Annotated in this window: 36 protein-coding genes (2 of these 36 cut by a window edge); 17 read left to right on the top strand and 19 right to left on the bottom strand. The window is 50.1% G+C overall.

Translation table 11 applies throughout. From position 1 onward, the window contains the following. Positions 1-800, top strand: the 3' end of a protein-coding gene (locus IY568_RS16045; RefSeq protein ID WP_194868082.1) for a M1 family aminopeptidase. Its footprint begins 1720 nt before the window's first position; only the last 800 of its 2520 coding nucleotides appear in the window; the start codon falls outside the window, past its left edge; its stop codon occupies positions 798-800. Between the two features lie 80 nt (positions 801-880). Here IY568_RS16045 and IY568_RS16040 read toward each other — a convergent pair whose 3' ends face one another. The 6 genes from IY568_RS16040 to IY568_RS16015 form a co-directional block, all read right to left on the bottom strand. Further along, a complete protein-coding gene (locus tag IY568_RS16040; protein WP_194868081.1) occupies positions 881-4435 on the bottom strand; it encodes a chitinase N-terminal domain-containing protein in 3555 nt (1184 codons plus the stop codon). A 162-nt stretch (positions 4436-4597) separates the two neighbouring features. Beyond that, on the bottom strand, positions 4598-4918 hold the full coding sequence (locus tag IY568_RS16035; RefSeq protein WP_138538083.1) for a hypothetical protein: 321 nt from the start codon (positions 4916-4918) through the stop codon (positions 4598-4600). A 167-nt stretch (positions 4919-5085) separates the two neighbouring features. Then, entirely contained in the window at positions 5086-5397 is a 312-nt protein-coding gene (locus tag IY568_RS16030; RefSeq protein WP_138538082.1) for an AzlD domain-containing protein, read from the bottom strand. A gap of 10 nt (positions 5398-5407) precedes the next feature. Further along, positions 5408-6109: an AzlC family ABC transporter permease gene (locus tag IY568_RS16025; protein WP_194868080.1), complete on the bottom strand. Its 702-nt coding sequence runs from the start codon at positions 6107-6109 to the stop codon at positions 5408-5410. Between the two features lie 280 nt (positions 6110-6389). Beyond that, positions 6390-10286, bottom strand: a complete 3897-nt coding sequence (locus tag IY568_RS16020; RefSeq protein WP_194868079.1) for a two-component regulator propeller domain-containing protein — start codon at positions 10284-10286, stop codon at positions 6390-6392. An 84-nt stretch (positions 10287-10370) separates the two neighbouring features. Next, positions 10371-11141 carry a chromosome partitioning protein ParA gene (locus IY568_RS16015; protein ID WP_194868078.1) on the bottom strand — a complete coding sequence of 257 codons (771 nt, stop codon included), beginning with the start codon at positions 11139-11141 and terminating at the stop codon, positions 10371-10373. Positions 11142-11326: 185 nt separating this feature from the next. On the opposite strand from IY568_RS16015, the gene IY568_RS16010 reads away from it, so the two are divergent. From IY568_RS16010 to IY568_RS15995, 4 genes are all read left to right on the top strand, one after another. Then, positions 11327-12139 (top strand): response regulator, encoded by an 813-nt coding sequence (locus IY568_RS16010; RefSeq protein ID WP_228553385.1) that lies wholly within the window; start codon positions 11327-11329, stop codon positions 12137-12139. 227 nt (positions 12140-12366) lie between these two features. Continuing rightward, positions 12367-13407 carry a ribosome small subunit-dependent GTPase A gene (gene rsgA, locus IY568_RS16005; protein WP_194868077.1) on the top strand — a complete coding sequence of 347 codons (1041 nt, stop codon included), beginning with the start codon at positions 12367-12369 and terminating at the stop codon, positions 13405-13407. Between the two features lie 90 nt (positions 13408-13497). Next, positions 13498-14688 (top strand): hypothetical protein, encoded by a 1191-nt coding sequence (locus IY568_RS16000; RefSeq protein WP_194868076.1) that lies wholly within the window; start codon positions 13498-13500, stop codon positions 14686-14688. Positions 14689-15086: 398 nt separating this feature from the next. Further along, the gene (locus IY568_RS15995; protein ID WP_194868075.1) at positions 15087-17279 is read left to right on the top strand and encodes a winged helix-turn-helix domain-containing protein; all 2193 of its coding nucleotides are present in this window, start codon (positions 15087-15089) and stop codon (positions 17277-17279) included. Positions 17280-18260: 981 nt separating this feature from the next. Here the strand turns inward: IY568_RS15995 and IY568_RS15990 are convergent. From IY568_RS15990 to IY568_RS15960, 7 genes are all read right to left on the bottom strand, one after another. After that, positions 18261-19919, bottom strand: coding sequence for an HD domain-containing phosphohydrolase (locus tag IY568_RS15990; protein ID WP_125561034.1), 1659 nt, complete (start codon positions 19917-19919; stop codon positions 18261-18263). A gap of 10 nt (positions 19920-19929) precedes the next feature. Continuing rightward, positions 19930-22158 carry a CHASE2 domain-containing protein gene (locus tag IY568_RS15985; protein ID WP_194868074.1) on the bottom strand — a complete coding sequence of 743 codons (2229 nt, stop codon included), beginning with the start codon at positions 22156-22158 and terminating at the stop codon, positions 19930-19932. Then, complete coding sequence (locus IY568_RS15980) at positions 22155-22973, bottom strand: MBL fold metallo-hydrolase (protein ID WP_125561031.1); 819 nt, start codon at positions 22971-22973, stop codon at positions 22155-22157. Before IY568_RS15980 ends, IY568_RS15985 begins: the two co-directional genes overlap by 4 nt. Positions 22974-23006: 33 nt before the next feature. Further along, positions 23007-29084, bottom strand: a complete 6078-nt coding sequence (locus IY568_RS15975) for an Ig-like domain-containing protein (protein ID WP_194868073.1) — start codon at positions 29082-29084, stop codon at positions 23007-23009. A gap of 12 nt (positions 29085-29096) precedes the next feature. Continuing rightward, positions 29097-30362, bottom strand: a complete 1266-nt coding sequence (locus IY568_RS15970; protein ID WP_194868072.1) for a FecR domain-containing protein — start codon at positions 30360-30362, stop codon at positions 29097-29099. Then, a complete protein-coding gene (locus IY568_RS15965) occupies positions 30352-31665 on the bottom strand; it encodes a tetratricopeptide repeat protein (protein WP_194868071.1) in 1314 nt (437 codons plus the stop codon). The genes IY568_RS15970 and IY568_RS15965 overlap by 11 nt, the downstream gene beginning before the upstream one ends. A 266-nt stretch (positions 31666-31931) precedes the next feature. Then, positions 31932-32693 carry a substrate-binding periplasmic protein gene (locus IY568_RS15960; RefSeq protein ID WP_125561023.1) on the bottom strand — a complete coding sequence of 254 codons (762 nt, stop codon included), beginning with the start codon at positions 32691-32693 and terminating at the stop codon, positions 31932-31934. Between the two features lie 198 nt (positions 32694-32891). Between IY568_RS15960 and lspA the strand changes: the two genes are divergently transcribed. Continuing rightward, positions 32892-33395 (top strand): signal peptidase II, encoded by a 504-nt coding sequence (gene lspA / locus IY568_RS15955; protein ID WP_125561021.1) that lies wholly within the window; start codon positions 32892-32894, stop codon positions 33393-33395. A 31-nt stretch (positions 33396-33426) separates the two neighbouring features. On the opposite strand, the gene IY568_RS15950 is transcribed toward lspA, so the two are convergent. Together IY568_RS15950 and IY568_RS15945 are read right to left on the bottom strand one after the other, a co-directional pair. Continuing rightward, positions 33427-33822, bottom strand: a complete 396-nt coding sequence (locus tag IY568_RS15950; protein WP_125561019.1) for a YbaN family protein — start codon at positions 33820-33822, stop codon at positions 33427-33429. A gap of 204 nt (positions 33823-34026) precedes the next feature. Continuing rightward, positions 34027-35298 carry a porin gene (locus IY568_RS15945; RefSeq protein WP_194868070.1) on the bottom strand — a complete coding sequence of 424 codons (1272 nt, stop codon included), beginning with the start codon at positions 35296-35298 and terminating at the stop codon, positions 34027-34029. Between the two features lie 239 nt (positions 35299-35537). On the opposite strand from IY568_RS15945, the gene IY568_RS15940 reads away from it, so the two are divergent. The 6 genes from IY568_RS15940 (at position 35538) to IY568_RS15915 (ending at position 44937) form a co-directional block, all read left to right on the top strand. After that, positions 35538-37496: a methyl-accepting chemotaxis protein gene (locus IY568_RS15940; RefSeq protein ID WP_194868069.1), complete on the top strand. Its 1959-nt coding sequence runs from the start codon at positions 35538-35540 to the stop codon at positions 37494-37496. Positions 37497-37602: 106 nt separating this feature from the next. Next, complete coding sequence (locus IY568_RS15935; RefSeq protein ID WP_194868068.1) at positions 37603-38457, top strand: D-hexose-6-phosphate mutarotase; 855 nt, start codon at positions 37603-37605, stop codon at positions 38455-38457. A gap of 530 nt (positions 38458-38987) precedes the next feature. After that, entirely contained in the window at positions 38988-40352 is a 1365-nt protein-coding gene (locus tag IY568_RS15930; RefSeq protein WP_194868067.1) for a sigma-54-dependent transcriptional regulator, read from the top strand. Next, complete coding sequence (locus IY568_RS15925; RefSeq protein ID WP_194868066.1) at positions 40342-41637, top strand: sensor histidine kinase; 1296 nt, start codon at positions 40342-40344, stop codon at positions 41635-41637. Before IY568_RS15930 ends, IY568_RS15925 begins: the two co-directional genes overlap by 11 nt. 97 nt (positions 41638-41734) lie before the next feature. Next, positions 41735-41974: a hypothetical protein gene (locus tag IY568_RS15920; RefSeq protein ID WP_125561007.1), complete on the top strand. Its 240-nt coding sequence runs from the start codon at positions 41735-41737 to the stop codon at positions 41972-41974. A 119-nt stretch (positions 41975-42093) separates the two neighbouring features. Continuing rightward, a complete protein-coding gene (locus tag IY568_RS15915; RefSeq protein WP_194868098.1) occupies positions 42094-44937 on the top strand; it encodes a TolB family protein in 2844 nt (947 codons plus the stop codon). A gap of 62 nt (positions 44938-44999) precedes the next feature. Here the strand turns inward: IY568_RS15915 and IY568_RS15910 are convergent, their stop codons facing one another. The 4 genes from IY568_RS15910 to IY568_RS15895 all read right to left on the bottom strand — a co-directional run bounded on the left by IY568_RS15910 (position 45000) and on the right by IY568_RS15895 (position 49894). After that, the gene (locus IY568_RS15910) at positions 45000-46832 is read right to left on the bottom strand and encodes a PKD domain-containing protein (protein ID WP_125561003.1); all 1833 of its coding nucleotides are present in this window, start codon (positions 46830-46832) and stop codon (positions 45000-45002) included. Positions 46833-47326: 494 nt separating this feature from the next. After that, a complete protein-coding gene (locus IY568_RS15905; protein WP_194868065.1) occupies positions 47327-48490 on the bottom strand; it encodes a tetratricopeptide repeat protein in 1164 nt (387 codons plus the stop codon). Positions 48491-48913: 423 nt separating this feature from the next. Further along, the gene (locus IY568_RS15900; protein ID WP_194868064.1) at positions 48914-49054 is read right to left on the bottom strand and encodes a hypothetical protein; all 141 of its coding nucleotides are present in this window, start codon (positions 49052-49054) and stop codon (positions 48914-48916) included. Between the two features lie 507 nt (positions 49055-49561). Next, a complete protein-coding gene (locus IY568_RS15895; protein ID WP_228553384.1) occupies positions 49562-49894 on the bottom strand; it encodes a helix-turn-helix transcriptional regulator in 333 nt (110 codons plus the stop codon). Between the two features lie 582 nt (positions 49895-50476). Between IY568_RS15895 and IY568_RS15890 the strand changes: the two genes are divergently transcribed. The 5 genes from IY568_RS15890 to IY568_RS15870 form a co-directional block, all read left to right on the top strand. After that, positions 50477-52606, top strand: coding sequence for a calcium-binding protein (locus IY568_RS15890; RefSeq protein WP_194868063.1), 2130 nt, complete (start codon positions 50477-50479; stop codon positions 52604-52606). 300 nt (positions 52607-52906) lie between these two features. Continuing rightward, positions 52907-54151: an efflux RND transporter periplasmic adaptor subunit gene (locus IY568_RS15885; RefSeq protein ID WP_194868062.1), complete on the top strand. Its 1245-nt coding sequence runs from the start codon at positions 52907-52909 to the stop codon at positions 54149-54151. A 55-nt stretch (positions 54152-54206) separates the two neighbouring features. After that, a complete protein-coding gene (locus IY568_RS15880) occupies positions 54207-54923 on the top strand; it encodes an ABC transporter ATP-binding protein (RefSeq protein ID WP_228553383.1) in 717 nt (238 codons plus the stop codon). Positions 54924-54937: 14 nt separating this feature from the next. Next, positions 54938-57331 (top strand): ABC transporter permease, encoded by a 2394-nt coding sequence (locus tag IY568_RS15875; RefSeq protein WP_194868060.1) that lies wholly within the window; start codon positions 54938-54940, stop codon positions 57329-57331. An 88-nt stretch (positions 57332-57419) separates the two neighbouring features. After that, positions 57420-57671 carry the 5' end (the start) of an efflux RND transporter periplasmic adaptor subunit gene (locus tag IY568_RS15870; RefSeq protein ID WP_125560991.1) on the top strand. The gene runs 915 nt beyond the window's last position, so the window shows 252 of its 1167 coding nt (coding positions 1-252); it begins with the start codon at positions 57420-57422; its stop codon lies off the right edge, out of view.

Here is a 57671-nt window from a genome sequence, read left to right as displayed (position 1 = left end):
TCCAGTACATCCACGGGCTGACTCAGTTGCTGCGCGCACAACCTGCTGATAGCCTGGAGGCCAGCAAAGCGCTGGAGGTAATCAGTGATGCTTTTGTGGCGCAGATCCCAGCCAGTTTACAGTCGCAGTTTGCGGACTTTTTACAGCAGCATTTGCCTGCGCACACCACATGGCAGGCACGGCTTGAGCAGGACAGCGGGGGTGACTGGCTGTTGCTCTATGGGGTGTATCTTAAATCGCCCGAAGCGATTCATTTTGCCCGGCAATACATGCAGCGCACACCACTTGCTGAACTTAAGCACCGTGTGAGTGTATTGCGTGTTGTGGCTGCAAACAGCACAGATAAGGAGTACCGGCGCTTGTTGAGGTTGTTTGACACTGAATCCCGGGCGGTGCAGGAAGATTTGCTTAATGCACTCGGATATGTGACAAGTGCAAATCAGGTTACCCTGTTTTATGATTTTCTACTCAGTGATAAAACGCGCAGTTTTGTGATTGACTATCGTTTTCAGTTTCCACTCTTTCAGCCTGCACTTAGAGCGGTAGCTGCTGACTATATACAGCGACACAAAGCACGCATTCAGGCGCGTATTGTGGATGATCAGTTACAGTGGTTTCCTTACAATTTTATCACCGGGTGCTCAGAGCAAGACAGTGCGCTGGTGACACGTTCCTTTACCAGCTGGCTTGATATTCCGGGCCTTGAAGGTAAACGAGATATAGTACAAGCCCACATCAACCGCTGTCACAAGGATACCCGCCGTGCACGTGAGGAACTTGCCCAGCTACAGGCAAACTAGCCAGGGCTGGTTAGCCTTGAAAAAACGGGCCCTTTTGATGGGCCCGTTTTTTTGACTATGGGTCGTTTTGCATCGGCCTATCAGTAATCCTGATATAGCTCGATAATTGGCTGATCTCTATCTGCCTGGCAGGTTGGCAGAGAGAAGACCAAAGCGCGGTCTTGGAGATGAGCGGTTCTGAGTAGGTTGTACGTCACGCTCCCAGCCGGTGTCAGGAGGTCCAGTGTCCAGAACTGACCATTTTCTGTGCGTTTACAGGTATCGCCTTTAATGCGTATCCGAACCAGGGAAGAGATGGTATTGAGCTCTGCGATTTTGCCCGTCAGGAGTCTTGCATCCGGGTCGTGCAGTACTTGATTGCTCCAGCCACTACAAATGGTATCGCTAAAACATGCTTTAACCCTGTATGCGCTCAGCCCGGTCACCTTGCTTGCGTCATAGTGAGTCTGTGCGCCTGACAGAGGAATATTTTGCCAGTTCAGTACCTCGCCATTGGTGCAGCCTTGCGTGCAGTCAGCGACTTCCAGCAAGTAGTGGCTGATCTGTGCAACGTCTGTCCATTGCAGATTGCCATTTTCCACACTCAATGTGAGCCTCAGAGGCTCCGCGTTTGCCACCAGTTCTGAACTTTCCAGGATGCTACAGATAGCCCCATTGGTTTTCTTATCGCAGGCCTGAACAGAGAAAATGTACTCGCCAGCGTCGGTGAACTGATACTGGAAACGCGATTGTTGGGTGCGTGAGTCGAATTCCCCCAGCATGGTTAGCTGTTGCTGACCTGGTGGTTTGACATACAGCGTGTAACTGACATGTTCCTGGAAAAACTCATGGATCTGCCATTGCAGTGTGACCGTTTGGTGTGTAAAGACGCGTTCCGGCAGTGGTTCAAAGGTGACCGTGGGCAGGTGGCTGTCTGTGAGCTGAAAAGCGACTTCAGACAATTGGCCACATTGCCCTGATAAGGTACAAGGCTGCACTTCGACTTTGATGGTACCGCGTCGAAAGTTAGGTCCCCGTTCAAGTGACGTGCCGGTATAATTATCCTGCCACAGGAAACGCTGTTCGGGCTCCCCGGCATACTGACTGGGTTTGGTGATGTAAACATCATAGACCATATCTTGCTGATAAACGGATGGCTTTTTCCACGATAGGGTGACAGATTCTCCATAAACGATATCGCTGGCGGACACCGTTAGATCCTCTACTTTGAGCAAGGCGGCATTGTCACTGACCACGACTGAGGTGGCAGTGCTGCGCTGTTTACTGCACACGGTGCTGTAGTTGGTCAGGCAGGTTTGCAGATAAAAGGTATAGGTGCCTTTTTGCGTCAGACCGGTGCCCGGGGTGTACAGACTGATGGTTTGGCTGCCGGGAGAAGTCATCCACAGTTTGGCAGTGATGGGCTCTTTAAAAAACTCTGGCATTTGCCAGTTGAAAGACACCGACTCGTTCAGATAATACTCGGGCTTTTCACTGGTAAATTGTATTGCGTCAGGCAGGGTGGTGCCATCAAGTGTGTACTGTGTTGTCGTGACTTCACCACAGTTGCCATCGGGCAGGCAAGGATGTACTTCCACACCAATCTGACCACGGCGGTAATTCGGACCTCGTACTACCTGAGTATCAGTGAGGGCACGCTGCCACAAAAACCGCTGATCTGGTTGGCCAGGCTCCGAGCTGGGCTTGGTAATATATACATCATAGGTAAGGGCTTCTGTATAGCCATTGGGCTTGTCCCAGGAGATAGTGACAGAATCACCGTAATTGATGTTGGCTTTATCAACCCTGAGGTTCGCAACTTTGATCGGTTTGACCGTTGCTGTGACAGGGTGACTGAGATAGTCATTACATATTGTGGGTGCCTTCTGATCACAGTACTGAAGATAAAAAGTATACTGGCCCGGGGCATGCAAAGGTGCATTGGCTTGGTATTCTTGCAGCGCAGTGTGTTCTGGCGCTTTGACCCATAATTGAGTGGTCACGGCTTCTTGAAAAAACTCAGGGAACTGCCAGTTAAAGTCAAACCCCTTTCCGGCAAACACGGTATTTTGTTTAACGGTAAACTGTGTCGCTGCAGGCAGCGTGTTACCGCTGAGGGTATAAGACACGGAACGGCTCAAACCGCATTGTTCTGCCAGGCATGGCACGACTTCTACCTTAATGGTGCCACGACGATAATTGGGGCCCCTTGTCAATGTAAGAGACGGGTGGTTATCACGCCACAGGAAGCGGATATCTGCTTCACCTGGGTTCGGACTGGGCTTAGTCACATAGACATCAAATACCAGCCCACTGTTTTCATCGTAGCCTGCCGGGCGTTGCCATGATAGTGCGACATGCTCACCGTAAGTGATATCAGATTTATTGACGGCCAACTGCGCTACCGCGGCTTGGGTGATCACAGGCGTTGCCCGCACGGTCAACGCAGTGAGTGATTTATTGTTACATTCACCATAGGTGTTACACATTTCAAGGTAAAAAGTGCTGCTTCCCACTTCATTGAGCGTATGAGTAAAGCTTTGTACGGTTGTCGCCAGTGGACCTGCTATTTTACGCGTCGTTCCTTGCGAATGTTGGTAGAGCGTATAACTGACCGTGTCTTTGTAATAGGGGTGGAGCGACCAGTTGAAAGTGACTTGTTCTCCCTGACGAATGACAGACTTATTTCGGGTAAATGTGGGTTGTGGTAGCGTGCCGCCTACCGTGAAACTGACTTCACGTAATGGGCCACATTGATTGAGCACGTTGCACGGCACTATACCCACTTTGGTTGCACCCCGACGGTAAATCTCATTACGTGTCAGTTCAGTCGCTCTGAAATTATCATGCCAAAGAAAATGCTCATCTGGCAGCCCGGGTTGTGCGCCTGGCTTAGTGATATAGACATCGTAGTAAGTCGTATCACTGATGTTGCCGGGTTTACGCCAACTGATCTTAACGGAATCACCATAATTCAGTTGCGTCTTGCTGGCAGACAGCCCGGCAACCGCATCTGGTACCGGGGGCGGTGATAGCACTGAGAGGCTGTGTACAGAGGAGTAGCTGCACTGGTTCCAAGAATCACAGGCTTGGATCTGGAAATAATGAGTCCCTGCCAGATTGATCCCTGAGCGGAGGAAATTTGGGGTCGAAACGTCTCGAAATACAAACCAGTTTCCGCCTGGCTTTTTAGTGCGTAAGCGATAATAAAGTGAACCTGAATAGCTGCTCGGCGGTTGCCATTGCAGCATCACACTGCCGCCAGTGTATATTTGTGAGGTGGATAAAGAGAACCCCCGCACTGCACTCGGCCCAGGCGGAGGCGGTTCACTGACCGTGACGGATGCCGACCCTGATGCGCTGCATCCACTGGCATCACACGCCTCGACGTAAAAAGTATGGGTGCCGTTTTTATTGATATAACGGTTAAAGGAGGTGCTGGTGTAACCCCCTCTGAATTTCAGCCAGGTATCACCAGGCTTGAGTACCCATAGATTGAAATACTGTGTGCCGCTGGGACGACTCCAGGACAGTGTTACTGTGTTCCCCCGGTACATACTATATGTACTGAGGCTAAAGCTTGGGCTGCTGATAGCAAACGATTGAAAACTGGTAGCGAGTGTAAGCCACAAGAGTAAGCGTGTTAAAACTTTCATATGCGTGTCTTATTTTTATAGTTCGATCGACCGAGATGAGCCAACTACTTGTAATAAAAGCTCTTGATGGGGATCAATTGGCATGAAAGGCATAGCACAATAAAAGGCAATGGGATAAACCATCTGTTTCTTATTTTTTATAGGGTGCTATGCCTTGGTGAATCAAAAATCTTGATAGAGGTAATTTATTTTCTGGTTTTTTGTCGGGTCACAGGAAGGGTAGCCGATCTTTATCGTTTTGGATGTGTTTGCGGCAGCCAGTAACATAGATACGTTCACCCCTGCTGTGGCGTCTGCGAGTTCAAAATACCAGTAGGTATTGCCGGCATTGGCACTTTGCTTACACTCATCGCCTTTGAGACGGAAGAATACTTTACCGCCACTTGGATAGATACGTTCAACTTGACCGACGCCTTTTGCGGCGAAAGCTGCTGGCGCGAGCGGTAGCAATAAAGATAATGTGAGAATGGAAACGAGCTTCATGATTTGTTTGGTCCTTTTATAAAAACAATATTATTCTGCATGCATTAATTAAATTCAACACTTGATGTAAATATGTTGCTACCTTGTTTTTAGGTGATGCTCTATCGAAGCTTGTAATAATCGCCAAACTCGCTATTCACTATAGTTAGGTCAGCCATTGTATGTATTCACAACAGGGCTTTTAGTGCGAAGAAGATGCCCATACTCGCCAATACAACGAACAGGGTGTTTTTCACCAGCAGGCTTAGCATGATGGTCAGTATTCCCCCCAGCAAAAAAGGATTAGCAAGATCATGCGTATTGAATGTCACTTCGCCAAATACAATGGGTGCCGCCATCGCGGTCAAAATACAGGGGGCGGTATAACTTAAAAACCGTTGGACTCTTAGATCGAGTTTGACGGGTAGCTTTTCCATAAAAAAGGCATAACGCATAAAGAAGGTGATCAGTGCCATTAAAAATATTAGATCGTAGCTCATGGTTTGCCCCCTAGCTGGTTTCTTTGTCTAAACGGTAGCCCACCACCATGCCGAATAGTGCAGACAGCAGCAGGCCGTTAGGCACATCGAATTTGTGAAGCAGCACGGCGCTACAGGCCGATACCAGTACTGCGATGAGCACCGGCGATGATTTAATATTAGGTACTACCATGGCAATAAAGGTAGCAGCAATGGCAAATTCGAGTCCTAGGCTGTCGAGGTCAGGAATACTGGTGCCAGCCACAATGCCAGCCAGTGTGGAGAGATTCCAGATAACATAGAAAGTGGCACCAGAGATCAGCGCATAATCCAACGGGAAATGACCTAGCTCGTTACGCTTATTTTCAGTGACCGCGAACATTTCATCAGTGAGCAAAAAGGCCATCAGAATTTTATGATGTAGCGGCAAACCTAGCGCGTCATGGCGAAAGGTGGCCGAGTACAGCAAATGGCGTGAGCTGATCACCGCGGTACTCCCCAAAGTGGCGGCGATCCCGCCACCGACACCCACCAGAGTCAGGGCAGAAAGTTGCGCTGCACCAGCAAAGACCAGCAAGGACATCAACTGGGACTGTAACGGGCTCAGGCCAACCTGAATGGCCAATGAGCCGCATAAAACTCCCCAAGGGATCACGGCAATAGATAGGGGAAGAATGTCAAAAAATGCGGCCAGTTTAATGGATCTGACTGATGTTGTTTGCGCCGTGTTCATTGTATTTATTTAACCTGTGAGTGGGTTGGCAACCGACGTAGATGACGGCCTCAAATGAACGGCCTGACACCTGTCGAAGGCTGATAGTATTTGTTCTTTTAACGTACGAATGTACCTTGAGCAGAACCTTCGGGCAATAATTCAATCGTCAATATGTAACCAGGTGATTGCCAATATCGAATTGCACTTGCCGACATCACTTGAGCAAAGGGGCTGACAGAGTACACCTGAAAAGCGATGTTAATTGTAAACGCGTGTCTGATTTTAATCCAAATGGGTGTCAACCGACTGACTTGGGAAGCACTAGGGTGTAGCAACAGCCTTGTCCGGCTTCACTGCTACATTCTATGGTGCCCTTGAGTTTTTGCGTCACGATATTAAAGACGATGTGCATACCCAGTCCGGTGCCGCCGCTGCTGCGTCGGGTGGTGTAAAATGGTTCAAAGACTTTATCCCGCGTTTCTTCGCTCATGCCAGCGCCATCATCAGATACTGTCCAGGTGAGCTGCTGCGGTTGGTCGTTCACTGTAATACAGATAGTACCAGGCTGTTTTCCATCATCGAATCCATGTTTAATGGCGTTGTCGACCAGGTTTGTGAGGATCTGGGCGATGGCACCCGGGTAAGTGGACAAGCGAGCCTCTGCTGGAACGTCGGTTTTCACCGTGACCTGGGAATGTTTCCACTTAGGGTGCAAACTGGTTAGCACATCGTTGAGATAATCCGGTAGGTTGATGGTGCTGAGCTCTTCTATGGATTGGTCAACAGCCACCTGTTTAAAGTTTTTCACTAGCTGTGCTGCACGATTTAGGTTTGATTCCAGCAACTGCAGGCTTTCTTTTAGTGTGGCAAGAAACTGCTCCAGGTTGTCTTTGCTGAGTCGTGCGTCAGCCAGTTTTTGCTCGCATTCTGCCAGCGCTTTGCTGGCATAAGAGCCAGCCGTAATGCCAATCCCAAGCGGCGTATTAATTTCATGGGCAACGCCGGAAACCAGACGGCCCAGTCCCGCCATTTTTTCCTGCTGTACCAGTTGTTGCTGCGTGACTTTGAGGTCTTCGTGGGCCGTTTGTAGCTGGTTGAAGGTACTCTCAAGCTGGGCCACTGCGTCGGCGTTTGCCAGAGCAATAGCGGTGTAATTGGCGATCGTACGCAGCATTTGCACATCATTGTCGCTAAAAGCACATGGCTGAAAGCTCTGCACGGTCAGACAGCCAATGGTCCGGGTATCAATAATCAGAGGCAGGTAAACCAGCGACTCACTCTCGGCGCCGCTAACCGGCGCTGCAATGTGGTTAACAAACTGCGTCAGTTCGCTGATCTGATTGACCCTGAGCTCTTTTTGGTGGGTGACGCACCACACAGCAGGGCGCTGGGTGTCGGACAAAGCATATTCAAATTCAGGTAGCTTTTGCCCTTTTTCAATCGCCAGTCGACAGGATATGCGCTGATTCTCGGTGTCCAGGATCCCGACCACAAAGACGTCTGCGCCCATCAACTCATTAACGTGTTTATAGACACGTTCCAGTACCGAGGAGAGATCTAAAGTAGAGGTGATGTCTTTGCCGATGGTGCCCAGCATGGTGATATTTTCAGTGCGGGACTGAACCAGATTATCCAGCACAACTTGTTGCTGTTTGAGTTCTTTTATTCGCCATAAATACGCCCTGTATAACAAAGAGGTGATCAGCAGCAGTAGCCCCAGGCGAAACCACCAGGTTTCATACCAGGTCGGTAACTGAGTAATGGCCAGGCTTATTTGATGCTGACTCCATTGACCTTTGCGGTTGCTCCCTTTAATCCTGAGTTGGTAGTCGCCAGGTGGTAACTGTGAATAGGTGATATGGCGTTTGCTGGCGTCCACCTGGATCCAGTTGTCGTCATAACCTATGAGCTGATAGGCATAGCGATTGCTGTGTGGTGCCGTATAGTCCAGTGCCGCAAACTCGACTGAAAAGCTGCGGGTATTGGGTTGCAGGGTCAGTTGGTTGGTGTTGGTTACGGGGTGATTATTGACCGCCAGTTCACTGATCACCAGGGGGGGATGATACTCCCAGGAAGTCCAAAGTTCAGGACGTAACAAGAGGATCCCTTTCGTTCCGCCGAACAGCAAAGTGCCATTACGCAGCTTAGTATAAGAGCCGGTCCACATGGTTCCGGTATCCCAGTCATCGGCGACGCTTAAGTCTGCATAACTGCGATTTACGGGATCTATCCAGCCATAACCGTTCCACAGACGCCCCTGATCATCTTCCAGCAGATTGCCCGCTGTACCGGTTGGTCTGCCAACTAATTGATCCAAAGATTCGAACTGGGCGTGCTGACCGTCAAAGTGGACCAGTTTGTCGAGCCCATGTGGCGTGGCAACCAGCAGGTGCCCTTGACTATCAATCAGCAGACTATTGATATAGTTGTCTGACAAGGTCTCCGTAGTACCGGTCTGGGCACTGATCTCCGTGACACTGTGCGCGGCTAAATCGAGTACAAACAGGCCATTGCGGGTCCCTACCCACAGATAATTTGGGGCCGCGTAGGTCATGCTCAGCACTGATTTTCCTGATAAAATGGTGTAATCACTGAAGTGATTTAAGGTTTGGATCTGGCGCGTATTAATATCCATGAGAGCCAGCCCTTCGCCAGTACCGACCCAGAGTTGGCCACCTGGGGTTTCCTGCAAGGTGACAACCTGATAGCCGGGCAGGCCATCAGCTTTACTGAAGCGTGTGAAATGCTGAGTATCAGGATCAAAATGGTACAACCCGGTGTTTGCCGAGCCGACCCAGATATGACCATCAAAGGTTTGGCGGATCGTTCGGGCGTAGCCATCGTCCAGTTTGGTTGGATCCGATGGATCGGGACGGTGGCCGGCTACCACGCCGATCTGCGGATCTATGATGTCGATCCCCGTTTGAGCGTTGCCAACCCATATCAAGCCGTTACTGAGTTCGGCAAAACTGCGCACATCGACATGACTTAGCGAATGAGGGTAGGTGAGCCGTCGGACAAAGGTTCTGAACGCGCCATTGTGCGGGTTGTGGCGATTGAGTCCATTGCCCCAGGTGCCTGCCCAGATAAGTCCGGACGCGTCAACGAGCAGGGCACCCATAGAGTCAAGGTTAATACTGTAGGGATTCAGGGGATCATGACGAATATGGCGCTTTACCGCGCCAGTTGTGGCATCCACTACGGTGATACCGCCGCCGGACGTGCTTAACCAGATCTCCTGATCATTAGGCTGTGCAATGCCGTTGACCCAGTGATAACTGAGGCTGGAGGGATCATCCGGGCGATGCGTGATCCGCTTGATCTCGTCAGCGCCGGGTACGAAAAACGCCGCGCCATGATCTGTGGTGCCAATCCAGATGGATCGATCAGTCGCCTGAAACAACCGAAATACATTTTGATGATTAAAGGCTGACAGGGTTGTGCCAGCCAGTGGTTGCTGCCAGTCCACATTCTGAGTTGCCCGTAAAGCAGGCAAGGTGATACGGCATAAACCACTTTTGCTGCCCAGCCACAAGGTATCTGTGTCTGTTAGCAAGACTGAGCGGAGCCTGGGTTGTTGCAGTGGTATATCACAGCCCTCAACACGTAGCCGTGTTACCTGGCCTGTTTGTGTCTTGATATGCGCCAGCCCGTTGTCTGTGGCAACATACAGATTACCCCGATTGTCGCCTGTCAGTGAACGCACTGTGTTGTGAGGCAAGCCACCTGTTGCTGAGCGGTGATGTGCAAAGCGGCTGAACTGGCCACTTTTGGGATCATAGACAGACACGCCATCAGAGAAGGTACCGACCCAGATCCGTCCGTCCTGGGCGGTCCATAACGTACGTACAAAATTGCCAGACAGGCTTGTCTGGTCTTGCGGATCATGTTGAAAAGGCACAAACCGGTAGCCATCATGACGGATCAAGCCAAACTGGGTACCGATCCAGATAAATCCATCCCGGTCCTGAGCCAGCGCGGTGACCACGCCTTTGGGGATTTGCTCATTGTCACCTATGGTCTGAAAAATCAGTTCGCCGGTGTCGAAAAACGGTGTGTTTATCCAGGTTGTGTGCGTCTGCTCTATATTCGCCTGAGAGACTGGAACGGTGGCCCAACTCTGACTGGAGATCAGGTAAGTACATGACAATAAAGTAATCAGAATTGCATGCCATACACGCCTTAATGTTGTCACTGCCAACCCTCCGGTATCAGTGCGTTGAGGTGATACCAATACATCCATAACCAGTATAGATGACCTGCCATGACTGGAGAGTGGTTATTCTGGTTTAGTCTGCTTAATGGCTTCAAGGTAACGACTTTCCACAAAATTTTTCTCTTTACTCAGGTGCTTCAGTTTTTGCCGGGTTTGTTCAAGCTCGGCTTTCAGGGCGGCTACTTCTGCACTGCTGCCGTCCCCTTCGTGCTCTACGGAGAGTTGATCTATCAACTGATTCTGCTCTTCAATTTGGCGTTTGTACTGGTTGAGCAATGTCTGAGTTTGCTGATCGCTCATGGTATTGGCAGAGGTACTGGCCTTGTTTTGTTTCAGTTGTTCCAGTTCCTCCTGCAATTGCGTATTGGCCTGGCGCAAGGTATCGGTAGACTGGAACTGATGCTCCAGTTTGGAGCTGACGTGCTGGAGTTTTTTGTCACTGTTGTCTAGCTCGCCTTTGAGGCGTTTAATGAGTTTATGAGAGCGGATCAGCTTTTTATTTAACTCATTGATGGAGCCTTGCTCTTCTTTGGTGATGTGATCAGCGGTGGATGCGCGGATCTGTGACAATTGATTTTCCAGCGTCATTTGCACCTGCAAAAGTTCAGAGATGGTCTGGCTATGTTGCTGAGAAAACTGGCTGGCACGGGCCACGGCCTCACGGCACTGTGCAAGTAGTTCATCGTTGGCGGGTGCCCCCTGTTTGTGGCTCAAAAAAGTCCCGGCAAAATGACGAAACTCTCTTAAAATCAACAACAAAATATAGAACCAGGCCGCCAGGATCAAAAGCCCCACATTCAGTGCTACGTACTGGTAAACTTCGAGAGGAACCATGAGCTGAGATACGCCGCTTTTGTTTATCAATAAGATAAGTTTAGTTTTCGTTCAAAATTCTGCCTATACTGAAGAAGAATAATTGCGTTAGGGTAAAGAGTGAAAGTCCTGATCGTTGACGACAGCCATGCGACCTGTGAGATCATCCGCCGGGCCTTGCAACAGTTTGAGTACCGCAAGCTGCTTTGCAGTGTGCCAGTCGCGTCGATGATGCATTGGCACAGATAACCAGCTGGCAGCCCCAAATCATTTTGACCGACTGGCACATGCCGGATAAAACCGGCATAGAGTTGCTGGAGTTGGTGCGTGTCAGCCACCCTGATCTCCCTGTGGCGATGATCTCCACCGTCGATGATACGGCGCAAATTGACTATGCAACGTCCTTGGGCTGTGCTTTTTTCCTGTCAAAACCTTTCAGTGATGATGCGCTGCGTAGCGCCATTATGCCTCTGGTGCTGGAGCAGGAAGCCAACGAAGTGATTGCTGAGGATGAAGCTGTGCCGCTCAGAGAAGAGCTGGCTTTGCCGAAAACTGATTTACTTGAACGGCTGATGCAGAAAAATATCAGTGGCTCACTGGTGTTGAAACCCATCAAAGCGCAGCAACTGGATGAAAGCAAAGTACCATGTATGATGGTGGTGTATGCTGAACGGGGCAGCCAGAAACCCCGGGTGATTGGAGTGTTAGATATTTATGCGGCGTGTGTGTTAGCCAGCAGTCTGCAAGTGATCCCACAAGAAGAAGCGCACAAAGCCATTCATTTAAATCAGGTGAATCCGGAAATTATGGCGGCGTGCAAAGAGGCGCTGGCTAAAACGGCGTATGCATTCGTCGACAAACAAAGCAAAATGAGTTTGTTTGTCAGAAGCTGCTCTTTCCTAACTAAAACTCACCCTAAACTGGAACGCCTATATCAGTATCCACTCGACAGTCGAATTGATTTAAGCTGTGAGCGAGAGGGCATGGCACAAGGTAAGATGTTGATTGTTGGGGTGTGATACCCTTTCACCTTCCCTTAAGGATACATTGACTCTGTGCGTCGATCCGATATGATGTGGTCGGAATTGACGGAAAAACACCCAGGAGGACAATGATGATAGTAACCAAACCGACCGGGCAGACTGGCCTCAATTAATTTAGTCTAGCCAGCACTTCTTTTCGCCCGGTATCTACCGGGGCACTCAGCCCCTTTGTCAATTATTAACATCATTGTTAAGGGGTCGTCATGACCAATTTTCAGATACTCGCCAGCTTAGGCTGGACACCCTTTTTTCAACAACAACTTACACTTGAAGAGTGGAGTAATGCCTGTCCTGTGCGGGTAGTCTCGGTACACCGAACCCGTATTTCAGTGCAAAGCGACACCGGGAGCTATTCTCTGTCGGTAACACCTGCCATGGATACTCTTGCCGTTGGTGACTGGATACTGGTGGATAATCAGCAGCGATATATCCGCTTGCTGGAGCGACAAAGTTGTTTCAGACGCAAGGCGCCAGGGGCACACAGAGAGTGGCAGTTAATCTCGGCAAATGTCGATACGGCCTTTATTTTGTGCTCACTGAATGAAGATTTTAATCTGAACCGACTGGAACGCTACCTGGCACTGGTGCACAGTTCGGACGTACAAGCCGTCATTCTGCTGACTAAGGCCGATCAGGTTGACCATACGGATCAGGCACTCACTATGGTGCGCGAGCTTGATGCCAGCCTGGATGTGCTGGCACTGAATACGCAAGCGTCCGTCTGTGCTGAACGCTTGTCTCCCTGGCTCACCAAAGGCCAGACGGTCGTATTGCTGGGGTCATCGGGCGTCGGCAAGTCAACGTTGACAAATACGCTGATGAAGGTACACCATCAACAAACTGGCAGGATCCGTGAGGACGACGGAAAAGGACGGCACACAACGACGCACCGGGAGTTGGTTACCTTGCCATCAGGTGCTTTGTTGCTCGATACGCCGGGGATGCGGGAGTTGCAACTGGGTGGTTGCGATACGGGGATCAGCTCGGCATTTGCTGATATAGAACTGCTTAGTGAGCAATGCCGGTTTAATGATTGTCAGCACGATCAGGAGCCCGGGTGTGCAGTGCATCGCGCGATTGAATCCGGCGAGTTGAGTCAAAGGCGGTTGAATAACTACCTTAAGTTGAACCGAGAAAATGCCTTTAATACTTCCACCATGGCGCAAAGGCGTGCCAAAGAAAAATCGTTTGGCAAAATGGTTAAGCAAATAGTCAAAGACAGGGAGCGGTTTAAAGAGTGTTAGTATATGCGTCAGGTCATGCCCAGCGCATAGCCTGACGTTTTTTAATTTAATACAGCCACTTAAATATCTATCCCAAAGGAGTACTATGTTATGGCAAATAGAAAACGAAAGCGCTGTCTTAAAGGGCTGTGTGTCGCAGTTGTTATGAGCGGTTTGAGCGCGGGATGCGCAACGTCTGATGAGCCAGTTGAAGGCGCTGCTTTGCTGCATCGTTATGTAGATAACCAAAATGGCATCGATGGGCTGGATAATGTTCGACGGCTGTTATTTGATGACACTGACAAGGTGTTGTATGCAGTCAGCGCGGATGATGATGCATTGACTGCATATCGTGTCGGCGATGATCACTCTTTGACTATGCTGGATATGATGTCAGGTGAACGCGCAGGAGGTATGCTCATCGGTGCATCGGATATGACGTTTGTGGGAACTGACAGGGATATTCAGGTTGTTAGCTTTTACAGTGGTGCCGTTGCACAGTTTCGGTTGGGTCGTAATGATACATTGACTTTGCAGTCAGGTTTATCTGACCGAATTGATATCCAGCGCGTGTTCAAACAGGGTAAGCCCATTTCAACACAAGAGGATAAACTGGCTCTGTTAGGGCCATATGCCATTGTTGGTGATGCCGCTGGTATCAGTTATGTGGCAGCTAATGTGTCGCAGGCATTGGTGCAACTGAGTTCCGCACAGGGACAGCTGAGCACACGTCAGGCAATTCGGGCCGATGAGGTCAATGCACTGGGTGGCGCAGTGTCGGTCGCACAATCTGATAGCGGCCAGAAAGTCGCCGTGGCGGGCATGCAGGCAAATCAAATTGCGCTGTTTGAGGCATCAGACTCACAGCCGCTTAAGTTGCAGCAAACCTTATCTATCGGGCACCAAAGAGCGTTAATCGAGCCGGTATTTGTGACTTTTGTACCAGGGACCGAGCGTTTGTTAGTGGCGGATAAGCAAAGTGTATTTGCCTACTCTCCTGATCCACAGGGCAATTATACATCCTCTACAGAGCTGAAGGTGTCAGATAACCAAAAGCTGAGCGCTGTATCACGTTTGGCTTTTGACCCTGCGGGGCAATGTATGCTGGCTATGTCGGAGTCTGCGGATCAGGTTTATATTTTTAAACGCCACGGTGATACCCATTGGCTGCATGTGTCACAACTCGATATTGGCGGTGGACAGGCTCCCACCTCTGCGGCGTTTATCTCCCAGGATAAGGTTGCTATCAGTTTTGCCAAGAGTGACGCGATCCAAATTTATACAAATGTCTGTGGCCAATGAGCTATTAAACTGCGTTCGAAAAGCACATTTGAGTTAATGCACGCGCGGCTATAAAAAGCAAAATGGTCTGATCATGGAAGAGGCACAAATGTGGATCATTTATGCGAGTAACTGGCCTTTCGTGTATTGAATTGCGAAAATAGAAATTATTAGTCATATTTGTAATGAGTTTTTACCTGAGTTGCTATGAGTTTGTCAGGTTTTAGTTGAACTTCATTTCTTTTCCCTGTTAGTCTAATACGTTGTGACGATTTGAAATTTTAGAATACTCTTATTTATTGGAATAATGCCTTGCCTGAGGTGTCCTAGTAGGGCTTGAGCGTCTCTCCTGTGCGCTAGGTTTGGCCGTCTAATCGTCCATCAATAACTGGAAATTTTGACCACTTTGATGGGATGCCATGTCTTCGTTAATGGATATTAAACTGACAAAACTCGGAGCGTTTGTTCTGGATCTGAGCGATCAGGTTTTATATCGCGATGCCAGCGAGGTTGCTATTGAACCTAAGGTCATGGCGCTTTTGCTGTATTTGTATGAAAACAAAGACAGATACGTAAGCATTGAAGAGTTGCACCAGCAAGTATGGTCTGATCGCGTGGTATCGGATACGGCAGTACGTAGTGCTGTTAAAAAGCTCAGATTGATTCTGGGTGATAATGATATTGCGAACGCCCGCTATGTAAAGTCAGTATCAAAGCGCGGCTACAAGTTAATCTGCGAAATTGAGCCAGTCGATGCGCTTGAGGCCGCAGCCCACCCCACAAAAGAAGCTAACGTTGCAACACTGCCTGATGAGGGCCTTGATAGTGGCACAGTCGGTGCGTCAAACGACGTGTCGGAAGCGCTTATCAATACGACAGACAAGCAACCACCCAGATTAGAGAAATCATCAGGTCTTGCTTATAAGCTGTTGATGTTTTTGGTTATATTTCTGTCTGCGATAATCGGGTGGACGAAATATGATGTCATCACTAAGTATGTGCTGGACAGCCAGTTGGCAAACGTCGGCGATCTTGATCCACTAACGGGGTTTAATGGCGAAAAACATGACTTATCGGTGTCTCTAGATGGTCGATATGTTGCTTTTTCTGGTCGCACTTCTATCGAGGAAGACCGGCAGGTATATTTGCTTGACCGACAAAATAACAAGATCAGACAGCTCACATATCATGCCAATAATGCTGCGCGCGTGCAGTTTGCTCAGAATGATAAAGTTATCATATACAGTGACCTAAGTGGTGGGAAAACGTCTGTTCAGTTGTTACCGCTGACCTTGTCTGAACCTGAGTCAGGGAGGGTCACCCTAATAGAAGGCGTGGTTGCGGTAGGGGACCCTTCTCGTGGCCGTCATGCATCAGAGCTGCTATTGCCTATGTTAGTGGATCTGGAAAGTGAAATGACCCTGTACGCGCTTGACCTGCATACACGAGAGTACTTGCGTATGCTGGCCCCCAGTGATGCAAGTGAAATATTGTATGATGTAAGCTTGTCACCAGATAAACAGAAGCTGGCTTTGATAAAAAAGATCAAAGGTCAGTTCCACATCTTGTTATTTGATTTAGCAACAAAAGAAGAAACCCTGATCTACAGCACTAAGCATAAGTTGTACGGCGTTGAGTGGAAAAACAATACGTCTTTGCTGGTTATGGCCGCAGGTGCGTTTTTCCAGGTTGACACCCTAACCGGGGAGCAAATCAGGTTGATCGAAGACGGCGATGTTGTGTTGCGCAGTTTTGATACCCATGATGGGGCAGATGTTGTATTGCTACAAAAAGAGTTTAGCCGGGCGAAGCGCCTGTATATAGAACATCAACTGGTTCCACAATTAGAAGTCCAGCAGATCATCAATACCGCGCCTCAGGTTGTCGCTATGCTGTATGATGAACTGTCAGATGAACATCGATGGGTGATGCACTTAAAAGACGGGATCACAACCATTGGCAGGATGACAATGAGCAACAGAGAGATGGATTCTTATTACAGCTCTGATGAAAATGTCGAATTACTGGATGTATCGTATCAGGCTGGTGGGATTTTGTTTAAGGAAGGTCCCAAGCTGGCATTTTACTCGTTTGAACACCGTCAGGTTAATTATATTACCTCATCTATGGAGACCAGCAGCGATGCTGCGTTCAGTGCAGACGGCAGTGCTATTTATTACGGGGTCAATGTAGCGGGTGAGTGGGAAATACAAAGCTATGATATAGGCTCTAAAATCAGTAGCCTGCTGTTATCCGGTTATCGCTCTATCCGCCCTGCAGGGACTGGCTATATCGTCGCTGAGCCCATTGATGCACAGCTTTTCTATCTACCTACCCTTACTGGCCCGGCTAGGGCATTAAATCATCCAATTGACTTTAGATATATTAGCCGTTGGTACGTCCGGGGTGAGCATATTATCTGGACGGCATTTGATGAACGTAATACTTATCTGCACAAACTCAACTGGCAGACGGATTCGCATCTCGTTTATGAAGAGCGCTTTTTCGCTCTTTACCCCACCATAGCGACAGATATAAGTGGAGATAAAGTCCTGTCACTGTCAGTGCAATTAAATGATACCTCTATTGCAACAATTAAAATAGATCACTAAGATGATACCTGAAAAGGGGCCGAGTGTTTGGGTTACGCACCCTCGCTCTATTCTCCTTGTTCACTCTACTTAATAAAAAACAAAAGGATCATTAGTGTGAAAAAAACAATCTGTATAGCCATTATCTCTCTTTTCTCCGTTGTTGGGTCATTTTCTACGTATGCAGACGAAAAAGGTCCACAAAACCCTATCTGGGTTTGTGGAATTCTAGACTGTGATAAGCCACATGAAAAATTTTTGCGCTAACTCAATATTCAATTAGTCCAGCAACGCCTTTAAAATAATAAAAATAAGCCATTGATATAATGGCTTATTTTTTTAGTTATAAAAAATAGATGTAACAGTTGTTTAGAAAATTGCGATAAATTTCTATAGTTGGTTCCGAGTTAACGACAACCGGACAGGGACTGATGAAAGGTTGTAACTTAGTCGGCAATCTGTGTAGTTTGTTAGCACTATCAAGGATTGAAAGTGAGATGCCGACAATGCTTTTTTCCAAGGATTGGAAGAAGTAAGTATCAAACTCTGTTGTATTTAAACTGCAGTGTTTGGCGTTAGCTTAGGATGTATCGCTAAATTGTCTTGTTGTCTTTTGGGGTACATATGTTGCACCTTATGCAACATGTAGGTGAAATAATAACAATAATATAGAAATCCGGACCAACACAGGGAGAGCAACAGGAATAGTGTTGGAAGCACAGAGTGACTACCTACCACTCGCATTGTCAGTGCTCTGGATTGTTACAAGGATTGACTGATGAAGATCAAGGAGTGATTGCCAGTGATGCAGCGGTCCTACTGCCGTTGTATTGCTGGTTAGATTCATCAATAGCATTAACAGGTGTTGCTTGCTGTAAAAGGAAGATCGTATTCCAAATTAAATAATAACAACGATAACAATGTCACCATTAAATATGGGGCTGTTAAACAACATGTCGTCACAGCTAGTTGCCAATACCCACCAATATTGGTTTTTGTTTTTCAGCCCTGTTTTTTCCCATAGCCGGGGATCTGCTCGTGCGTCACTTCATCAATTTGGTCAGGCTTTAGGAACTGATGCGCATATTTCAAATAGACTTTCGAATCAACAAAGACGTCAAATAAGTCTGGGTCAATGTGGTCGCCTAGTTTCATTTTCCCCATGATGAACAAACATTCACTGAGCTTTTTCGCATCTTTATAGGGGCGATCTGCCGCTGTGAGCGCTTCAAAAATATCGGCAATGGCCATGATCCTGGCGGGGATCGACATTTGCTCACGTGTTAACCCTCTAGGGTATCCAGTGCCGTCCATCTTTTCATGATGACCGCCGGCAAATTCAGGCACACGGCGCAAGTGTTTTGGGAAGGGGAGCGCTTCAAGCATTTCCAGTGTGATGTCCATATGGCGATTGATGATCCTACGTTCCTCGGCAGTTAACGTGCCGCGTGCAATGCTCAGATTATAGACTTCGTTCTCAGTTAATAGGGGCTGTATTTCTGAGCCTATCCGCACTGACGCTTGTTCGGCGATGTCTTTTACGCGTTGCTGATCTTCGTCGCGCATGAATTCTCCACCGATATTGGCATGTCGTAAAAATTGGCGATCTTGCTCCAATTGGGTGAGTTTTTCCTCTAACTCCACTCTAAGGTGATTGACCTGAGCTTGGTCACCATCCCGCTCAAAACGGAAAATACGTTTTGTATAGTCGAGTTCAAGATCGCGCTTTGCCAGTTCAATTTTGGTATCTACCAGCGCGATTCTGTCGTTTACCGATTCAAGTTTGGTGGCTTTATCCATGACATATTCAGGAATGGCGATTTTCCCACAATCATGCAGCCAGCCTGCTAATGACAGCTCGGCCCGATCAGCTTCCGTCATGGAGAAATCGGCCATGGGACCTGATGTGGCGTCATGTACTGCTTCGGCAATCATCATGGTGAGTTCTGGCACGCGTCGACAGTGGCCGCCGGTGTAAGGCGATTTTTCGTCTATGGCTTTTGCAATCAGGCGGGTAAATGCCTGAAACAAGGTTTCCATGCCATCGATAAGCTGACGGTTGGTCAATGCCACAGCGGCTAGCGCCCCAATGGAACAAATCATGTCGGTTTGCTGTTTAGAAAAAGGGACTATCTCACCCTTGCTGTGCGGGTTGATCAGTTGCAGCACTCCGTTAAGCTCTTGCTCATGATTAAGTAATGGAATGGTGAGCACGGATTGTGTGTGATAACCCGTTTTAGCATCCATCGCTCGTGCTGCGGACAGATCGTATTCCTGGCATTCGTATACGTCGTCTATTTTGATCATTTCCCGCTTTGCCGCAGCCAGCGCGACTAAGGCACTTTCGTTACATTGTCCATTGTCCAGATAGATAGGGATCGGAGGAAAGGGGATTGGCTGATTGGAGGTACCGCCCATGTGTAGATCCAAAGGCCCATTGATCAGTGTGGCAAATTGCAGTTGCATGTCTTCCGTGACGGAATATATGGTACCGCCATCAGTTGCACTGAGTTCCATCGCCGAAAGCAGGATGTTTTCCAGGAGTCGACTTGTATCGTGCTCCGATGCCAGCTCAATGGCCAATTTGAGTAGATGTTGCAGCGCGACCTGTGAGCCTGCCTGCTCAAACTTATTTGCAATGTTTCGAATATGCTGTTCCATAACTCACCTGCTATTTCGATGTATGGGTGTAGCTGCCATCCCACTGCTCACCGGGCGGGTTAGCCTGTAAGACCAAGATCCGCTCACTAAGTAGCGTATAGATTTTTCGCTCTGGTGAGCGTTCTTTAAGTTTAGTAAATGCTGCCTGAGCCTGCTGCCATTGTTGTGATAAATAAAGTGACCAGGCTTGTTCATGGGCGTCCAGCTCTTCGCGTATGGCTGGGGTTAACGCCTCATGACTGCAAATCGGTTCATATACCGTGACGGCCTGGTTTTTGCCTTTGACCTTAACTTTGTCAATTGGGCGGCACACCAGGCCTGAGCATTGTGCATACGTCGTTTCATTGATAAGAATGCCCACACCATAGTATTTCGTCAGACCTTCAAGCCGGGAGCCCAAATTCACGGCATCGCCAAGTACCGTGTAGGCGCGACGATATTCGGACCCCATATCTCCCACATTCATATCGCCGGTATTGAGCCCAATACCAATTTTAAACGGGGGCAACGATTGTTGGCGCATAGGTTCTTGCAGCGCATCAACCTGATCTTGCATTGCCATGGCACAGCGCACCGCCAGTTCAGGGTGCGCCTCAACAGGCAAGGGAGCATTCCAAAACGCCATCACCATGTCGCCCACATATTTGTCTATGGTGCCCTGGTGCTCGAAGATGATCCGTGTAATGGGCGAGAAATACTGATTGAGATAAGACTTGAGCCGACCTGCATCCAGGGATTCAGAGATAGTGGTAAAGGAGCGAATATCAGCAAACAACACGGTGATATCACGTTTTTCCCCTTCCATAGACACACTGTCTGGGTTGTCTAACATCGCCTGAATATGGGCAGGCGGGACATATTGATCGAAAATTGATTTTATCTGAAGTCGCTCTTTGTGCTCCCTGACAAACCCCAGGCTGCCCAGGATCATGGCCTGGCTAATCAACATAGCCAGCACTGCCACTTGAGGTAAATCCAGTCGGAGCTTGACCCATAAATAAGCACTCAGTGTGATAAATAATCCGCTCACACAGAGGGTAAAGACTGCAATGCCTAATACTTCGAGGCGGGGTAAAAGAAAGACGCACAGGAGGCCCAGTAACAGCAATAGCATGATCACCGCCCCATCCATCCAGTTGGGTCTGCTCGGTAATAGCTCTGGAAAAACCAAGCCCTCTAATACGTTAGCGTGGACTTCCACTCCGGGATACTGAACACCCACAGGCGTCGTTCTTAGATCGGCATGACCAACCGCGGACGTACCGACAAAGATAATGGCCTGATCGAACAGCGCGGGGTCTATCTGGCCGTTCAGGACATCGGCGGCGGAGACATACGGAAAGCTGAAGGCGGGGCCTCGGTAAGGGACATTGACCCGGCCATAGTCGTCTGTTGGAATAAGTGCTGTACCCAGGCGTATTCCCTCAACGCTGTGCCCGGTACCAAAGGGTTTAGTGACTACCTCGACTTGCTCGGCCATGGTGTAGAGTCGCGCGGCTTCCAGTGCTAATGCAGGATAGAGCTGACCCTGATGCTTGGCCAGCAGCATCGAGTTACGAATAAAGCCATCGCTGTCCGGGGCACTGTTAATAAAGCCACTTCCCGGGCTGTTTTGTTGTAATTCGGAGACATTGGCAACATGCCCGGCAAAATTGGGAACGGGCAACGCAGCAGCAGGAATGGCGCTGAAAAAAATGGTCTCTGGTAACGTGCCAACGAGAATGTCAGACTGATGCTCGAACAACAGACCAAGTACAGTGTCCGTTTCCTGTAAGCGGCTGGCAAAGGCTTTGTCGGCATCTATGGTTGGGGCCAGAGCGTGTAACGTATGGGAGACATTGGCAGAGGTTTGCGTATCAAGGTGGCTGAGCACTTGCCGTGCCGGGTTCAGTTCCGGTTCTGAAAATAAGATGTCGTAGGCAATGACGGCTACGCCCGCATCAGCCAGCTGAGATTGTAATCGTGCCATCACATGGCGGCTCCACGGGAAGCGACCGACTTGTTTGAGACTTGGTTCATCGATATCGACAATCACAATAGGTAAGAAAGAGCGCGAGTGCAAAGACAGGGTCGATTTCAAACGCAGGTCGTAGCCTAGCCCTTCAAGGCGCTTTAAGGCGTCGCCATAGGGCGAGGCCGGGGATAGTGTGAGCAATTGTAAGGCGATAAACAGGATGATAAGGCAGAGGCCACAGAGCCATTGCTGATAGTATTTACGCCATAATCGCGGGAGGCTCATGGCAGTGTTAGTCCCTCGCGAGCCAGAATGGTTTTGAAAGGCCGGTTCTGGCGCTGAATGTCTGCGGCTATCTGATCCAGCGCTGCATCGCTGCGGTCCGGATCATGGCTGATCAGCACAAGGTGCTTCACAGCCCCTTGTTCGGCCAGGAGCAGCGCATCTTTGATCAGTGAGTGGCCCCAGCCGTGCTTGAGCGGATAATCATCCGGTACAAACTGGCCATCGTGGATCAGGTAGTCTGCGTCTTTAACAAAATCAACCCACTGTTGAAATGAGGTGACAGGCAGACCAGGCGGGTTCAGCTCATTGTCAGTGGCGTAGACCACCTCGATACCGTCTGCGGCAATTCGGTAGGCACTGCCACCACCCGGGTGGTTCATTGCGCAGCGGCGAATGTCAAAGTCTTCATACTGCCAGTGGTCCTTCACTTGTGGCGTTACCTGAATATCGGCTGCTAAGGTGTTATGTGGCACGGGAAAATAGCTCCCCTGCATTTGCTTTAAAATGGCGTCAGGAGCATGCTCTTCTGTGACACCCGGTACAATGGTGATCTGGCGTTTTGCAATGTACGCAGGAATGAAAAACGGAAAACCCTGAATATGATCCCAGTGGTTGTGGCTCAGTAGGATGTAAAAAGGTTGACGGGTATGCATCACCTCCTGGCCTAGTATTCTAAGCCCGGTCCCCGCATCCAGGATCATACGCTTACCAGCATCGCTTTCAAGGGTTACACACACTGTGTTACCGCCGTAGTGGACGGTTGTTGGCCCCGGTGTGGGGGTGGACCCCCGCACACCATAAAACTTTATTTTCATACCTAACCCTTTGGTGACTGATTACTTAATTCGTCACTGTTGAACGACCTGGCCGGCTTGTAAACTCACCCTTGCGGGAGAAGACTGTTGCAGGACAAAGGTAAACTCCGTACTGCTGTTATGCTGTATGACGGTTTTCAGCTCACCGCTGACTGCGCTACTGAATAGCTGTGTGCCATCTTCATCAAAACTGGTATCCCAACTTCCCGGTGATTCACTCAGTAATAGCTGACCGACATACAGGGATTTAGAGCTGCTTGCCTGGGCGAACAACAATAATTTACCGTTGCTTTCGATCCAGGCCTGGTTGATCAGCACAGCTTCACCGGATATTTGTTCAAACATCAGTACCCCTCCAGTCGCAAAGCTGGTATCCAGTGCGCCTGAACTGGTCACTCGAACGATAAAGTTCTTAGTGCCTGCATGGCCAAAGACAATAAAGCCCTGGCTGGCATCCACCACTGAGCCCTTCATGGTGATGTCGTCACCCACACTCAGGCCGATATCGAGTAACGCCAGGCCGTCTGTGCCGAAGCTGGTATCGGGGACGCCTGCTTCATTGGCTTTGGCGAGCAGCAGTTGAGGTGCCGTCGGCCCCGGTTGACTTTGGCCAACGCCGACCAGGCTACTTCCTACAGTATGGATCATAGATACTTTATGTGCATTGGGGCTGCAACTGTAACCACTCGGAATGGGGTAATCAAAGTGAGCAGGTAAGCTTCCAGAGCTGGGGATGACAAAGGCTATACTGTGCACATAACAACTGGCTGTTGCCTGACCCAGGGCCAGAATATTCCCACTCGGCAGCGTTGTTAACTGAGTTAGCTCTAATGCGGTAGACTCTGCTTGATACTCGCTGGCGAGCAAGCTCAGCACACCGTTGTTGGCAAAGCCGCTATCCAGAGCTCCTAAGTTACTGAACTTATTCAGTGTTGCCATGGCTTGCTCATCCCCCGCTGATACCGATACGTTGCCAGAGGCACTAAGTAAAACGTCGCCTGTGCTGTTTTCCTTAATGGCACCCACGGTGGCGCTGGACATCGGTCCTAAAGTTGTAGCGGGCACAGTGGATACCAAGCCCAGATTGGCAAAGGTATTCGTCCGTTGGCCCACACTATCGAGTTTCAGTACGTACGGCACGGTTTGTGGTGTCGTTTGCCAGGTTGCTGCCTGGCCCCCGAGCAATAGATGTCCTAAGGAGGCGCTAAAGGTCGATATTTGTCCGGCGACAAAGGATTCGTCTCGACGGCCGACACTGACAGTGCGTTGACCAAAGGAGCCAAAGTTCGGGTTCAGTTCGGCTGCTGTGGTTATTTCACCAAGCCAGAGCTCTGATAGGTAGTTGTTACCCAGATGATTGAATTTCTGACCACTGAATAACAACCCACCCTGGGTTTCCAGGAAATCGAATACCTTGAGCCCGGTACCATGATACAGGCTGTAGCCATTGCTGCCAGGGAGCCAGTTGGTATCTACATCACCATTGAGGCCAACCTTGATTACCTGAACTGCCTGATCACTACTAAAGAAACTGCGCTGAATGGCCAGATAGTAAGTATCGCTATCCGCTGCGATCCCTATGCCGGTTGCAGCATAACCAGAGATATCATTGTCTGAGTCTGTGGGGAGTTCACTGAGCAGATAGACGCGTTTACCTGTGCCAGCAAAGGCCGTGTCCAGCACGCCATCCATGCTCAATTGCAGTAAGTACGCAGAGCGTTCTTCGCCAAATTCGTCCAGTGTTGTCAGCCCGGTAACCAATAGGGTATTACTGTCTTTAATCTGCACATGACGGGCAGTGTCATTGAACTCGGTGCCGTCTGCGCCTTCGGGCACTGTGGTGATATTGATTTGTAGCAGGCCGTTGTTCTGGAAGCTGCTATCCGGAGCCAGCGTGCTTTGTGTGAAGCGCATTAACATTACATCCTCACCCGTTTCGGTCGACGTAATCTCGCCATACACCAGGTAGTCTCCAGAAGGCAAAGTGACCATGCCCCGTGCATTCTTGGTGGGCGTTTCTGCCAGCGTTTGGGTCGTGGTGACCTCGCCCTGAGCTGTGATCCTGGACAGCGTCACTGTGCCAGTTGTTGCGGTGCTGGTGGCTCTGATATTACTCAGGATGGTGATGGTTTCATTGTCTTCCAGCGCAATAGCAACGGGGGTAACAAACACGTTGCTGCCTAAAGGTAAGATCATATAGCCATTGTTGTTGGCATAGCTGGTATCCAATGAACCATCGCCGAGCAGACGGAATAAGAGTAGTTGTTGTGAGCTTAAGAAATTGACGTAACCTGCCACATAAATACGCCCCTGTTCATCAACAGCCGCTACTTTTGCCCAGACATCCTGTGGAATGCTCTCAATCTCGATGCCGAAGCTACTTTGGAAGTTGCCTGCCTCCGCAAAGCTATTATCAGGGCGGCCATCACTGAGTTGCTTGCTGACGTAAGCACGGTGAATATTGCGGCTGGCGGCGTCATTGAAATGACCAACAGCGCCAACGCTGATCAGTTTGCCATCGCTAAGCAGAATGGTTTCGCCGGGGTTGTGGAATTCCAGGCTGGCATTGAGCGCCACCGTTAAGTTGCCGTCATTACCAAATGTACTTCGCTTAGTGGCAACATAGCTCGGTGCTGCTTGTGTAACGGAGATGGTGATCTCGCTTTGTGCACATAGCTGAGGTGTACCAGAGTCACAGACTGTGACGGTCAGGGTATAGGTTTGCTCTCCATTGCTGGCCAGCTGTTCGGCGTCTGCAACGGTGACCTTACCATCCGCATCGACCGAGAAAATTGTCGCGTTGTTGCCTGATAGCTGATAGGTGAGGGAGTCGCCATCTGGGTCTGAGGCACTGATCTGCAGCACCTGCGTTCCATTGCTGATATCCGTCTCTATTTCTGCCGAACCGGGCTCTACAGTGGGTGCGTAGTTTTTGTCGTTCACGGTGATGGTGACCGTCGCGACGTTGGAAATTTCGGCCAGGTCGTTGCTCACCACGTAACCAAAACTATCACTGCCGACGAAGTTAAACTGGGGAACGTAAAGGGCTGTGCCATTGGCTGAATCTATTGAGACACTGCCGTGGGAGGGTCCAATAACAACCATTACGCTATTGACCAGTAGATCACGCCCTTTGGCCTGATCATTGTTCAGGATGGCGATGCCTACACCCTCATTTTTATCGACTTGTACACTGTCATCGACGGCCACCGGGGTTGTATTCGGCGCTGTGATAGTAATGGTCACGGTGGCAGTGTTGGAGACTGCTCCCTGGTTGTCTTGCACTTGATAGGTAAAGCTGTCCGCTCCCTCCGACGTGCCAGTATGAAAATAGGTGATCTCCCCGCTGCTACTTACTTCTGTGGTGCCCATTTGCGCACTTTGTACTATCTCAACGGTGCCGGCTTGCAGTGTGCCATCGGCATCACTGTCATTGTCCAACACTGTGATAGTGACAGACTGGGCGACTTCGACAGAGGCGCTGTCATTCACCGCAACCGGTGGCTGATTGAGCCGTTCAACTGTAATGGTGACGGTTGCAGTATTGGAAAGATCCCCTTCATTGTCTTGCACTTGGTAGGTAAAAGAATCACTGCCTGAGAAGCCGCTTTGCGGGGTATAGATAAATCCGCTCAGCTCTACGGTATCCAATGTCACGCTGCCGTTAGTCGGGGCGCTGACCACGGTGAGGCTGTTGTAATTCAGGCTGCCGTCACTGTCGCTGTCATTGGCCAGTACGTCTATGGCAACCGCTACCTCTTGGGTCGTTGTGGCGCTGTCATTCACGGCAACCGGTGGCTGATTAAGTGGTTCAACCGTAATGGTGACGGTTGCAGTGTTGGAAAGACCGTCTTCATTATCTTGTACCTGATAAGTAAAAGAATCACTGCCTGAGAAGCCGCTTTGCGGGCTATAGATAAATCCGCTCAGCTCTACAGTATCCAGTGTCACGTTGCCGTTTGTTGGGGCTGTGACCACAGTGAGGCTGTTGTAGTTCAGGCTGCCGTCACTGTCGCTGTCATTGGCCAGTACATCTATGGCAACCGCTACACCTTGGGTCGTAGTGGCGCTGTCATTTACAGCAATCGGTGGCAGGTTGTTGCCTGTGACTTCGATAAAGACATGAGCCACATTGGACGTTGCCCCTCTGTCATCTTGAATTTGGTAGGTAAAACTGTCGCTACCCCGGTAGCTCGGTTCACTCTGATAAATGAACTGGGTGCGGTTTGCATTCAGGCTCACATCACCATGACTGGGCCCTTCGATCAGCATCAGGCTGGTTGGGTTCAGACTGCCATCAATATCCTGGTCATTGGCTGCCACCGCAATGCTGACTGGCTGCCCTTGTGCGACTTCAACACTGTCATCGTTGGCCAAAGGCGCGTCATTGACTTCGCTGACTTCAATCACCACAAAAGCCTGCACACTGGCTGCGCCATCATCAATTTGATAGACGAAATAGTCTTGGCCATAGCTATTTTGTTGCGGGGTATAGCGGAAACTCCCTGTGTCACTGAGCTCTAGTGTGCCCATTAAGGGTTGCTCTATTATCGATAAGGTCAGCGTATCTTCATCGGCATCACTGTCATTTTCCAGCACGCCAGGGAGGTCGACAAACAGCTGTTCATCCTCGTTAGTCTGATAACTGTCATTGACTGCGACGGGCGGAAAATTACTGACTTCGGTCTCTATAAGCAGTGTGATAGTGGCTGTGTTTGAGCCACCATTGCCATCTTCCACCTGGTATTCAAAGCTGTCTGTGCCGATAAAATCAGAGTTGGGTTGATAGTTAAAACTCCCATCTGCATTGAGTGTCAGGGTGCCATTTTGTACATCGGTGACGGGCGTGGTGTTCACCGTGAGTGCATCGCCATCGAAGTCTATGTCATTTACCAGCAGCCCGGCGCCACTGACAGTGAGCTCGCTGTTCTGTGCCAGCGCATAGTGATTGTCAAAGGCGATCGGGTCCTGATTGACACGCTCAATTAATAAGGTGACTTCGGCTTCGGCGGTGACGCCCTGGCTATTGACGATACGATAGCGAAATCCATCGGTGCCAAAGAAGCTCTCTCGGGGTTCATAAGTAAAACGGCCGTCGGCAAATAGAGTCAGCGTACCGTTTTGTGGATCGCGCACTGCTGTGGTGACCAAGGTCAGTGGTTCGAGGCCATTGGCATTGTCGTTGTTCAGCAAGTTACCCGAGAGTGACTCAAACTGAACACCACTAAAGCTGTCCGCAACGGCGACAGGGGTGATTAGGTTGGAGGCTGCTAGCATGCGTGACTCGCTGAAGGCACTTTCACCGCTGCCGTCAATGCCAGTGATGCGGGTGTAATAGTGTTTTTGTGGATCTAATCCACTGAAGGTGTGCGTAGAGTCGGTTAAAGCGATGACTCGCTGGCCACCTGGCAAGGTGGTGATGTTGCGCACATCATCAATGGGTGATTCGGCCAGATAGGCGTTATAGCGCAAGAAACTGGGCAGTGGCTGCCAGTCCAGTGCCGCGCTCCCGTCACTGCGTGGCGTACTATTAAACGCGATACTGCGTGGTAACCAGGTAATTTGTTGGGTGGCCACTGTGGTGAGATTACCGTCATTGTCTTCTACCCAGACCTGTAATTGCAGGCTACCTGGTTGCTGCGCAAAATTAGCCGGGTTAATACCCGTTTCGGTAAACGCGAATGGATCGCTGCAATTGCCATCGCATAAAACCTGTGCCTGCTCTGCATTGTCAAAGCCGAGCAGTACCCGGCTTACACCTTCCGGATCGGTGATAGCATCCAGCGAGACGGTTAGGTTACCCCGGTAGGTACGCTGTGTATCGGGGAACAGGACGTTGCCCGTTCCGTTTACAAACTGTGTGTTGACCACCTGGCGCGCGGCGAGGATACGGTTTGCGAACTTGGGCTGATAGTCAAAAGGGATCAAACTGACCTGGCCTGATGGTGTATCTGGCTGATCGGCGCCGTTATCTTGGGCAGGTGGTTCAGTGGTCGTATTTTGGTTGGGTGTTGTGTTTGTTGTGTCGTCACCATCGCCTGAGCAACCTGTTAAAAGCCCGGTACAAAACAGTGTCAGAATGCCCAGTTGGTGTAATTGCGAGCGCTTCATCCCCCATCCCCCTTAAGGTTGACTCAAAATAAACAAGCCAGAAGCGGTAACACTCGGCTCATCAATTTCGTTCAAATTAAAATTGCCACGCAGCTTGTTTAGCTCGTCGCTGAACTGGGTTTCGATAGTGCCTTCAGCCAGATTTTGCCCATGCGAGGCAAAGTTGACGCCCAGCGTCATGCCACTGGCGTCGATCAGGCCATTAAAGGCGGCAAACCATTCGCCTTGTTGGTCGTTAAACGACAGCACGCCTTGCGGCACTGTGCCATTGTCGAAGTCGACATTGATCTGCATTTGGATGTTGCTGACTGCGCCAGCAGTAGAGTTAAACTCGGTGCGTTCAAGCGTGGTGTATAGGGCCGTCCCGGTTCGCTCGGCAAGTAGATCTTCAAGGGGCTCGATCCCGACGGTGTCGAGGCTCTCTTCCGTAATAAAGCCGTTATCAGAGATATCCCGACCGACATCGGGCAAGGCGGCTTCAAAGGCCTCTTGGGCCGCAGGAGGGGTGGCTACCGGGGTTTGCGCAATAGTCAGTGTTGTTGCCTCAGCAGGAGAGTCATCTAGCTCAGCGCTGGTATCCTCAGTGTTACTGTCATCGTTTTGCTCATCTGGATCGTTACCGCTGGCAGCGCCCTGGCTGGTTGGCGTGAGCCGGGTCAGTTGTGATGGTGGTGCAAGTAGGGGCGTTACTTCACCGCTTTGGCTGACACTGGCAAAGGAAAAGTTACCTTCTTGCCCGAGCAGCAACGGCTCCTCGTTGACGCTGACTTCAATGGTGCCATCCCACACGGCCAGCAGTAGAGCATCTCCTTGCCATTCAACTTCATAATGCGTGCCTCGGATCCCGATACTGCCGACTGGGGTGCGGAGCTGATAATTGTCTTTGTTGCCCTTTATTTTGCCTGTAATGGTGCGCAGTCCGCCCGTCACTAATTCCATCACAACAGAGCCATCCTCTTCAGAGGAACCGCTATATTCATTGATGATCAGTTGGGTGTTTTCCTTTAAGGCGATTAAAGCACCATCTTGCATACGCAGCTGGGCATTACTTTGTTGTCCGGTATTAACCACATCGACATCAAAAACCGGGCTGCGACGTTTTAGTGCGCGCTGTTCGGCGCTGTCACTGGCTGTTGCCACTACTTGGCCACGGGACATCAGGGTTTTGCCCGCCGGGGCAGCCTGACTGACGGTTGCAAAGAACAAGCCGGATAACAGTAGAGTCAGGTGGGTGCTGTGTCTGAGTGGCTGCCAGCGGGTGCGAAAATTAGAAATCATAATGTACTCCTAAGGACCATTCAGTACGATCATAACTGTACAGTTGCAGTGAGCTGTCTTTGTCGTAGTAAGCCAGCTTAGTTTCCAGACTCCAGGCTGGTCTTATCTGGTATTGCCAGGCCAGGTGTGCAATATGCAGTGTTTCGTCTCGCACTTGTAAAAAGAAAGGGTGCGCTGCTCTGTGTTCAATATCCCGGTATTGCACTTTGGCATTTAGGCGATGTGCATCATTGAACCGATACACCATCGAGGCACTAAAATGGCTGTAGTCACGGGCATAATGCTCGCCTTCAGGGTTTCGCGCTGGTTGCCAGGTATATCCCGCACTCAGGCGTAATAGCCAGTTTCGGGTTGCCCGGCTGAGGGCCAAACCAGAAGTATATAAGCGACTGTCAAGAGCACTGTCTCGGACATTGTTCAAATTAAACGCGCTTATATTGACGGTCGCTGCCCAGTGTTCATTGATGGCGTATCTCAGCGCACCAAACACGCCTGCATCTTGCTGATAAGTCGCAGAGTCCAGTGACATAACACCCAGCTGGGTACCAAGATGCAGCTGAAAGGCCGCAATATCCTGAATGTAGCTGAGGTTAGCGCTAAGCTGAGTTCGGTCGAATTCATCGCTGTCCTGGTGCCGTTGATCTGATACCTGAAGATTGGCTCGCCATGCCTGATGTTGAGTTTGTTGCCAACGGCCATCAAAACGATAACTGGCACGGGCGAAGGAATCCGACGCTTCGCGGCTAGTTTCATCGAGCAAAATGGGCAGGCCGCCAATCACTATGCGGTCATCTGTGGTACCACTGTTGACGTTGCTGTCGTGGCCCAGCGCCAATGAAATCCGGTGCTTCAATTTCTGTTTCAGGCTGGCAAGGTTGTCTTCAATGGCATCCAGCGCACGCGTTACCTGTTGTCTAAACTCATCACTGAGTGGCGTATTCAGTAGCGAGCTGAGTGTACTGGCAGCTTGCGGGTAATTCTTTTGCTTGTTGTAGGTCAGGCCTAGCAGGTACAAGCTGGGTTGATGATTAGGTTTGGCGGCGAGCACCCGCTCAAGGGCAAACACAGCCTCATTATAATGACCCGTTTCGAGTGCGGCTCTGGCGTACATAAAATCAAAGGCAGGATCGCCAGCGGCAGTCTCGAATTGTGCTTGCGCTAATGCATAAGCCTGTTCAAATTGTCCCTGCTCGAGTGCTGATTGGAGTTGTGTGAGCGGTGTCGTTGCGGCCAGCGCTGCACTAGTGTGCAGTCCAACCAGCAAAACGACCGGAATAAACGCGCGATGAAGTAATAGCTGCATAACAGATCACCCAAGGTTCGATTATTCTCTGGTACTGCCAGTCAACTTTGTTTGTAAGCATTATTTCATACCCAGGCATGCCATGCCGGAGCGTTTAAAACGGCGAACTGATACGTACACCGCTAACACGCCAGGGTGTCACTGATAACGACCTAACAGGTTAATCTCTATCAGTTTTAAGTCAACGGACCAAGAGAGCGTGATTAAATTATAGACAGTGCTTTCAATAATTCACTCTAAGTTACGGGTACAAGACATGTTTGTGATTATTGTGAGATAGGATTGATACCTTGCTCCTGGCCGATCTGTGGATACTGCGAGAGCAGATGCTGATAGGTGCCATCCTGGATGATGTCGCTGAGGCCCTGATTGAACAGGCCGATAAGCTTACGGGATCGGGGATGTGTTTTGAGGATTCCAATATGAAGTGGCCATGATGCGATGACCTGAGTGTGTACGGTGAATATCTCTTGCTGAAAATGGTGGGTGATTGCATAGGCCGCGGCAAACCGATCAGCAATTACACCATCGACCCGGCCCCGGGCCAGCTGTTGCAGACATTCGCTTAAATGTAGCTGGCTGATCACGCCGATAGCGGGATACCCACGAACCAAGTTTTGATAAGCAAAGCCACGGATCATACACACGCGTTTGCCATTGAGAGATCTTAATCCAGAAAAAGGCAGGGCGTGCGCGGCGAGTGAGATAAAAATGAGTTCATTGTGCAAATACGCGGTGCTAAAGAAAAATTGCTGTGCACGTGCCTGAGTATGCCAAAGTGCCGGGATTACATCGACTTCCCCACTCTGTGCCAGGCGCATTGCCCGGCTAAATGGCGCGACTTCAAGCGCAAAGGTTTCGCCACTGCGAGCAAAGGCTGCGGCAACGATATCATAGCTAAGACCACGATCATCGTCCTGTACATAAGGTGGCCATACGCTATGACTGCCCAGCAGAATGGGTTTTGCTAGCAATGGAGAAGCACATGTCAGGCACCAGACGAACGCCACTAACACGAAATTGCGCAAACCAGTCCCCTTATTTTCTCACTGTTCTGAGTGTAGTTGAAATCGCCTCAATTGGCAGCATGGAGCGAATGTCATGGGGCAATTGTAATCTTCTGTATGGTATCTGCTAAACAATGTATATTTCATCCAACCTGTCATGCCGGTGTCACAATGCGCGTTTTATAGTGGCATACTGCCAACAAATAAAGACAACAACGTATGACAACTAAACAACGTGTATACTGGATATCTGTGATAGCGGGTGCAGGTATGTGCCTGGATCAGCTCAGTAAGTGGTTTGCAAGTGACTACTTAAATGGTTGGCAGATGGCCAGCTACTGGCATGACCTGGTGCGCCTTGGCTACCGGGAAAATAGCGGTGTGTTTTTGAGTTTAGGCAGTGAATTACCAGCGCCATTGCGCAGTGTGTTGTTTATTGGTGTGATTGGTTTGCTGTTGGTGGCGATTTTACTATACACATTGAAAAGTGAGGACTTGAATCGTAACCAGATCACTGGCTTGTCTTTGGTGTTGTCTGGCGGTGTGAGTAACCTGATTGATCGGGTGCTTAACAATGGTGCGGTGATCGACTTTCTCAATTTGGGGATCGGTGAATTGCGAACGGGGGTGTTTAATATTGCTGACGTAGCAATTATGTGCGGTGCCGTGATGTTGATACTCTGTACGACCCACAATCAAAACGTTGCTGCGCAGAAAACCTGAAGCCAAACATACACCGTCAAAGTGGTAAATGTTAGCTGGCGGGCAACTCGGACGGTTTGCTGAGCAAATAGGCCATGACCATCAGCTCGGTTAACGCGACGCCGACCAGTACAAACCAGGGCGCGGTGGTCATGCATAAGATCGCAAAGCCAAATAGCATCCCTAAACCCGCGCCCCATTTGCCTTTGACTGGCACAACTTGATGGGATTGCCAGGCAGCCAGGGTGGGACCAAATTTGGGATGAGCCAGCAGCCAGTTGGCTAATTTGGGGTTAGAGCGGGTAAAGCAAGCCAGTGCCAGAATAAAAAAAATCGTGGTTGGCATCACGGGCAGCGCCATGCCAATAAAACCCAGCGCCACACATAAGATCCCGGCAAGGTGTAACCAGAAGCAACGGTTAAATAGTTTTTGTGCGTGTTTTTTCATCGCAGTCCTTCCCGGTATTATCCCGTGTGTGTACTATCGGTGTGACCTACTCTGTTCATTATAGCTAAAAAAAAACAGACGAATAGTCGCTGTAATATTTTCGCGCTGTGTGTAATATTTACCCAAGTTGGTGATGAGTTGGTGTGTGATATCTATGCACTATGAAGCGTTAAGCAGCGGCCGAAACGCCGCTGCTGGTGGCACTTAGAAGTAGTAGCCAATGTTAATATTGAAGCGGCGCTCAGTCTCGTCGCTGTTACCCGCAATGGATCCACCCACGAAGGGTTGGTTTTTGGCGAGCACATAATCTATGTAGCTAAAGAACGCACCCGCAGAGAGAGAAACACCGGTGACGTTCATCCAGGTGTCTTCGCTGTCGTCCGATTTATCGTAGATAATGCCGTAGTCATTGTAGAATTGCAGCCCTGTGATTGGGCCAAATTGTACCGGTAAGCTGTATGCGATATTGGCATTGCTCATCGTTGCCTCGGCAGCAATAGAATCAAAAAATGCATAGGCGCCGACGGCCATACGTGTGGCAGGTGTATCGACATCGTATTCGTACTCACCGTGCTGCAATTGCAGGTTCCAGGGGCCATAGTTGCCGTTGAAGTGGATAGCCCAGGCCATGTAATCACCGGCTCTTTCGGTCCCGTCGTGCAGGCCACCACTTAAACCAGAGACGCCCAGCTCGGTGGTACCGCCTTTATGCTTGAAATGATAGGCATAGCGGCCGGCAAAGGTGTTGTATTCGCCCAGCGGCTGGGTTGGATCATCATAGATGCCATCGCCGGTTTTGCGAAAGCCAACTATGTCGTATGAGTAGCGATCGCTGCGGTCTTCTACATAACCATCGACACCGCCCAGCTCATCATTTTTGAAAAAACCCAGATCCAGCTGCCAGTTGTCGGCAATTTTGCGTTTAAACAACACGCCCATATCGTGATCGTCTTCTAACCCCACGTAGTAAGTGGTGTTAAAAAAGTAATTATGTGAGTTGTAAGGCCAGTTACCAAAAGGCACTTTGGTCATACCCAGCTGTGCCTGCCAGTCTTTGGCAAAGTCATAATGTAAATAGGCATACTTAACGGCGGTCATGTAGTCGAAAAAGCGGATCTCGGCATTGAGGCCAAAACCGCCCACATTGCCGGAAAAGTTAAGCCGAAAAATATCGAAGTCAAAATCGCCGCCGCGGTTTTTGTTATCGTCGTCATACGACGTGTGGCTGAGGTTAGTCCGCACAGCACCGCCCACTTTGATACTGGGCTTGGCAGGGTCGGCCTGGCGCGCTTTTTTATCGGCTTTGGCCTGTGCTTTTTCGCGTGCCTGTTCGCGTTCCATTTTATGCACTTTTTGCTGCAGCAGTTCAAGTTGCTTCTTTAACTGTGCCAGTTCATCTTCGCTGGCAATGGCGGGACCAGAAGACAACATCATAGCGCCGCAAAGAGCCGTCATGAGTCGAGAGCGTTTTAGCATGGGAGAATACCCGTATGGTTGAGTTAGTGAGAATAAATTATCTCTCAATAGCCTAGACCATTCACTCTTATGTTCCAAGAAATCCGCTATGAACGCCAGGAATTTTCCCTGATCCTTTGGATAGTTGCGCAACTATAAACTATATTTTTGAGCAGTAACGTGAATTTGATCAGCAACGCTATGGTATGTGCGTTTTAGTGTGTTGGCACAGCCAACCCATCCCGTGAGGAATCCACTCTATGACTATTTCGCAAAAGCTCAGACTGGCTTTTATCGTTGCCATCGTCTCGCCTATTTTAATTATCGCTGTGCTGATTGTGTCCCAGACACGGCAACTGGCGCTCGATAAGTTCGTGGAGATGAGTGGTCGGGAAGCCCTTCAGGTCGACAATGGAATAGGTATGTTCTTCGATGAAATTGCGAAGAATGTCGAGTTCCTGGCGACCAATCCCAAGCTCACCCGGGCACAAAGCGGCGTACAGGTTTATACCGGTAATAGTACCGCGACTGCGCTTAACTCCCGTGCTGGCAGCGAGACAGAGCAGGCCGTCTATGATTTGTTTGAGCGCTTTGGAGATACCCATCCGGGGATTGCTTATATCTACTTTGGTAACACTGAAGGTGGTTATATTCAATGGCCTCAGGGTGAAGTGAGTGCAAACTATGATCCTCGTCCCAGGCCCTGGTATCGCAGCGGGCAAGCGGCCAATGGCCAAACTGCAATGACCGATGCTTATTATTGGGCACCGGATGATATGGCGATTGTTTCAACCGTGCGCTCCGTCAGATCCAATGGTCGGGAGATTGGTGTCACGGGCATGGATGTCTCATTACAGGGCCTGACTAAGATCATTCGGGAGGTCAAACTCGGTGAAACGGGCTATCTGATGCTAGTGGAAGACACGGGTAAAATTCTGGTCGATGCCAAACATAGCGATTATCGATTCAAAGATGTTAAACAGGTCGAAAACGGTCTGTATAAAACCCTTGCCAGTAATCAGTCCGGGCTGTATGAAATTCAGATTGATGATACTGATTACTTCGCCAGTATCTACACGTCAAAGAAGCTGGGCTGGAAGTTCATTGCATTTGTGGAACAAAGTGAAGTGATGGCAGCGGCCAATGCCATGACCTGGACTCTGGTGATCCTGAGTGTGGTGCTGGTGGCTTTGTTTGTGGTACTGGCTAACTATATCGCGAATGTTTTATCTGGCCCGATTGTGGAAGTCAGTGATGGCTTGACCGTCATCTCCCAGGGAGGCGGCGATCTGACGCAACGTTTAGAGGTCGACAGCAAAGATGAAACCGGCAAATTGGCGGATAGCTTCAACAGCTTTCTTAATTTGATCGCCCAGCTGGTGACAGATATTAATACGTGCGCTCAGCAGCTCAATCAAACGGCCGGCGCTACGGCCTCAGAGTCGGAGGAACTAACCAGTTCAACTGCGCAGCAACAACAAGCCCTTGAAATGGCTGCAACGGCCATTAATCAGATGGCGGCAACGGCCAACGAAGTGGCATCCAGTTGTGCGAATGCCGCAGAGCTGGCCACCCAAACTCAGCAGGCTTCAGAGCTGGGTCAGTCGGTGATGTCGGAGGCAGTAGACAGTGTGGTTGCGCTGTCAGATGTGATTAAGCGGGCAACGTCAGACATTAATCAGCTGGATAGTGAAAGTGAAAATATCATGTCAATTCTCAGTGTGATCCGTGGGATTGCTGAACAAACTAACCTACTGGCATTGAATGCAGCCATTGAGGCTGCCCGGGCTGGTGAGCATGGTCGGGGGTTTGCGGTGGTTGCCGACGAAGTCCGGGCTTTGTCTCAACGCACCTCAGAATCAACCGAAGAAATCGCCTCACAGCTCGACAAGTTGAGAAAAATGACAGAAGGGGTGTCGCTGGATATGCGCAGCAGTTTGACCCGCACAGATAAAACGGTAGAGCTGACCGACTCTGCGCAAAGCCAGTTCAGCGAAATCACCCAGTCGATTCAAACCATCAGTGATCTAAATACACAAATCGCCACCGCAGCTGAGGAGCAGCAGCACGTTGCAGAAGACATTAACCGTAATGTGATTGAAATAAAAAATGCGGCCGACAGTGTCAGCGATGTGGCCAATAACACCAGCGAAAATGGCGATAAAATGCAGCGATTATCTGAACAACTGACCCGCCTGGTGGGCCAGTTTAAGGTGTAATAAGCGAGGGATGTGATGAAGATCACTCATATTCGATGGGTACCTCTTACACCGCCCGGGCAATTTAGGTAAGGTAGTGCCAGTTTAGTTTAAAAATAGGTGTTATATGGAACTTTCTGCCTCAGTAAAATTGGCACGTACCGAGTCCGGCCTGGAGTATTTTGACGTTAACGGACCTCAGTGTCAGGCTAAAATTTATCTTCAAGGTGCACAGATCACCGAGTTCATTCCAACAGGTCAGAAAAACCTGTTATGGGTATCCCAGGATGAAACCTACCTGGAGGGCCAATCTATTCGTGGTGGCATTCCCATTTGTTGGCCTTGGTTTGGGGTGCATGCTAATCCAGACTGGCCTGCGCATGGGTTTGCGCGTAAGCAGGTTTGGCGTGCAGAGCGTGTTGAAGAAGACGATGCTGCAATTCGCATTGTGTTGTCTTTGCCTATGGCCTCTATTGACCGTACTTTCTGGCCTTATGAGTCCAGTTTGACTGTCGAGTTTGTACTTAGTGAGCAGCTCGAAGTTAAACTCTGCAACACCAATACTGGCAGTGAAACGTTTACCCTGACACAGGCGCTGCACACCTATTTTCCAACGCCAGCAATAACCCAAACCCGTGTGGATGGGTTGCAAGGGGCAAACTATATTGAGTTTGGTGAAGGCCCATTTGTTCAGAACGAAGTGGTCACCTTTGGCCGCGAAACCGACATGGTTTACACCCAGGCATCCGAAGTACAAATCATTGAAACGCCAGATGGCAAAATTGAAGTAGGCCGCGAACACTCAAGTTCTTGTGTGTTATGGAACCCCTGGATAGAAAAGTCCAAACGTCTGAGCAACTTCCGCGACGATGAATACCACACTATGCTGTGTCTGGAAGCGGCCAATGTGATGGATGATGCAGTGACACTGGCCCCGGGTGAATCCCACACCCTAACCACCAAAATCAGTTGGATTCAGTAAGACCGAAGCAAGGCTTCGCAGCTATCGTGCAAAGTCGTGCTTTAGCGCGGCCTTTGCGCAAGGTGAAGTGAGCCGTTTTAAGGATCCTGGCACTGTTCACTTTGGTAACCTGATGCCCTCCACATGGAAGTGTGCCCACTCGTACCTCAATATAGACCGAAGCAACGCTTCGCAGCTATCGTGCAAAGTCGTGCTTTAGCGCGGCCTTTGCGCAAGGCGAAGTGGCCGTTTTAAAGATCCAGGCACTGTTCACTTTGGTAACTGGGTGCTTTCCATATGGAAGTGTGCCCACTCGTAGCTTTACTCCAAGCCATGTTTGCCTGGGTACCACTTTAGCGCGCTGCACTGTTCACTGTTTTACACCTCGTCATCCCGTGCTCGACACGGGCACTACTAAGCTACTTAGCCAGTGAGTAGGTCACTTCTCATAGCGTTGTGCCTGCGGCATGGACACAAGCGTCTGTCGGACGCTTTTCGTCTTGGTCAATTTCCCGTATTCTGAACGCAGTAATAATCGGACAGGGAATACGATGGCAGTACTCATTGTGGATGACAATCCGGAGGTGCGCTTAAGCGCGGCATTTTTGCTTGAAGATCATGGTTTTGAGGTGTTTGAAGCAGAGCATCCAGACGTGGCTAAGCAGTTTTTGAGTTGTAAGCAAATAGAGCTGATCCTGCTCGATATGAATTTTACCCGCGACACCACATCCGGCAATGAGGGACTGGCATTTTTGAGCTGGTTGAAGTCGTTAGATGGTGCACCGGCGGTGATCTGTTTGACCGGCTGGGGGAGTGTGACACTGGCCGTGGAGGCGATGCGCCTGGGCGCCGCAGACTTTATCGAAAAACCCTGGCAAAACCTGCAATTGCTGGATGCGATCCGAAAGCAAAGTAAGCTCAGCGCGCTACAAACACAAGAAAGTGTGGTGGCAGATACTGAGGTTACGTTACCGGCTTATACGTGGCGCTCAGAGGCCATGAAAACCTTATTCAGGAAGCTGGAGCGGATCGCAGTCACTAACGCCAGCGTTTTACTGTGTGGTGAAAGTGGATGTGGCAAAAGTTACCTCGTTGATGCGCTACACAGTCAGTCGGCACGCCGAGATGGCCCTTTGATCAGTGTGAATATGGGCGCCATTCCTGAGAGTTTGTTTGAGAGTGAAATGTTCGGGCACACCAAAGGGGCGTTCACTGATGCTAAATCGCAGCGCAGCGGGCGTTTTGAACTGGCTGATGGCGGGACTTTGTTCCTTGATGAGGTCGCGACCATTCCGCTGACGCAACAAGCCAAGTTACTTCGGGTGCTGGAAAGTGGTGAATATGAGCGGGTCGGTAGCAGTCGCACAGAGCGTGCCGACATTCGTCTGATCTGCGCCACCAATAGTGATCTGGAAAAAGCGGTGGCCGCAGGGCAGTTTCGCAGCGATCTGTTGTATCGCATCAATACCTTTACCTTTGAGCTTCCGCCATTGCGCGCACGGTTGGATGACATAGTGCCACTGGCCAATTATCTGCTTGCGCGCCACGCGGCACGTTACAATCTCGACACTAAGGTACTGGATAGTGAGGCACAGGCTGCATTGCTGGCCTACCGCTGGCCCGGTAACATTCGTGAACTTAGTCATGTGATGGAGCGAGCTTTATTGCTCAGTGAAGGGGCACAGATCGGTGTTGTGGACTGTCAGCTGCGTCTGTCCAGCCCTGAACCCGAGCTGTCGTATAATGAGGGGGCTCAACCGTCGGGCCGGACGCTGGCGGAGGTCGAGAAAACCCTGATAGAGCAGACCCTGGCACTGCATCAGGGCCAAGTTAGTGAAGCAGCCCGGGCACTTGGGCTGACTAAGTCCTCTTTATATCGCCGACTGGACAAATACGGGCTGCGTAATGAAAGCTAACTTTGAGCGCGGGCTACATGTGCATCTTGCTTTGCTGGGCTTAGTCGTCGTGGCCCTGTTGTCATATTTATTGTGGCAGCAGGCGATGCCATGGTGGCAGAGTACGCTCATAGCGGGAGGCGTCAGCGGACTATTGTGGCGTCTGCAAATACAGCGTCTGGCAAAGTTGGAGAGCATTTTTTCGCGCGCACACTGGCAGCTTGAGGCCATGCAACAGGCGGATTTCAGCCAACAGATCCGGCCCCATTTTCGTTCCGGGCAGGTGGCGGCATTTGAACAGCAGTTGATAGCGCTGGGCGAGCAGTTACATCATCAAAAGTCGCGTTATAATTCACAGATCTTTGTTATTTATCAGCTGATCGACAAGCTCAATACCCCGATCCTGGTTTTTACCGAAGAATCACGATTAAGTTATGCAAATCAAGCTTTTGAATCCTTGTATAGACAACCCTGGCAGCATTATAAAGGGGCAACAGCCCTGTCTCTGGGGCTGGAAGAAACGCAGCAGGGGTGGCAGTTTGTCAGTCACACACAGGGAGCTCGCTGGCAGCTGCACAGCAGCTATTTTTATGAGCAAGGCAAGCGCCACAGTTTACTGGTCGCGCTGGATATTACCAAAGCGCTGAGGCAAAAAGAGCTGGCAGCCTGGCAGCAACTGATCCGGGTGATCAGTCATGAAATACGTAACTCGCTGACCCCGGTGAGTTCATTGGCGCAAAGCCTGGCGGAGCGTGCAAACTCAGCCAGAGAGCGACAAGCACTGGGGGTCATTGAGCAGCGTTGTCAGCATTTGCAGCACTTTGTTGCCCGTTATGGCGAGATAAGTAAAGCCATTGAGCCTCAGGTTCAGCAGGTGCAGCTCCACCCGTTGTTTACGTCAGTGCAGGATTTATTTGCATCACAGCACCCGGCACAGTGTGTAGCACTGGATTGCCAGGCGCAGCAGTGTCATTGCGATCCGCAGTTGCTTGAGCAGGTCCTGATCAACCTGGTTAAAAATGCCATCGAAGCCAATCAGACTGCCACACCAGCTGGCCACCAGGTGCTGATACGTAGCTATTACCTCAGCCCGGCGGTGGTGATAGAGGTGGCGGATGAAGGGGGCGGATTTGCCAATCTCGACAATGTGCTGACGCCGTTTTATTCCACCAAAACCGAGGGACAGGGCATTGGGCTGACCTTCAGCCAGCATGTGATTGAATGTCATGAGGGCCAGTTTGATGTTGGCAACGAACAGCGAGGTGAGCGAGCGGGTGCGGTTATTAAGATGACACTCCCTAGTTGATAATAATTATCATTTGCGTATAATGACCCTCATACTGATCTTAACCTATGCTGCCGTCGTATTATCATGCCAGCAAACCCTGATCCGGGAGTGGTCTATGTTGGTTTTAATCCCTTTAATCGTATTTATTGTCGCGGCTGCGTGCGTCAGCCAACTGAGGCTAGCGCGTTTGATGACGGCCAGGCTCAGAGGGTTGCTTGCCTGGAGTAGTGCGGGCATTCTGGCACTGGCAAAAGTGTACGCCGGGTTGAGCTTGTCTGCAGCTTTTGCGGTATTTATCGTCGCCGGTGGCATTTTACATATGGTTAGTTCGCTTGATCAGCACAGCGATGCCTGAGCTGCATTGGGTTAAAGTGTTTCAAAAGATAAATACCTACTGATTCTTAAGCACATTTTTTGCCATACTAAGCGCAACTTTGGATCACTTCATCGAGGATGAGCATGGTTGTGCAATTGATGAGAACTTCTTTTGCTGCGTTGTGCGCTGCATATTTGCTGCTTGTTGTGAGCACTCAGGCTCGCGCCAATGACTGGCAAACCCTTCATACCGAGCACTTCAGAGTACACTATACACCGACCCAGCAGGCATGGGCGCGATCCGCAGCCGTTGAGCTGGAGTTGGTCAGAGATTTGGTGTTACAGCAACAGGGTCGGGCCCTGGATAGTATTGCCGATGTGGTGGTGTTTGATCCCATCAATGGGGCAAATGGCTTTGCATTACCCAGTACTGGCACCCCGCTGATGGCGTTGTTTACCACGCCGCCACAGTCAGACTCTGTGATTGCCAATAGCCCGGGCTGGCAGCAACTATTGATCCTGCATGAATACATCCACCTGGTCCATTTATCTCAACCCAGCCGCAGTGTGTGGCGTCAGCACCTGCGCGACTGGTTTGATATTTATGATCTTTCCAGTGCGGTATTACCCCGCTGGGTTGCAGAAGGGTATGCCACCTTGTTGGAATCTCGGTTGACGGGTCGTGGCCGCCTTTATGATAATTACAGCGAGGCCTTGCTGCGTGCGTTTGCCCGTCAGGGGGCCTTGTTGTCTTACGGGGCGCTGAGCAATGGGGATGGCAGTTACCGCTCCAGTGCGATGGCTTATTTGCTGGGAGTGAGGTTTTTGGCCTGGCTCGAGGACAAGTATGGCAAAGAGACGCTGGATGCTGTCTGGACGCGCGTTCATGGCGTACACAAGCGCAGCTTTGCCAGCGCCTTTGAAGGGGCATTCGGACAAAGTGCGCCACAGCTGTATCGTCGCTTTATCGCGGAATACACCTACCTTGCTATGACTCAAGAGCGCGACCTGGATACGCTGAACAGCCCATTATGGCAAGAGTTTGACTATGCGGCGAGCGATCCCGTGTTGTTCCCGGATGGCTCGCAAATTGCGTTGACAGAGCGCAGCCGAGATGGAGAGCGCTGGCTCCGGGTGTATAAAACCGAAGACAATATTGAAGCCAAACAAGCCTTCGACAAAGCACAACAGGCCATTTTGGCTGCGGACCCCACAGACATTGCGGATAAGCCCCCGGCCGTATTTAAGCGTGAACAAGTGGCTGAGCTGGCGGCGAGTGATTTTGCAGGTATCCAGTATCCGCAGTGGCTGAACCAGGAAACGCTTTACTTTGTTGCCCGTGCGCGCGTTGATGAGGCGCGGGGTAACCGGGTCAACGATTTGTATCGCTGGCATATTCCCAGCGGTGAGGTGACGCGACTAACGAAGTCGCTGGGGATCCGCCGTTTTACTTTGCTGGACGCAGATACGCTGTTTGCTGAGCAGGTACGTAGTGGATTTTCTGAATTGGTGCGGGTCGAGATCAGCAGCAACACCGTCACACCACTGTCGGCGCGCAACCTCGGCACTGTGTACGATTATCCGCAGCTTGCCCCTGACAAACGTCAGCTGGCCTACCTGAAAACCGCGCTGAACGGCAACTGGCAATTGTATATACAAGACTTGCAATCCGGCACAGTGCACGGTGTGCCTATGCCTCAGGGGTATCAGTACCTGACTGCACCCAGATGGCAAGCAGACGGAAAAGGGCTTTACTTTATTGCGGGCCTGAATGGCCAGCTAGGTGTGTATCGTTACGATATAAAGCAAAACAGCCTGTATCTGATCACCGCCGGACAAGCGGTTTTTGAACAACTGGTGCCCCGGGCGGATCAGCCGCTGTTATATACTCAATCTACGCCACAGGGCACGCGATTGCATGCGCTGGATAGTCAGATCACGGAACAGCCGGTCACTGCCCTCAGTGAGGATTTCGCGGTACCACTGGGTAAAACCGATACCGTAGTATTGCCTGAAGCTCAGATTTATGACGCTGAGGAGCACGCTATTACCCACAGTGATTACCAGTGGCTGAAGCAAAATGCGTCCGTGGCATTATCGGCGCAGGCCAGCACTGCTGCCAGTGAATTGCTGAGCGTGGGCGTCAAAGGCAGCGATCTGCTACAGCAATTATCTTGGCAACTGGGACTGACACAGAGCAGCGACAATGTACTGGATGGCAGTTTTGCCGCGCTGCGCTACCGCTGGGGAGACTGGCGTTTTGATGCCCACCTGAGCAACTACCGCTTAGACAGCCGTCACCAGCATGGTGAGGCACAGCCGGTCAGGTTGTATGGCACAGGACTGAGCACCAGTATGAGTTATGAGTGGCGCTTTGATACCTTGTCTGTTGCGCCTTTTGCTGCGGTTACTCACTATGATGATGAAGGCGATGAGGCCATGACCACGCAGTGGACCGGGCTGGAACATGGCTGGCAATACTATCAACAGGATTCTGCCCTGGGCTATCGTCTTAAAGCAGCCATCTTGAGTGGTGACAGCCAGGGACACGGTTATGACTGGCAAGGGTATGGCAAGGTGTGGGACTGGCCCTGGTTTGCGGGTGTGCAGTCTCAGTATCGCGACGCTCAATTGCTGCGTCTGGGCGGGTTTGATAACAATATCCTCAGTGGCCGCACCCGCAGCGATCTGGTGCTCAGCCCCGAGCTGCCTTTTCAGTTTGCTACCGGCCGGCATTATTACGGCTATGAACTGGCATCCAGCTGGTCACTGGGTCAGCCCAGGCTCTTTATAAAACATCACCGCCTTGATGGCCAGCGGATTGCGAAAAGCTATGGGGTGAAGTGGCAAGTTGACCTGAGTCAGCAAGTGCTCGGATGGGCAAACTGGTTTGCGCCTGCCGGGATGACCGATCTGCATTTTGATTTAGGTGTTGCCCGGGTGGAAAGCGATCTGGCAGAGGACTCACTGCGTGCCTGGTTAGGGCTGTGGTACGCGTTGTGAGGGTCAGATAAATAAAAAGGCAGCCTGTGCTGCCTTTTTAGGGAGAAAAGTTTAATTCAGTATTACTGGTAATCCGCAACCAGGCTCAGACCTGAGTAAGCGTTGTAGGCACGAATACCGACCCAGTAACGACCTGCACCATCGTTGCGTGTACAGTTTTCGGTGTTACCCCAACGGTACGGACGACAATCATAAGTGCTGGTAGTGGGTTGTGCATCTTTACGTACGTACAAGTCAGCATCACCGCTGCCACCTGAGATATCAAAGGTGATGTTTGTAGCGCCCGCTGGCACGTCGAAGTAGAAGTAAGTCATCTCGCCACGTGCAGCTGACAGGCCAGTTCTTGCTACGCCTTTTTGCAGCTGATCTTCACCACCTGGGCCATAGACAGGCACTTGCTTCGAGGTTGTCGCAGTTGCACCTGTGCTGTCTGTTACAGTTAGTGACACTGTGTAGTTACCGCCAGCGGCATAAGTGTGGCTTACAGAAGCGCCAAAGCCTGTTGCGTTGTCACCATAGTTCCACTCGTACTGAGAGATAGCGCCATTCGGTGAGCTAGACGCGCTGCCGTCAAAGCTACATGCCAGTTCTGTACAGTTGGCTGTAAAGTCGGCTACTGGCATTGGATCGCTGTTGTTGTCGCCATCCGGAATACCATTGAAGTGGCTCGATACTTCAGGCCAGATTTTGCTGATTTTAACACCCTGGTTAGTACAGCCACCGAAGTGGTGCAGTGCAATAACCTTGTTGCTTGATGCAGCCAGAACCGGTGAGCCAGAAGAACCACCAATGGTGTCACAGTAGTAGCCCATGTCTGTGCCTGTGCCGCGGCCATTGGCTGTTACGACGTCAGCTTCACAGTTGCCGCTGCTGTTCTGATCTGACTCAATGGCCAGCTCTTTCGGGTTACCTGAACCGTGCTGTGGAATATAGATGCGCTCGCCTTGTGTCGCATCGCGAACATCCAGACCAAAGTAGCCAAATGGTGCCGCTTTGTTGAACTCGTTGATGGTGAACAGGGTGTAGTCCAGTGTGTAGTCTGAAGACAGGAAGTCTTTACCTGTGACTTTCACCACAGTTTCCAGGTTTGAACCATTACAGCTGGTGTGCTGGTAGTTGAACCATACTTCCGTGTTGGCCAGCTCAGACGCAGAACCCACACAGTGCTCGTTGGTGAACATGCGGTTGTCCGGGCCAACACGCCAGCCAGTACACAGGCCGCTACCGTTCATCAGCAGGCGAGCAACCGGACGTGAACGTTCAAATTCAGTGGGGTTTGAACCTGCCCAGCACTGTACGTCACGACGCTCATTAACACCACACGTTGACTCAATGCCCACGTCGGTTGACGCGTTCATGGCTTCCATCATCGGCGTGTTTTCTGTGCCATGGTCGTAGAAATCAATCACTGCTGGCGTGATTGCCTGAGTTGAAATTTGTCCCGAATCAGACGCGCTACCCGGTGTATATTCAACGATTGCCGTTTCAGCAGAGATAGACATGGCTGAGAAGCTCGTTACGCCGTCGTCTCCCAGTTTGCTGTTCACGGTTGCTGCATGCATATTCGCTTCAGTGTACTCGTAGCGTTCGCTGCCATCTGCTGAGCGCACAACCAGTTTGCCGCCATTGGCCAGGTTCACATTTTTAAAGTGTAGTTTGATGTAGCTGGCATCAGGGTGGGTGATGGTGCGTGTGATCACTGTGCTGCCTGTGCTGCTGAGTGTCGCAAACTCCTGACCGAGCGAAATGTTGGCATCGGCACGGGCACCAATGATGGCTTTGCTGGCCTTACTGGTGTATTGCATCATTTGTGCTTCTGTCAGTGGCGCAGTGTTTTGAGCCAGTGCTGCGGTTGAGAGTAAGCCGAGCGCAGAGACAAGATAGGTTAGTTTCATTGCTGTTCCTTTTCACTTGTTGTTGAATGATTTTTTAGAATAAAAAGTTATTGAATAAATTTCGCACAGGTACAAAGGTAATCACAAAATCAGTTGTTGTAAAGAAAGTGATAACAAAAAATTAATAAAGTAAATCATCACTCCTCATTTAAGTACTGTATTCATGCGTGTTTTGGGTAAAAAATTTTTATTTTTACAGCTTTTTCTCTGTATTTTATTCCTGCTTTGCGGGCTAAAGGTGTGTTTTTCAGAGAAAATCAGCAAATATCAAAGATCTTTCTTTGTTTTAGAAGCAATTACGTCAAATCGTCTTGGGGATCAGAACGCCTGATATTACTGTTAACGGAGACTTTACATGTTCGTTAATGCAGGGCCAAGCAGCTGTAATGGTGAGGTAATAATTGATCGCGGGCAAACCCTTACTCAGGGTTGGGCATGACGTTGTGCGTTGAGGAGTCGCACTGGCTGCGTACGCAGCCAGCTCATCGGCACTGTCATTGCTCTGTGAGTGACTGCAACATGCTGTGTTTGGCGGTGAACACCCGGCTTTTTTCTGGATCTGAGGTTTTCTCTATTGCTTGCTCAAGCAGCTGACGGGCTGTATCATGGTCGCCCTGCAGGTAACTGATCTTGGCCAGCTCAAAATACGGTTCAGGCAGGTAAGGGGTTTCTTTTACCACGTTAACCAGCAGGCGGGAGGCTTTTTTCAGCTGGTCTTTGGCAATGGCACTGCGCGCATTCATCAAAAAGTCGAACGGGGTTTTGGCATCATCTTCGAGCTGTTGCTCAAGGCGTGCAGCCAGCGCTGTTGCCTGTTGCTCTTTCGCTAAGACCAGGTAATTTGACAGCAGATTATGGCTGATCAGACGATGTTGGTCGGCATATTGATAAATGGTTTCAGCGCCTTTCAGATCGCCGGCCCGACGGTGCAGTACGGCAGCGATATTGATTAGCTCCGGGTCGTCAGGGGCATAACTGCGGGCGCGCAGAATTCGGGCGGCACTGAGGTCAAACTCATCTGCCAGCATGGCTTTCACGGCCAGGTTAGCGTAAAACTTGGCGACCAGATCTTTGTACTGGGCTGACGCCACAAATATGGCATCCTGCGCCGGGAAGTAGTCAATGATGGTGCCTGGGCGTATCAGTGTGATCCAGTCTTCTTGTTCCTGCTGCTCAGGTGCCAGCAACTTGGTTTTAAAGTGTGACGAGATCAGTATGGTATCGGCGACTTGCTGATATACCGGGGCCGAGGCCACTTTGTGATATCGGGTGTCTATACCTGCCACAAAGGCATAGGCCTGAGTCAGTACGGCGAGTGAAATACAGTTGCCACCACCGTATTGTAACGATTCTGTGGCGCTATAGGTTTCGCCCCGATAGTGGAACTCGTCCAGCTGATCGTGCAGGTATTCAAAAATGATCCGGTCGCCGCGCATGCCCGCTAAAATATGTTTTTGATAGTAGCTCAGAAAGGCTTGTTGCTCTTGTTCCGGCAGGGTAAAAATTGATTGCTCATCGAGTACCGCCACCGGGTTAAACAGGGCATGGTTAAATGGCATGTCCGGACGTGGTGGCGGTGTTGCGAGGGGGGGTTGTGGGCTGGCACAGGCGCTCAGCAGCACAGTGAACAGGCTTAATAGCCACAGGCGAGCAGGCATAGTCATACTCCTTAAGACATGCATTGTGCGTATCCGCTTGGTCGCGGTTTTTGTAATTATTGTGCTTTGACTCTACACCTATCCTAATGATCTGCCAACGGGTTTGTGGTTTGGGTGGCTGGATAATATACGCATGCAAGCGTTTAAGCCGCTATCCCGTATTTGAAAAGGTTGCAGCTCTTTGGGCACCGTAAATGGTCGCCCGTAATGAATATGAGGGCGGCGTGATGACAAGTCTTAAAATGCTATTCTGCAATTGCTACAGAGCGCTGATACTGGCGTGACTTAAGAGCCACGCCGGGCTGTCTTAGATGCATTCCCCTGTTATGAATCAATTCATAATTCAGGGCAGCAAAAAGCGCACAGGCTTATTTTAACGCCTGAGTTGATGTTGTTACAGTAATCAACAAATCTGCCACTAATCTAACCATCGCTCGTTGTTGTTTTGTTTTTAACCTTTACAGGGTCTATTGGAGCACTTTTTGGCAAGTTCGGTGTACTTCCCCCGCCGACGACAGCACCCCCCATTATTTTATTTAACAAGTTATGTTCTACTTTCTTCATTTACAGGTACTCCGTATGATTTTTTTACACTTACAATGTATGAGATTAGAGCCAAGACAGCCAGAGTATGTAAGGTGTACTGTACTGGTGTCCACAAATGATAATATATGAACGGATAGCTTAAAATATCATAGTAATAAAGCTGGATTTCTATCCAAATTGAGACATTTAATAGGATTGAAACAAATGAAAGCACACAAAGAACACATTCTGGGATTGTTAAGTTATACTTTTCTCTAGCCAATTCAAAAAATCTAAGCTTTGTCGCACGGTGTAGCTTCTCGGCAATTACACCCCTCGACAGTATGGCCATTAGATAAAAAAAGTTTAGAAATATACACCACAAATAGTAGTGTCGAGTCCATTGCTTGACTATTGGATCTGAAACTATATCAACTGTTGTTAGTATTCCGAGCAGGATGAAAAACCATCTAGCGTTGTGAAGTTTCCAAGTAAGAACTAGCCCCACTACAATAGCTATAACGACTGGGTATTCAACAACATGCATCAGTCTTCTCCCTTGTCATCTGTTTTCGGTTCCATAGGTGGTTCTTTCTGTTGGGGCTTTTTAATTGTTCTTTTTTCTGCGTTATCGGCCAAAAAGCCAAAAAAGCTTTTCCAGTCTTTACCGAAGATCATCAGGATATCAAGCAATTGCTCCAGATCCATGATGGTTTTACCACTTTCCCAATTGGAGATGGTGGACTGATCAACCGGGACGGACATTTTCTTGGCCAGCTCGGCTTGCGACATTTTTTGTTGTATTCGCAAACTACGCAGTGACGCCTGAATGTCCCTTCGGGCGCTGTTTAGCCAGTTCAATCGTTGACGTGAATTCATTGTACATCCGTATATGAATATTAAAACAGTGAAGTTACATTTTGTTTCTTATTATTATACGGGGGGTAATTTAACAGCTGTTTAAAAAATGTAAAGTATCAATGTGCTGCTTTGTACCTGATTACTAATTAGGTTCCGCTCTAAAAGTTTGTTTTAGTTACATTGATTTAGGTAAAAATCATGAGTTATAAGGGGTTTCTAATTGAAGTTGGTATGTTCTTTGTCTGATGCACTTTATGAATGGATTCATGGCGAGTAACCGTGAATATGTAAACGGGTGTTACCCATGACGTTATGATTTACTTTATGACGTTTTTTCAACAGCGTATTTTGCGGATAAAATGGGGAGTAAATGACGCATTTTTTGCATGCGGGCCAGCGCTATATTCAACTCGGAGAAGAGCAGTACAGCCTGGTTGAGATAAAAAAGTCATCTGTTTCAGTGCTCTGACCAGTTTTGTGGTTCGAGAAACTCATCCTTTTTACCCAGTCTGAGTCCATAGTAATTGCACAATTGTGGCTTATAAATTCCATGATCAAGATTTCTTTGCGCAAATCTTTACTTAACTCATGGAGACTAACATGGTGGTTTATCAAAAGGCACTCCTGGCAGCGGCACTTTCGCTGACTTTGTTGCCCAACAATGCTCAGGCGTTGCGGCTGGCTGCGCCAGGCACTTACTGTAACGGCCTGGATCGAACTCAGATAGACATCGGTGAGCATGTTGAAAATCAATATATGATTTATCTGGCATTGAGCCCCAAATTGGCTGACACCGCGCTGACCGTATCGGGAAGTCAGAATTCTATTGTGGTTTCTTACGGTGGCCGCTGTGAGGTGCTTAACGGCAGTAGCTATAACGGGCTGCACGTGAACCTGCCGGACAGTGGTGAATACTACAATGGTACGAACCTGGACTTCCATCAGCAGGTATTTGGTGGCGAAGGGAATGATGTGATCCGTACCGGTAATAAAGTGGACTATATTTACGGCAATGGCGGCAATGACCAAATTTTCTCGTTTGATGACTATGAACGCGTCGACGGTGGTGCCGGTGCGGACTGTGTTGAAGAAGGGGATGAAGGCACGATCCAGAGCCGATTCGAAAACGTGGAATCAACCAGTTGTGCTAACTATGCACCGGCCAGTTGTGAAGGCCTGGACCGTACAAAGATTGCCGTTGCCGATGATAACTCTTTAAACCCGTACATGAACTACCTGTCGGTGTCACCGAATGTGAGCGGTGAAAAGCTGACGGCTGAAGGGGACGATGCGCTGGTCACTGTGTACTACGCTGGCAGCTGTGAAACCTTTGATGTGAGCAACCACAACGGCTTCCAGGTAAACCTGGCCGATAGCGGTGAAGAATATGACGGTACGGCACTGAACTGGCACCAACTGGTGTACGGCGGTGATGGTAATGACACCATCCTAACCGGTAATAAAGTGGATTACGTGTATGCCGGTAAAGGCGACGACATCATTTACACTTATGGCGATTATGAGAAAGTAGAGGGTGGCACGGGCATGGACTGTCTGACCGAAGGGTCAAGCGGCAGTATCCAGAGCAATATCAGTGGTATTGAGCAATACTCCTGTACACCAGTGGGCGATGTACCGGCCAGCCTGACGACCGCATACGAGCGTTGTCATATTCAGACTGGTAGCTTCGATAGCGAACTGAACAATGGGGTGTGGAAACTGCGTGCACTGGACAACAATCTGACCTTGTTTGTTGAAGAGCACGATGAGTATGTGTTTGCTTACTCAGCGGGCTATCAGCACTGTGCCTTCAGCAACGCTGTAGAAGAAGTTGAAGTGCAGTTATCAAATGGCAACGATGTCCTGTCAGCTACCGGTGTGGGTCGTGATATGACAGTGTATGGCCTCAATGGTAATGACACCATCCAGACGGGTCGGGGTAATGACCTGATCTTTGGCGGTGACGGTAAAGACAAGATCCGTGCAGGTGATGGTAACGACTGGGTCGCCGGTGGCTCTGAGATAGAGACTGATCACGACGGTGTGGTACATCGCGTGCGCATCAGTGGCTACAACAATGACGGCGCAGACGACATCAAAGGCGAGAACGGTAACGATGTGCTGTTCGGCAACCGGGATGGCGACAACATCTCTGGTGGTGATGGGGAAGACATCATCTTTGGTAATGATGGTAACAGAGACCGCCTGTCTGGCAACTCAGGCGCTGATATTATTGTCGATTCCGGTGGCGGCTCATGGGGCAATCGTGCCAAATCCTGGGGTGGTAGTGGTCAGGACATTCTGGTCTGTGAACGCGGCCATTGTGAACTCAGCGGCGGCGGCAGCAAAGACTTCTTAGCGGCAATTTCGACTCACTCAGATATTGGTCTGTATGGCGGCGGTGGCGGCGATATTCTCTTCGTACGCGGTGATGAGATCCCGTCAGGTACCGGTGGCAGTGGTAACGACTTAATCTATAACGAGTGGAATGACCGTGATATCAGTGGCTACGTGAGCAGTGCCAAGCATAGATCAGGCTACTTTGATCGCGCAGTCCGTAAAGCGGGCAGTGGCATGTCATCACGTCACGAAGAAGTACTGAGGCTGAAGCAGTTCTACAATGAGAAAGGCTACAGTGAGTTTAAAGGTCGTATTGCTGATCTGGTTGACGAAGACACCTTTGAAGCCTGGCTGAACAACCGCAGTAAGAGCGTGTACGACTTGCAATAACACTGACAGTGCTTTTACAAAGCACATATTAATTACTTGTGGTCCATAATAGGATCCGTCCCGAGTAAGGGGGAAGTCTGCGACTTCCCCCTTTTTCTTGCCCGACTGTGACAGCGAAATGAAGCAACCGCTTTTGCCATCTGTCATGACCCTCTTTGCCCCCGTTCCAATTCCGGACAACGCGTCCGCTTTCGCCGAAATTGGCAGTGTGATTTATTTAACTGAATGATTTTTAAGTTATAAAAATTTGGCACGAAACTGGCTCCAAGGGTGACAGAGATAATGTTTACGGAGCTGAGAATGGATGTAATTAAACCGCCTGAACCCACCAAGCGCTGGCGTCGCTGGATGTGGGGGCTGGTCGCCTGTGCTTTTGGTGTGAGTGTCTGGCTGGCTGGCCCCAGCGATCAGATCACCCGACTGGGACGGCATGAAGTGCTGATTGCAACTGTCGAAAATGGGCCTCTATTGATTGGCGTGGACAGCTTTGGCGTGCTGCGCAGTGCGGAGCAACACTTGATCACTGCCGACAGTGATGCGGTGGTGAAACAGATCCACCTTAAAGCAGGCGCGTCTGTATCCGTCGGAGAGGTCATTGCGACGCTCGATAATCCGGACCTGTCACTGGCGGTTGCGCAGGCACAACAGGCTTTGCAAAGCAGTGAGATGGCACTGCAACAGCTCACACTGAATCAGCAGCGGGAGTTTCTAAGTGAGCAAACGGCACTGGATAAATTAACCGGAGATCTGGCAACTGCCCAATTACGGCAGCAGGCTGAGCAGGGGCTGGCTGAAAAAGGGATCATTTCACACCTGGCATTTGCTCAGACTCAGTCCCGTGTTGCTAATCTGGTCCGTCAAATGCAGAGCGCACGACAGCGTCTGGAACAGCTAAAAAAGCTCCATGCCAGTGCGCAGCAGCTGGCATCGCAGCGCATTGTTATCCGGCGCCAGGAGCTGGCGCGCAGCCGTGCTAGGTTAGCTGCATTGACTATCACGGCACCCGTTGCGGGTATTTTGGAGCGTATGCCACTGGCGGTGGGTCAACGCCTGACAGTGGGCGACGAAACTGCATTGATCGGCAGCCAGACGCAGCTGTTGGCTGAGCTGCGCGTGCCGCAGTCGCAGGTGCAAAAAGTGCTGCCGGGGCAGACGGTGAGCGTGCGGATCCGTGAGCAACAGGTCACAGGCACCGTGGGGCGGATTGATCCTGTGGTGGCAGAAAACAGCGTGAAAGTGGAAGTTGCGCTCCCTCAGACGCTTCCCAAAGCGGCCCGACCTATGCTCAGTATTGACGCCAGTATCACCGTGGCTGAGCTGGATCAGGCTTTATATATTCGTCGTCCGGCCAATGTGCGTGAACAGCAGACAGTGCAGCTGTATCGTCTGCGTGAAGACGGCACCACTGAGTTGAAGACGGTGCAATTTGGCGCGCTGGCTGGTCGCTATGTGGTGATAGAGCAGGGCGCCGAAAAAAACCAACGCTGGATTATTTCTGATTTGAGTAACCTGGCACAACAGGGCGTGCAGGTTGCACTGAATTAAAGGTTTAAAGGACAACTATGGCACAATGGGGTGTCGGTTTGTCAGCGGGGATAGTATGACACAGATAATAACAATGCAGCACATCAGCAAGGTATTCGAAACCGAAGCACTGCAAACACATGCTTTGCGTCAGGTGAGCCTGACCATAGAGCAAGGCGAGTTTGTTTCCATCTCTGGCCCGTCCGGATGTGGTAAATCCACTTTGTTGTCTATTATGGGCTTGCTGGATGAAGCCAGCAGTGGGCAATACCTTATTCAGGGGATTGAAGTTGGCAGCCTGACCGCCGATCAGCGAGCAGAATTAAGAAACCGCCACATCGGGTTTATTTTCCAGTCTTTTAATCTGATTGATGAGTTGTCGGTATTTAATAATGTGGCATTGCCGCTGCGTTATAGCGAGACCCGATTATCACGTGCAGAGGTGCACAGTCGCGTACACAGCTGTCTCGACAAGGTAGGGTTGTCGCATCGTGCCGGGCACAAGCCAGATCAGCTCTCTGGTGGACAACAGCAAAGGGTTGCCATTGCCCGGGCCTTGGTTGCACACCCCAGCATTTTACTGGTGGATGAACCCACAGGTAACCTCGACTCCACAAGTGGTGACGCGGTGATGCAACTGATCGCGCAGCTGCATCAGCAAGGGACGACCATTTGTATGGTGACGCATGATCCCAGGTATGCCGATATGGCAGCGAGGCAGATCCGTCTTCTCGATGGTGAAATCGTCGGCGGCAGTCACACTCATCGCACTGCACGCAGTGCGATTGCCTGAAGGAATGCTATAAAATGTGGTTAGATATTCAGGACGCGCTGAAGGCGTTGCATACCCGTTGGCGTATGACGGTGTTTTTTATTGTGTTGTTGTCCAGCGCCATGGCGGCCTTGTTGGTCGCCGGCGTGATTGCCTGGCAGGCACATGGTCCATTGCCTTATGACGCACCAGAGCAGCTTGCCTGGGTAGATGGTGAGTTGCGCAATGAGCAGGGTGAGGTGACCCTCAGCGAATCGCTGTCTGTTCCCGCTGCCTGGCATTTGCATCAAACGCCCGGGTTATTCGAGCTGGCCACGCCACTTTATTACACGGATATGTTGTATGTGGATCATCCCGAACAGCCTAAAATTGCGACGGCACTGGTCGAGCCCGGTTATTTTTCCTTGTTTAATATGTCACTGCAAAGTGGCGATTATTTTGCTGTGTCGTCTTTACAAGGGCAGCAAGCGCAAAGTGCTGCTCAGGCCGTTGTCAGTGCGCGTTTTGCCCACCGTTATTTGCCGGGCCAGGAGGCCAGCGGGCAGGTGATCCAGCTCGATGATCGGCGTTTTCAGGTGGTGGGCATTCTGGCCGAGGACAGCCGGGAGCCGGAGCTGTTTCGGGCTGCACAGTATAGTGATGTCTTTTTACCCTTTTTTAGTCACACCGCGACCGACATGACCCCGTTTGCCGATATGGCGATCCGTAATAATGTACTGCTGGTCGGCAGGACCTTACCTCAGGCCTCCAGGGTATTACATTCAGAAGCCATGCAGCTGGGTGCCCGCATCAATGCATTGACACAGCAATATGGATTTGGTGAAACAACCCTCCATCTGACACTGCGCCCGCTCGACACTAAACTCAAAGGGGCGCTACAGGATATGGGGCAATGGCTGGTTGGCGCTGCATTGGGCGTAATCGTGGTGACCCTGTGCAATTTGTTTGCACTTTATTTATTGGATTTTAAAAGCCGCCAGTCTCAGCTGGCGTTACATCTGGCACTGGGGGCGCGTCAGTCCCGGTTGTTTCGTCAGGTGTTGTGTCATGCAGTTGCGCTGTTTGCACTGGCGGCTCTGGTAGCAACGGGGCTGGCACCGGGCTTGATGGCGCTGGTGCAATATTGGGGGGAGGATATTCTGGGCAGCATTACCTGGCTGCAATTGTCCTGGCCTGCTTACCTGGGGATGTGGTTTGTGGCGTTATTACTGGCCTGGGGGTTTGCTCGCAGTGTCTTTACCTTTGTTGACTTACGTGGGCTCAGGCAACAACTCAGTGGCTCAGGTAAAGGTCAGGTAAAGCAATTACCGGGCTGGCTCAGTCAATTACTGATCAATGCACAATTGACGATAGGCATCGTGGTGCTGTGTTTTAGCATCTGGCTGTTAAGTCATTACGGCGCACAATTAGGTAACGCACAGGGGTTTGATGACAAGGGCTTAATTCACGTGCAGATGCAGCAACTGGACTTTGAGCGCGGTGAACAAAAAGCCCGGGCACGACGTCAGCTCAGTGAAGCCAATATTGCAACCTTGCTGGCTCAGCCCCAGATAGCCGCGGCCAGTCTGGCTGCCAATGATCCTCTGGAAATGTCGTGGGTCGAGCCTATCAGCACAGTGCCAGACAGTGCCCGGCAACTGACCGCTTTTGGGCAATGGAGTGGCGTGGGTTACTTTGCCACCGTTGGCCAACGTGTGCTGGCAGGTCAGGCGTTCAGTGCGGAACAACTGACGCTGGATGCTCCAGCTGAGGTGGTGATTATTAACCAAAGTCTGGCAGGTAAGCTAGGTTTGACGCTGCAAGATGTCGGCACCACTTTGTATTCTCGTAATCAGCGTCCGGTCAGATTACAAGCCATTGTCGAAGATATCTATTCACCGACACTGGGGACGCCGGACATAGTGTATCTGCCACACAACTTTTTTGTCAGTAATCTGATTATCCGGCTGCAGCCGGGGCAGTCGCTCGCAAAATCTGATCTGAATGCCCTGCTGCGCGTACAAGATACTACGCAAAGTGTATTTCAGTTAACCAGTATGACGGCGCGTGCTGCTGCGTTGAGTAAATCGGCCCGGCTCAGTGCCTATACGGGTATCACCCTGAGTCTGTTGATGTTGCTGCTGGTCGGTGCTGGCTTATATGGGGTGTTGGGCTACCTGGCGCTGTTATCAGCACCTGTGTGGCACATCAAGTGGCAGGTGGGTGCCAAGGCGGGCACGTTGCTAAAAGAGCAATTGATCAGGCGGTTTTGTCAGGTCTTACCAGTTGCTTTTGTGGCATTGTTGTTACTTACTGTGCTGTGCTGGGTGTTTAAAACGGCGTTGCTGGGCCTGGTAACCAGCTTTTTAATGGCTGTTACCTTTATGTTTTTAATGGTTTTATTGCTGGACTATTACCATACTAAAAGCCGGCTGAAAGATTTTTGCTAAATCAGTAACAGATTCTTACAAATGTCACGTTATTGAACGTCTCTATATTGGTAAGATAGGCGGTAGGAAAATATCAATAGGTAAAGTCATGAAAGCACAAGCACTAAAATGGATCTTTCCCGTTGTGGCGTTGGGCCTTGGGGTGGCAGGCTTTTCAGCCATCAACGCGGTCGCAAAGGGTGAGGAAGATAAACAGGTCGTGGATACACGCCCTGTGGTACAGGTCGAATCCGTTCAGGCACAGGATCATCAGGTTCTTATTCAGAGCTATGGTGAAGTCACACCGCTTGAAACAACTCAGTTGTCTGTTCAGGTAGCTGGCGAAGTCGTTTACTGGCAT

Origin of the sequence: Pseudoalteromonas sp. PPB1 (assembly GCF_015356275.1) — a bacterium.
GTDB lineage: Bacteria > Pseudomonadota > Gammaproteobacteria > Enterobacterales > Alteromonadaceae > Pseudoalteromonas > Pseudoalteromonas rubra_D.
The sequence above is the reverse complement of the archived record's forward strand: the minus strand, read 5'-3'. Positions and strand labels throughout refer to the sequence as shown.

What these genes read in the sequence shown, in the direction of transcription:
- IY568_RS15985 (WP_194868074.1), bottom strand. Translation starts at nt 22,158, where the DNA reads ATGAGCCTCCCGCGATTATGGCGTAAATACTATCAGCAATGGCTCTGT.
- IY568_RS15895 (WP_228553384.1), bottom strand. Translation starts at nt 49,894, where the DNA reads ATGAATTCACGTCAACGATTGAACTGGCTAAACAGCGCCCGAAGGGAC.
- IY568_RS15970 (WP_194868072.1), bottom strand. Translation starts at nt 30,362, where the DNA reads ATGATTTCTAATTTTCGCACCCGCTGGCAGCCACTCAGACACAGCACC.
- IY568_RS15980 (WP_125561031.1), bottom strand. Translation starts at nt 22,973, where the DNA reads ATGAAAATAAAGTTTTATGGTGTGCGGGGGTCCACCCCCACACCGGGG.
- IY568_RS15885 (WP_194868062.1), top strand. Translation starts at nt 52,907, where the DNA reads ATGGATGTAATTAAACCGCCTGAACCCACCAAGCGCTGGCGTCGCTGG.
- IY568_RS16015 (WP_194868078.1), bottom strand. Translation starts at nt 11,141, where the DNA reads ATGGTTCCTCTCGAAGTTTACCAGTACGTAGCACTGAATGTGGGGCTT.
- IY568_RS15920 (WP_125561007.1), top strand. Translation starts at nt 41,735, where the DNA reads ATGTTGGTTTTAATCCCTTTAATCGTATTTATTGTCGCGGCTGCGTGC.
- IY568_RS15950 (WP_125561019.1), bottom strand. Translation starts at nt 33,822, where the DNA reads ATGAAAAAACACGCACAAAAACTATTTAACCGTTGCTTCTGGTTACAC.
- IY568_RS15990 (WP_125561034.1), bottom strand. Translation starts at nt 19,919, where the DNA reads ATGGAACAGCATATTCGAAACATTGCAAATAAGTTTGAGCAGGCAGGC.
- IY568_RS15995 (WP_194868075.1), top strand. Translation starts at nt 15,087, where the DNA reads ATGTCTTCGTTAATGGATATTAAACTGACAAAACTCGGAGCGTTTGTT.
- IY568_RS15880 (WP_228553383.1), top strand. Translation starts at nt 54,207, where the DNA reads ATGACACAGATAATAACAATGCAGCACATCAGCAAGGTATTCGAAACC.
- IY568_RS15900 (WP_194868064.1), bottom strand. Translation starts at nt 49,054, where the DNA reads ATGAAGAAAGTAGAACATAACTTGTTAAATAAAATAATGGGGGGTGCT.
- IY568_RS15925 (WP_194868066.1), top strand. Translation starts at nt 40,342, where the DNA reads ATGAAAGCTAACTTTGAGCGCGGGCTACATGTGCATCTTGCTTTGCTG.
- IY568_RS15935 (WP_194868068.1), top strand. Translation starts at nt 37,603, where the DNA reads ATGGAACTTTCTGCCTCAGTAAAATTGGCACGTACCGAGTCCGGCCTG.
- rsgA (WP_194868077.1), top strand. Translation starts at nt 12,367, where the DNA reads ATGACCAATTTTCAGATACTCGCCAGCTTAGGCTGGACACCCTTTTTT.
- IY568_RS15965 (WP_194868071.1), bottom strand. Translation starts at nt 31,665, where the DNA reads ATGCAGCTATTACTTCATCGCGCGTTTATTCCGGTCGTTTTGCTGGTT.
- IY568_RS15930 (WP_194868067.1), top strand. Translation starts at nt 38,988, where the DNA reads ATGGCAGTACTCATTGTGGATGACAATCCGGAGGTGCGCTTAAGCGCG.
- IY568_RS16040 (WP_194868081.1), bottom strand. Translation starts at nt 4,435, where the DNA reads ATGAAAGTTTTAACACGCTTACTCTTGTGGCTTACACTCGCTACCAGT.
- IY568_RS15940 (WP_194868069.1), top strand. Translation starts at nt 35,538, where the DNA reads ATGACTATTTCGCAAAAGCTCAGACTGGCTTTTATCGTTGCCATCGTC.
- IY568_RS15910 (WP_125561003.1), bottom strand. Translation starts at nt 46,832, where the DNA reads ATGAAACTAACCTATCTTGTCTCTGCGCTCGGCTTACTCTCAACCGCA.
- IY568_RS15915 (WP_194868098.1), top strand. Translation starts at nt 42,094, where the DNA reads ATGAGAACTTCTTTTGCTGCGTTGTGCGCTGCATATTTGCTGCTTGTT.
- IY568_RS16030 (WP_138538082.1), bottom strand. Translation starts at nt 5,397, where the DNA reads ATGAGCTACGATCTAATATTTTTAATGGCACTGATCACCTTCTTTATG.
- IY568_RS15875 (WP_194868060.1), top strand. Translation starts at nt 54,938, where the DNA reads ATGTGGTTAGATATTCAGGACGCGCTGAAGGCGTTGCATACCCGTTGG.
- IY568_RS15975 (WP_194868073.1), bottom strand. Translation starts at nt 29,084, where the DNA reads ATGAAGCGCTCGCAATTACACCAACTGGGCATTCTGACACTGTTTTGT.
- IY568_RS16035 (WP_138538083.1), bottom strand. Translation starts at nt 4,918, where the DNA reads ATGAAGCTCGTTTCCATTCTCACATTATCTTTATTGCTACCGCTCGCG.
- lspA (WP_125561021.1), top strand. Translation starts at nt 32,892, where the DNA reads ATGACAACTAAACAACGTGTATACTGGATATCTGTGATAGCGGGTGCA.
- IY568_RS15905 (WP_194868065.1), bottom strand. Translation starts at nt 48,490, where the DNA reads ATGCCTGCTCGCCTGTGGCTATTAAGCCTGTTCACTGTGCTGCTGAGC.
- IY568_RS15945 (WP_194868070.1), bottom strand. Translation starts at nt 35,298, where the DNA reads ATGCTAAAACGCTCTCGACTCATGACGGCTCTTTGCGGCGCTATGATG.
- IY568_RS16025 (WP_194868080.1), bottom strand. Translation starts at nt 6,109, where the DNA reads ATGAACACGGCGCAAACAACATCAGTCAGATCCATTAAACTGGCCGCA.
- IY568_RS16000 (WP_194868076.1), top strand. Translation starts at nt 13,498, where the DNA reads ATGGCAAATAGAAAACGAAAGCGCTGTCTTAAAGGGCTGTGTGTCGCA.
- IY568_RS15890 (WP_194868063.1), top strand. Translation starts at nt 50,477, where the DNA reads ATGGTGGTTTATCAAAAGGCACTCCTGGCAGCGGCACTTTCGCTGACT.